The sequence below is a fragment of the Cupriavidus campinensis genome (genome assembly GCF_905397395.1).
Classification (GTDB): Bacteria; Pseudomonadota; Gammaproteobacteria; order Burkholderiales; family Burkholderiaceae; genus Cupriavidus; species Cupriavidus campinensis.
Window position 1 is genome coordinate 1 of sequence record NZ_CAJPVH010000040.1, and the last position, 54,445, is coordinate 54,445.

General features: G+C 65.1%; 45 protein-coding genes and 8 tRNA genes. 17 read left to right on the forward strand and 36 right to left on the reverse strand.

What is annotated here, in order from left to right:
• Positions 1-300: 300 nt before the first annotated feature.
• Positions 301-594 (reverse strand): hypothetical protein, encoded by a 294-nt coding sequence (locus KHO18_RS19725; RefSeq protein ID WP_149135694.1) that lies wholly within the window; start codon positions 592-594, stop codon positions 301-303.
• A gap of 437 nt (positions 595-1,031) precedes the next feature.
• Between KHO18_RS19725 and trxA the strand changes: the two genes are divergently transcribed.
• The 6 genes from trxA (at position 1,032) to KHO18_RS19755 (ending at position 7,575) form a co-directional block, all read left to right on the forward strand.
• Complete coding sequence (trxA, locus tag KHO18_RS19730; RefSeq protein ID WP_092289743.1) at positions 1,032-1,370, forward strand: thioredoxin TrxA; 339 nt, start codon at positions 1,032-1,034, stop codon at positions 1,368-1,370.
• Between the two features lie 187 nt (positions 1,371-1,557).
• Entirely contained in the window at positions 1,558-2,820 is a 1,263-nt protein-coding gene (gene rho, locus KHO18_RS19735) for a transcription termination factor Rho (RefSeq protein ID WP_092289745.1), read from the forward strand.
• A 100-nt stretch (positions 2,821-2,920) separates the two neighbouring features.
• Positions 2,921-3,778: a M90 family metallopeptidase gene (locus KHO18_RS19740; RefSeq protein WP_211943737.1), complete on the forward strand. Its 858-nt coding sequence runs from the start codon at positions 2,921-2,923 to the stop codon at positions 3,776-3,778.
• A 190-nt stretch (positions 3,779-3,968) separates the two neighbouring features.
• Positions 3,969-4,229, forward strand: coding sequence for a type B 50S ribosomal protein L31 (locus KHO18_RS19745; protein ID WP_149135692.1), 261 nt, complete (start codon positions 3,969-3,971; stop codon positions 4,227-4,229).
• A 133-nt stretch (positions 4,230-4,362) separates the two neighbouring features.
• Complete coding sequence (locus KHO18_RS19750; RefSeq protein WP_211943738.1) at positions 4,363-6,147, forward strand: ArnT family glycosyltransferase; 1,785 nt, start codon at positions 4,363-4,365, stop codon at positions 6,145-6,147.
• 78 nt (positions 6,148-6,225) lie between these two features.
• A complete protein-coding gene (locus tag KHO18_RS19755; protein ID WP_211943739.1) occupies positions 6,226-7,575 on the forward strand; it encodes an MATE family efflux transporter in 1,350 nt (449 codons plus the stop codon).
• Positions 7,576-7,656: 81 nt separating this feature from the next.
• Here the strand turns inward: KHO18_RS19755 and KHO18_RS19760 are convergent.
• The 7 genes from KHO18_RS19760 to gltX form a co-directional block, all read right to left on the reverse strand.
• A tRNA-Asp gene (locus KHO18_RS19760) sits at positions 7,657-7,733 on the reverse strand.
• 70 nt (positions 7,734-7,803) lie between these two features.
• Positions 7,804-7,879, reverse strand: a tRNA-Glu gene (locus tag KHO18_RS19765).
• 106 nt (positions 7,880-7,985) lie between these two features.
• Positions 7,986-8,061, reverse strand: a tRNA-Ala gene (locus KHO18_RS19770).
• Between the two features lie 190 nt (positions 8,062-8,251).
• A tRNA-Asp gene (locus KHO18_RS19775) sits at positions 8,252-8,328 on the reverse strand.
• A 70-nt stretch (positions 8,329-8,398) separates the two neighbouring features.
• Positions 8,399-8,474 (reverse strand) — tRNA-Glu (locus tag KHO18_RS19780).
• 7 nt (positions 8,475-8,481) lie between these two features.
• Positions 8,482-8,557: transfer RNA gene (locus KHO18_RS19785), tRNA-Ala, on the reverse strand.
• A 212-nt stretch (positions 8,558-8,769) separates the two neighbouring features.
• Positions 8,770-10,167 carry a glutamate--tRNA ligase gene (gene gltX, locus KHO18_RS19790; RefSeq protein ID WP_211943740.1) on the reverse strand — a complete coding sequence of 466 codons (1,398 nt, stop codon included), beginning with the start codon at positions 10,165-10,167 and terminating at the stop codon, positions 8,770-8,772.
• Positions 10,168-10,360: 193 nt separating this feature from the next.
• Here gltX and KHO18_RS19795 point away from each other — a divergent pair, with 193 nt between their 5' ends.
• The gene (locus KHO18_RS19795; protein WP_149135688.1) at positions 10,361-11,311 is read left to right on the forward strand and encodes a patatin-like phospholipase family protein; all 951 of its coding nucleotides are present in this window, start codon (positions 10,361-10,363) and stop codon (positions 11,309-11,311) included.
• Between the two features lie 173 nt (positions 11,312-11,484).
• Here KHO18_RS19795 and KHO18_RS19800 read toward each other — a convergent pair whose 3' ends face one another.
• The 5 genes from KHO18_RS19800 to KHO18_RS19820 all read right to left on the reverse strand — a co-directional run bounded on the left by KHO18_RS19800 (position 11,485) and on the right by KHO18_RS19820 (position 18,286).
• The gene (locus KHO18_RS19800) at positions 11,485-12,171 is read right to left on the reverse strand and encodes a C40 family peptidase (RefSeq protein ID WP_211943741.1); all 687 of its coding nucleotides are present in this window, start codon (positions 12,169-12,171) and stop codon (positions 11,485-11,487) included.
• Between the two features lie 362 nt (positions 12,172-12,533).
• Positions 12,534-14,183 carry an ABC transporter ATP-binding protein gene (locus KHO18_RS19805; RefSeq protein WP_211943742.1) on the reverse strand — a complete coding sequence of 550 codons (1,650 nt, stop codon included), beginning with the start codon at positions 14,181-14,183 and terminating at the stop codon, positions 12,534-12,536.
• On the reverse strand, positions 14,180-15,310 hold the full coding sequence (locus KHO18_RS19810) for an ABC transporter permease (RefSeq protein WP_149135685.1): 1,131 nt from the start codon (positions 15,308-15,310) through the stop codon (positions 14,180-14,182). Before KHO18_RS19810 ends, KHO18_RS19805 begins: the two co-directional genes overlap by 4 nt.
• Positions 15,307-16,356, reverse strand: a complete 1,050-nt coding sequence (locus KHO18_RS19815) for a microcin C ABC transporter permease YejB (RefSeq protein WP_092289763.1) — start codon at positions 16,354-16,356, stop codon at positions 15,307-15,309. Before KHO18_RS19815 ends, KHO18_RS19810 begins: the two co-directional genes overlap by 4 nt.
• Before the next feature lie 25 nt (positions 16,357-16,381).
• Positions 16,382-18,286: an extracellular solute-binding protein gene (locus tag KHO18_RS19820; RefSeq protein ID WP_211943743.1), complete on the reverse strand. Its 1,905-nt coding sequence runs from the start codon at positions 18,284-18,286 to the stop codon at positions 16,382-16,384.
• Positions 18,287-18,502: 216 nt separating this feature from the next.
• Between KHO18_RS19820 and fabI the strand changes: the two genes are divergently transcribed.
• From fabI to KHO18_RS19840, 4 genes are all read left to right on the forward strand, one after another.
• Entirely contained in the window at positions 18,503-19,288 is a 786-nt protein-coding gene (gene fabI, locus KHO18_RS19825; protein ID WP_211943744.1) for an enoyl-ACP reductase FabI, read from the forward strand.
• 162 nt (positions 19,289-19,450) lie between these two features.
• Complete coding sequence (locus tag KHO18_RS19830) at positions 19,451-21,130, forward strand: ABC-F family ATP-binding cassette domain-containing protein (protein WP_211943752.1); 1,680 nt, start codon at positions 19,451-19,453, stop codon at positions 21,128-21,130.
• A 156-nt stretch (positions 21,131-21,286) separates the two neighbouring features.
• Positions 21,287-22,951: a M30 family zinc metallopeptidase gene (locus tag KHO18_RS19835; protein ID WP_244844927.1), complete on the forward strand. Its 1,665-nt coding sequence runs from the start codon at positions 21,287-21,289 to the stop codon at positions 22,949-22,951.
• A gap of 5 nt (positions 22,952-22,956) precedes the next feature.
• On the forward strand, positions 22,957-23,268 hold the full coding sequence (locus KHO18_RS19840) for a hypothetical protein (RefSeq protein WP_211943745.1): 312 nt from the start codon (positions 22,957-22,959) through the stop codon (positions 23,266-23,268).
• A gap of 18 nt (positions 23,269-23,286) precedes the next feature.
• Here KHO18_RS19840 and KHO18_RS19845 read toward each other — a convergent pair.
• Both KHO18_RS19845 and KHO18_RS19850 read right to left on the reverse strand, forming a co-directional pair.
• Positions 23,287-23,363: transfer RNA gene (locus KHO18_RS19845), tRNA-Arg, on the reverse strand.
• Positions 23,364-23,427: 64 nt separating this feature from the next.
• Positions 23,428-24,675, reverse strand: a complete 1,248-nt coding sequence (locus KHO18_RS19850) for a GGDEF domain-containing protein (RefSeq protein WP_211943746.1) — start codon at positions 24,673-24,675, stop codon at positions 23,428-23,430.
• Positions 24,676-25,112: 437 nt separating this feature from the next.
• Here KHO18_RS19850 and KHO18_RS19855 point away from each other — a divergent pair.
• The 4 genes from KHO18_RS19855 (at position 25,113) to KHO18_RS19870 (ending at position 27,542) form a co-directional block, all read left to right on the forward strand.
• A tRNA-Pro gene (locus tag KHO18_RS19855) sits at positions 25,113-25,189 on the forward strand.
• A 387-nt stretch (positions 25,190-25,576) separates the two neighbouring features.
• On the forward strand, positions 25,577-25,798 hold the full coding sequence (gene infA, locus KHO18_RS19860; RefSeq protein WP_008641674.1) for a translation initiation factor IF-1: 222 nt from the start codon (positions 25,577-25,579) through the stop codon (positions 25,796-25,798).
• A gap of 179 nt (positions 25,799-25,977) precedes the next feature.
• The gene (locus tag KHO18_RS19865) at positions 25,978-26,454 is read left to right on the forward strand and encodes a SixA phosphatase family protein (RefSeq protein ID WP_144201740.1); all 477 of its coding nucleotides are present in this window, start codon (positions 25,978-25,980) and stop codon (positions 26,452-26,454) included.
• Positions 26,455-26,690: 236 nt separating this feature from the next.
• The gene (locus tag KHO18_RS19870) at positions 26,691-27,542 is read left to right on the forward strand and encodes a GNAT family N-acetyltransferase (RefSeq protein ID WP_211943747.1); all 852 of its coding nucleotides are present in this window, start codon (positions 26,691-26,693) and stop codon (positions 27,540-27,542) included.
• Between the two features lie 117 nt (positions 27,543-27,659).
• Here the strand turns inward: KHO18_RS19870 and ppx are convergent, their stop codons facing one another.
• Positions 27,660-29,192 carry an exopolyphosphatase gene (gene ppx, locus KHO18_RS19875; protein ID WP_211943748.1) on the reverse strand — a complete coding sequence of 511 codons (1,533 nt, stop codon included), beginning with the start codon at positions 29,190-29,192 and terminating at the stop codon, positions 27,660-27,662.
• Positions 29,193-29,324: 132 nt separating this feature from the next.
• On the opposite strand from ppx, the gene ppk1 reads away from it, so the two are divergent.
• A complete protein-coding gene (gene ppk1 / locus KHO18_RS19880; RefSeq protein ID WP_144201746.1) occupies positions 29,325-31,445 on the forward strand; it encodes a polyphosphate kinase 1 in 2,121 nt (706 codons plus the stop codon).
• A gap of 60 nt (positions 31,446-31,505) precedes the next feature.
• Here ppk1 and phoR read toward each other — a convergent pair whose 3' ends face one another.
• The 11 genes from phoR to KHO18_RS19935 all read right to left on the reverse strand — a co-directional run bounded on the left by phoR (position 31,506) and on the right by KHO18_RS19935 (position 43,580).
• On the reverse strand, positions 31,506-32,852 hold the full coding sequence (gene phoR / locus KHO18_RS19885) for a phosphate regulon sensor histidine kinase PhoR (protein ID WP_144201748.1): 1,347 nt from the start codon (positions 32,850-32,852) through the stop codon (positions 31,506-31,508).
• A 154-nt stretch (positions 32,853-33,006) separates the two neighbouring features.
• Positions 33,007-33,714 (reverse strand): phosphate regulon transcriptional regulator PhoB, encoded by a 708-nt coding sequence (phoB, locus tag KHO18_RS19890; protein ID WP_130389766.1) that lies wholly within the window; start codon positions 33,712-33,714, stop codon positions 33,007-33,009.
• Positions 33,715-33,749: 35 nt separating this feature from the next.
• Positions 33,750-34,454 carry a phosphate signaling complex protein PhoU gene (gene phoU, locus KHO18_RS19895; RefSeq protein ID WP_144201750.1) on the reverse strand — a complete coding sequence of 235 codons (705 nt, stop codon included), beginning with the start codon at positions 34,452-34,454 and terminating at the stop codon, positions 33,750-33,752.
• A 35-nt stretch (positions 34,455-34,489) separates the two neighbouring features.
• Positions 34,490-35,278, reverse strand: coding sequence for a phosphate ABC transporter ATP-binding protein PstB (pstB, locus tag KHO18_RS19900; protein WP_092289789.1), 789 nt, complete (start codon positions 35,276-35,278; stop codon positions 34,490-34,492).
• A gap of 46 nt (positions 35,279-35,324) precedes the next feature.
• On the reverse strand, positions 35,325-36,227 hold the full coding sequence (gene pstA / locus KHO18_RS19905; RefSeq protein WP_144201751.1) for a phosphate ABC transporter permease PstA: 903 nt from the start codon (positions 36,225-36,227) through the stop codon (positions 35,325-35,327).
• Entirely contained in the window at positions 36,224-37,189 is a 966-nt protein-coding gene (gene pstC / locus KHO18_RS19910) for a phosphate ABC transporter permease PstC (protein WP_092289793.1), read from the reverse strand. The genes pstA and pstC overlap by 4 nt, the downstream gene beginning before the upstream one ends.
• 140 nt (positions 37,190-37,329) lie before the next feature.
• A complete protein-coding gene (gene pstS, locus KHO18_RS19915; RefSeq protein WP_144201753.1) occupies positions 37,330-38,361 on the reverse strand; it encodes a phosphate ABC transporter substrate-binding protein PstS in 1,032 nt (343 codons plus the stop codon).
• A gap of 204 nt (positions 38,362-38,565) precedes the next feature.
• Entirely contained in the window at positions 38,566-39,909 is a 1,344-nt protein-coding gene (gene glmM / locus KHO18_RS19920) for a phosphoglucosamine mutase (protein ID WP_144201755.1), read from the reverse strand.
• A 5-nt stretch (positions 39,910-39,914) separates the two neighbouring features.
• On the reverse strand, positions 39,915-40,793 hold the full coding sequence (gene folP / locus KHO18_RS19925) for a dihydropteroate synthase (protein WP_144201757.1): 879 nt from the start codon (positions 40,791-40,793) through the stop codon (positions 39,915-39,917).
• Positions 40,794-40,877: 84 nt separating this feature from the next.
• Positions 40,878-42,761, reverse strand: coding sequence for an ATP-dependent zinc metalloprotease FtsH (gene ftsH / locus KHO18_RS19930; RefSeq protein ID WP_144201759.1), 1,884 nt, complete (start codon positions 42,759-42,761; stop codon positions 40,878-40,880).
• Positions 42,762-42,914: 153 nt separating this feature from the next.
• Complete coding sequence (locus KHO18_RS19935; protein WP_144201922.1) at positions 42,915-43,580, reverse strand: RlmE family RNA methyltransferase; 666 nt, start codon at positions 43,578-43,580, stop codon at positions 42,915-42,917.
• Between the two features lie 73 nt (positions 43,581-43,653).
• Here KHO18_RS19935 and KHO18_RS19940 point away from each other — a divergent pair, with 73 nt between their 5' ends.
• Positions 43,654-44,160 carry a YhbY family RNA-binding protein gene (locus KHO18_RS19940; RefSeq protein ID WP_144201761.1) on the forward strand — a complete coding sequence of 169 codons (507 nt, stop codon included), beginning with the start codon at positions 43,654-43,656 and terminating at the stop codon, positions 44,158-44,160.
• A gap of 56 nt (positions 44,161-44,216) precedes the next feature.
• Here KHO18_RS19940 and KHO18_RS19945 read toward each other — a convergent pair whose 3' ends face one another.
• The 9 genes from KHO18_RS19945 to KHO18_RS19985 form a co-directional block, all read right to left on the reverse strand.
• Positions 44,217-44,720 carry a DUF4149 domain-containing protein gene (locus KHO18_RS19945; RefSeq protein ID WP_144201763.1) on the reverse strand — a complete coding sequence of 168 codons (504 nt, stop codon included), beginning with the start codon at positions 44,718-44,720 and terminating at the stop codon, positions 44,217-44,219.
• Positions 44,721-44,733: 13 nt separating this feature from the next.
• On the reverse strand, positions 44,734-45,210 hold the full coding sequence (greA, locus tag KHO18_RS19950; RefSeq protein WP_144201765.1) for a transcription elongation factor GreA: 477 nt from the start codon (positions 45,208-45,210) through the stop codon (positions 44,734-44,736).
• Positions 45,211-45,404: 194 nt separating this feature from the next.
• Positions 45,405-48,653 (reverse strand): carbamoyl-phosphate synthase large subunit, encoded by a 3,249-nt coding sequence (carB, locus tag KHO18_RS19955; RefSeq protein WP_144201767.1) that lies wholly within the window; start codon positions 48,651-48,653, stop codon positions 45,405-45,407.
• 78 nt (positions 48,654-48,731) lie between these two features.
• Positions 48,732-49,406 carry a leucine efflux protein LeuE gene (gene leuE, locus KHO18_RS19960; protein ID WP_144201768.1) on the reverse strand — a complete coding sequence of 225 codons (675 nt, stop codon included), beginning with the start codon at positions 49,404-49,406 and terminating at the stop codon, positions 48,732-48,734.
• 37 nt (positions 49,407-49,443) lie between these two features.
• Entirely contained in the window at positions 49,444-50,580 is a 1,137-nt protein-coding gene (gene carA, locus KHO18_RS19965) for a glutamine-hydrolyzing carbamoyl-phosphate synthase small subunit (RefSeq protein ID WP_144201770.1), read from the reverse strand.
• Positions 50,581-50,875: 295 nt separating this feature from the next.
• The gene (locus tag KHO18_RS19970) at positions 50,876-51,298 is read right to left on the reverse strand and encodes a RidA family protein (protein WP_144201772.1); all 423 of its coding nucleotides are present in this window, start codon (positions 51,296-51,298) and stop codon (positions 50,876-50,878) included.
• Between the two features lie 12 nt (positions 51,299-51,310).
• Positions 51,311-51,736 (reverse strand): acyl-CoA thioesterase, encoded by a 426-nt coding sequence (locus tag KHO18_RS19975; protein WP_211943749.1) that lies wholly within the window; start codon positions 51,734-51,736, stop codon positions 51,311-51,313.
• On the reverse strand, positions 51,733-53,433 hold the full coding sequence (locus tag KHO18_RS19980; protein WP_211943750.1) for an AMP-binding protein: 1,701 nt from the start codon (positions 53,431-53,433) through the stop codon (positions 51,733-51,735). Before KHO18_RS19980 ends, KHO18_RS19975 begins: the two co-directional genes overlap by 4 nt.
• Before the next feature lie 25 nt (positions 53,434-53,458).
• A partial coding sequence (locus KHO18_RS19985) for an acyl-CoA dehydrogenase family protein (protein WP_211943751.1) occupies positions 53,459-54,445 on the reverse strand: 987 nt, incomplete at its 5' end.

The window sequence follows — 54,445 nt, forward strand, 5'->3', positions numbered from 1 at the left end:
GGCGGCGTCGAGCGCCAGCCGGACGCCCGGAATCTGCGCCGCCGTGGGCACGACCACATGCGCGCCGGCGGCGGCCGGCCCGCAATGGTCAAGGAAATACCACGTCGCGGTGGCGGCCTGCTCAAGGAAGGCGGGGCCGGGAGAAAACGAAAGCCGGGTCATGGATGGCGCGCCAGGCCACGTGGGGTCAGGCGCAAATGGGAGCACGGGGCCGTGGCGCGCCAGGGCGGCACGGCGTGGTCAGTCAGGGAAATACGATGGCGTTGGCCGGGGCCACCCGGCAGCCCGGGCGGGCGCGGCTCAGTGATCACCGCGCTCCAGCCGCGCGCGCAACTCGCGGGCGGTTTCGAGCAGCCCTTCGTAGCCGGAGCGGGCATGCTCGGGCAGGTCCGGGTCGCCAATCAGCGTGCCGAGCGTCTCCATCACGCTGTAGACCAGCCCGCGGGCCGCGCCCGTGGCAATGCTGTTGGTTTCCACCGCGCTGTTCAGGTGCGCCAGGGCGTCGCTCAGGTGATCCACGTCTGGCGCGCCCGAGGCTGGCGGCGTGTCGGGCAGATCGTCGGCGGGATCGGGCTTGCGGGGATCGGCAGTCATGGTCGGTGGCCTTGTGGTGCCTGCGGGGTTGGCATTCCCTGTCATTCTACGCGCGCGGCCGGGCCGTCGGCATGGGGAGGATTCTCAAAGTGCTTCTCAGATCATCCCGGACATCCGGATCTGGGGAATTCCCGGGCCCAAAGATAATCCATTTGAGTACTGGATAACCCGATGCCGATTGAGCGATTCTCTTGCCGTGATTAACACAATGTTGAGCAGGTATTACTGCGCGGGGGCACAATTGCACCTGTCCCAGGCCCTGCCGGCACCCCGTTCCGAGGGGGTATTGAAATTCGCCAAGCTGGTAACATATCGGCATCAACGGCACGGCCCGCCTGACCTGCCTGCCTTCGGTGCCATCGCAAACCGATTGCCGGATTCTCGTGTAAGGTAGCGGTCAGCCTTCAACATCAACTGAGCCCCAGAGGTTTCACGCCATGAGCGAACAAATCAAGTATGTGAGCGACGCATCGTTCGACGCCGACGTCCTCCAGTCCGACAAGCCCGTCCTGCTGGACTTCTGGGCCGAGTGGTGCGGTCCGTGCAAGATGATCGCCCCGATCCTGGACGAAGTGGCGCGCGATTTCGGCGACAAGGTGCAGATCGCCAAGATCAATGTGGATGAGAACCAGCAGGTGCCGGCCAAGTTCGGCATCCGTGGCATTCCCACGCTGATCCTGTTCAAGGAAGGCAAGGTTGTCGCCCAGAAGGTTGGCGCCCTGTCCAAGTCGGACCTGACTGCGTTCCTGAAGAACAACGTCCCGGCCCTGGCCTGAGCCAGACCCCGCGGCCAGCCCGGCATGGCTGGCTGCGGCACTGCATGATCCGGCTTCGCGTGCGCCAGCCCTGGCGCGCCGGCCGGATTGTGCTAAGATGCCACCAACAACTTCCCCGAGCGTTCGCTCATTCTTTCCCCCTTCCCTTTGGTCTCGCCCGTCCGGGCCACTTCTGTACCCCTCGTCTATGCACCTGACAGAACTCAAATCGCTTCACGTGTCTGCGCTTCTCGAAATGGCGGCAACGCTCGAGATCGACAATGCACAGCGGATGCGCAAACAGGAACTGATGTTTGCGATCCTGAAGAAGCGCGCCAAGATGGGCGAAACCATCTACGGAGACGGCACGCTGGAAGTCCTCCCCGACGGCTTCGGCTTCCTCCGCTCGCCGGAAACCTCGTACCTGGCCAGCACGGACGACATCTACATCAGCCCTTCGCAGATCCGCCGCTTCAATCTCCATACCGGCGATTCGATCGAAGGTGAAGTGCGGACCCCGAAGGACGGCGAGCGCTACTTCGCGCTGGTCAAGGTGGACAAGGTCAATGGACAGGCGCCCGAGGCGGTGAAGAACCGCATCATGTTCGAGAACCTGACGCCGCTGCATCCGAACCGGCCGCTCCAGCTCGAACGTGACATCCGCGCCGAAGAGAACATCACCGGCCGCGTGATCGACATGATCGCCCCGATCGGCCGTGGCCAGCGCGCGCTGCTGGTGGCCTCGCCGAAGTCCGGCAAGACCGTGATGCTCCAGCACATCGCCCACGCCATTGCGAACAACCATCCGGAAGCGGACCTGTTCGTGCTGCTGATCGATGAGCGCCCGGAAGAAGTGACCGAAATGATGCGCTCGGTGCGCGGCGAGGTGGTGGCGTCGACCTTCGACGAACCGGCCATCCGTCACGTGCAGGTGGCCGAAATGGTCATCGAGAAGGCCAAGCGCCTGGTGGAACTGAAGCGCGACGTGGTGATCCTGCTGGACTCCATCACCCGTCTGGCACGCGCCTACAACACCGTGGTGCCGGCCTCCGGCAAGGTGCTGACCGGCGGTGTGGACGCCAACGCGCTGCAACGCCCGAAGCGCTTCTTCGGCGCCGCGCGTAACCTGGAAGAAGGCGGTTCGCTGACCATCATCGCCACCGCGCTGATCGAAACCGGCAGCCGCATGGACGACGTGATCTACGAAGAGTTCAAGGGCACCGGCAACATGGAAGTGCACCTCGAGCGCCGCCTGGCCGAGCGCCGTGTCTACCCGGCCATCAACCTGAACAAGTCGGGCACGCGCCGCGAGGAACTGCTGATCAAGCCGGAAATCCTCCAGAAGATCTGGATCCTGCGCAAGTTCATCTCCGACATGGACGAAGTGCAGGCGATGGAGTTCATCCTCGACAAGATGAAGCCGACGAAGAACAACGCGGAGTTCTTCGACATGATGCGCCGCGGCGGCTGACCCGCCCCGGTAGTGCATCAGGCAGGAAAGGCGTACCCTTGGGTGCGCCTTTTTTGTCTCTGCCAACCGATCCGACGAACCACGCGACCACTCTCCGACCATGTTCGGCAAACTGACCAGCTACCTGCGCTCGCGCTCACGCGCCCGCAAGCTTGAGCACTACGCCATTCCGGACGACCTCTGGACGCGTACCGTGGCCGCCCTGCCCTATGTGCAGCGCTACGGCGCCGAGGACCAGGCCGCGCTGCGCGAGCTGGCCACGCTGTTCATCGCCGGCAAGGAATATTCGACCGCGCACGACCTGCCGCTGACCGACGAGATGGTGGTCAGCGTGGCCGTGCAAGCCTGCGTGCCGATCCTCAAGCTCGGTATCGAGTGGTATCGCGGCTGGCATGGCATCGTGCTGTATCCGGGCGAATTCCTGATCCGGCGCACCGTGGAGGACGAGATCGGGCTGGTGCACGGCGTGGAAGAGGAAGCGAGCGGCGAGGCGTGGGAGCGTGGCCCCGTCATCCTGTCCTGGCAGGACGTGAGCACGCCCGGCGCGGGGCTCGATTCCGACCATGCGCTGCCGGCGGACACCTACAACGTGGTGATCCACGAGTTCGCTCACAAGCTCGATATGCTCGACGGCGAGCCCGACGGCGTGCCACCTTTCTCGCGCGTACTGCATCCGGGCGTCGATGCCGATCAGTGGGCGGAGGCGTTCCTGAGCCAATACGATGTCTTCGCCGATGCCTGCGAGGCGGTGCCGGACAGCGCCTGGGACCATCCCGAACGGCTGCCGCCCCGGCTGCGGGTGATCGACCCTTACGGCTGCGAGGCGCCCAGCGAGTTCTTCGCGGTGGCGTCCGAGGCATTTTTCGTTGAGCCCGAGGGCCTGCACCGGCATTGGTCTACGCTATACGAAGCACTGGTCACGTTTTATCGTCAGGATCCGGCTGGAAAAATGCTGTAAAAGTCACTTATCAGCGACCGGCGAACCGGCTATGACGACGCGTCGATTGTTGTCCAAGCGCTTGTTTTTCTGGCATAATCCCGGTTTGCCCGTTATCGGCAAGTGGTTCGCTCGTCGCAAGCATTCGTCATCCGATGCACGCACGCGGCAGACATGAGCGGACTGGCTACCCAACCTGAAAGGAAGCACCATGAAAGAAGGCATTCACCCGAATTACCGCGAAGTCCTGTTCCACGACGTGTCGAACGACTTCAAGTTCGTGACCCGCTCGACGATCCAGACCAAGGATACGATCGAACACGAAGGCAAGACCTACCCGCTGGCCAAGATCGAAGTGTCGTCGGAATCGCACCCGTTCTACACCGGCACCCAGAAGATCATGGACACGGCCGGCCGCGTCGAGAAGTTCCGTCAGAAGTTCGGCAGCAAGCTGAGCACGATGAAGAAGTAATCTCGCGGAGCCGCGAGCATGCCGCGCACGAGGGAACAGATGCTCCCGCCGCGCGCGACCTGACAAAGAGGCAGCATCGGCTGCCTCTTTGCTTTTGTGCAGCCGATTGTTGCTGTCCACGATTTCACCGCCGATGAGTCAAGCCAAGACCTCTCCCGTCCACCTGACCGCCGCCGCCACCGGCGCGCTGCCGCGCGCCCTGCTGCTGGCCATCTGCATCATCTACGGGCTGGCCGGCCTGTTCGGCCGCGACCCGTGGAAGAACGAGGATGCCGCGGGCTTCGGCGTGATGTGGCAGCTTGCCACGGGCGGCACGCAGGATTGGCTGATGCCGAACATCGCCGGCCGGCCGTTCAGTGAGGACGGCCCGCTTGTGTTCTGGCTCGGCGGCATCATGATCCGGCTGTTTGGCGGCTGGCTCGGCGCGCCGGACGCGTCGCGGCTGGCCACGGCGCTGTTCTACTTCGGCACCTGCGCCTTCATCTGGTACTCCACCTATTTGCTCGGCCGGCGTGACGAAGTGCAGCCGTTCGCGTTCGCCTTCGGCGGCCAGCCCGATGCGCGGTCCTATGGCCGCGCGCTGGCCGATGGCGCGCTGCTGCTGTTCCTGGCATGCGTGGGCCTGGCGATGCGTGGGCACGAGACCACGGCGCAGGTCGGCCAGGTCTGCTTTATCGCCTTCATGCTGTACGGGCTGGTGCGCAGCCTGGACAAGCCCGTGCAGGGCAGCCTCTGGTACGGCGTGGGGCTGGGCGCACTGTGCCTGGCCAGCGGGCCGATCCTGGCCGCCGCGTTGCTGGTGGCCACGGCCCTGGCCGTCGTGGCCTGCCGCCCGCTACCCGCGAAGTGGCTGACGGCGACTGGCCTGCCGCTGGCGCTGGCCATCGTCGCGGTGTGGATGGCTGTGGTGTATCTGGGCGCGGCCGACCGCGACGAGGCTGTCACCTTCATCCGCGAGTGGGCCCGCTACGACCGTCGTACTTATGGTGGACCGTCGCTGGCCGCGGCCGGCTTCATCGCACGAAATTTGTTCCTGTTCGCGTGGCCGGTCTGGCCGGTGGCCGTCTGGGCGTGGCTGTCGTGGCGTGGCATGCGGCGCGCGGCCCACGTGGCGCTGCCACTGTCGATGCTGACAGCGCTGCTCCTGCTGCTGGTGCTGCAACGCAGCCCCGGCGATGTGCAGTTCATCCTGTTGCTGCCGCCGATGGCCGTGTTGGCCGCGTTCGCGCTGCCCACGCTGGCACGCGGCGTGATCAATGCGATCGACTGGTTCGCCCTGCTGTTCTTCACGATCTTCTGCGGCTTCCTGTGGTTCATGTGGATCGCCCGCACGACCGGTTTCCCGCCCAAGATCGCCAACAACGTGTACCGGCTGATTCCGGGCTTCCAGCACTCGTTCACCTGGAGCGCGGTGGTCATCGCGCTGGCGGTGACGCTGGCCTGGGTGCTGGTGGTGCGCTGGCGCCTGTCGCGCGCGCCCAAGCAGATCTGGCGCCCGGTGGTGATCTCGGCCGCCGGCACGACGCTGATGTGGGTAATGGCGATGACGCTGTGGCTGCCTGCCATCAACTACGCCAAGACCTATCGCGATGTGGCGCAGGCCGCCTCGATGGCACTGCCGTCGACCTACACCTGTGTGCAGCCGATCCGCATGGGGAATGCGCAACTGGCGTCGTTCTCGTATTACGGCCATATCCGCTTTGGCGGCCCCGATGACGGCTGCGACGTGCTGCTGCGCCACGACCAGGTGGACTACGGCCCGCCCGGCAACATTTCGCACTTCGAATGGCGGCTGGTCTGGGAAGGCCGCCGGCCTGCGGACCGGGACGAGCGCTTCCGCATGTACCGGCTGGTTGATGTCGGCCGCGCTGCGCCGCCCCGGCCCACGCTGCCGCGCCGCCTGCCGCGCCAGCCGTAACCCCCGCGCCGGACGCCCCTCGCCCCCACGCGCCGGACTCACGACGGAGCCGGCGCGCCACGCTTTCCGACAAGAACAATGAGCAGCGCGCTGCAAGACATTCGCCGCATCCTCCACCTCGCCGCGCCCGTCCTGGTCGGACAACTCGCCGTGGTGGCCTTCGGCGTCATCGATACGGTGATGGCCGGACGCGCCTCCGCCACCGACCTCGCCGCCGTGGGCCTGGGCGGCTCCATCTACATCACCATCTATATCAGCCTGATGGGCGTGCTTCAGGCGCTGGCGCCCATCGCCGGCCAACTCTATGGCGCGGGCCGCACTGCCGAGATCGGCAGCGAAGTGCGCCAGGCCGCGTGGCTGGGCGTGGCGCTGGCCGTGCCGGGCATGCTGTTGCTGCTGTTCCCCGGGCCGCTGCTCACGTTTGCCAAAGCGCCGCCCGAGCTGGTCGAGAAGGCCTCGCACTATCTTCATATCGTGGCGTTCGGCCTGCCGGCTGCGCTGGGCTTCCGCATTTACATGGCGCTGAACAACGCGCTGTCACGGCCAATCATGGTCACGGTGCTCCAGATCGCCGGGTTGGCGATGAAAGTGCCGCTCAACGCATGGTTCATCCATGGGGGGCTGGGGCTGGCGCCGATGGGCGGCCCGGGCTGCGCGCTGGCCTCCACGCTGATCAGCTGGACCTGGTGCATCGCCGGCCTGATGATCCTGCGAACCGGCGCCGCCTACCGGCCGCTTGCGCTTTTTGCCGGCTGGGAATGGCCGAGCTGGAGCAAGATCCGCCCGCTGCTGCGGCTGGGTGTGCCGATGGGTCTGACCTATCTGATCGAAATCACGTCGTTCACGCTGATGTCGATCTTCATCACGCGACTGGGCACGGAGACGCTGGCCGGGCATCAGATCATCGCCAATCTGAGCGCGGTGGCGTACATGATGCCGCTCTCGCTGGCGATTGCGACGTCCACGCTAGTAGCGCAGTCGATTGGCGCGCGTGACCTGGCGGGGGCGCGCCGGCTGGCCTGGCGCGGCATCCGCTTCGGGGCCGGGCTGGCACTGCTGACGGGCGCCCTGCTGTGGCTGCTCCGCGAACCGCTGCTGCAGGCCTACGCCAAGGATCCCACCGTCGTGGCCAAGGCGCTGCCGTTGATGCTGTTCGTGGCGTTCTATCAAGCGTTCGACGCGGTGCAGGTCATGACCGCTTTCATCCTGCGCGCGTACAAGATCGCCCTGATTCCGACGTTGATCTACGCGGGATCGCTGTGGGGCGTGGGGCTGGGTAGCGGGTATGTGATGGGATTCGGCCTGATCGACGCGCTGCCCGAATGGACACGCGGCGCCGCCGGTTTCTGGTTCGGCAACAGTATCAGCCTGGCCGTGGCCGGCACGCTGCTGGTACGGTATTTCATGCGGGTGAGCAAACCTGCATGATTATGTTCAGGCGGGCCACGCGGTGAAATAAGCGAATCGACGGACAAAAAAAATGCCTGCTTGCGCAGGCATTTTTAATATTGGCGGAGCGGACGGGACTCGAACCCGCGACCCCCGGCGTGACAGGCCGGTATTCTAACCAACTGAACTACCGCTCCGTGTTGGTGTGCCGTGCGAAGCTATTGCTTCGGACGACTAGCTGAACGTTTGATTACGCCCTGCTTTTTTTGGCGTCCCCTAGGGGATTCGAACCCCTGTACTCACCGTGAAAGGGTGATGTCCTAGGCCTCTAGACGAAGGGGACAGAAACTTGTTGCAACGTTTCCGTCTGCGCTGCGAAGTCCGTAACTATAACAGACTTTTCAGCCACTGAAGCACCTTTTTTGCTGGGTCGGTGCCTCGAAAATCCTTGGTGGAGCTAAGCGGGATCGAACCGCTGACCTCTTGCATGCCATGCAAGCGCTCTCCCAGCTGAGCTATAGCCCCGTGGTACTGCTATTGCTACCGGTACTGCATAATCGCGTTTCAGCGAAGCCGCGATTATATTACGATTTTCTTTCGAAGCGCAACTGCCGCATGGCATTTGCTTTCGCTGAAAACCGCGAGGCGATTATCAGATAATCAACCTCTCACCCAAAGAAAAACCCGCTTGGTTTTACCCAAGCGGGCTCAGTTTTGGCGGAGCGGACGGGACTCGAACCCGCGACCCCCGGCGTGACAGGCCGGTATTCTAACCAACTGAACTACCGCTCCGTGTTGGTGTGCCGCGCGAAGCTGTTGCTTCGGACGACTAGCCGGGCGTTTGATTACGCCCTGCTTTTTTTGGCGTCCCCTAGGGGATTCGAACCCCTGTACTCACCGTGAAAGGGTGATGTCCTAGGCCTCTAGACGAAGGGGACAGAAACTTGGTGGAGCTAAGCGGGATCGAACCGCTGACCTCTTGCATGCCATGCAAGCGCTCTCCCAGCTGAGCTATAGCCCCAATGTTACTGTCATTTACTGCTTCTTGCTGCCGCGGGATTTACTACGTTTCCGGCGAAGCCGAGATTATATAGCAACCCAACCGCTTTGCAAGTCCCTTTTTTCGGTCTTTCGATCGATCCGCGCAGTTTTTGCCGCGCGGCAGGGAGAACGAAATTATGCTGAATTCCCGGCCGGAGCGCAAGCCCCTGCCGAGATTTTTCCGCACTTTTCTCAGGCAGCCGCCAGGCGGCGCAGCACCGTATCGCGGCCGAACAGCTCCAGCACCGCGTCGATGCTCGGCGTCTGCAACTGCCCCGCCACCAGCAGGCGCACCGGCATGGCCAGCTTCGGCATCTTCAGGCCGAACTCGCCCAGCACGGCCTTGAAGGTGGCGTTGATGGCCTCGCGCTTCCACTCGGGCAGTGCGGCCAGTTGCGTGGCCAGCGCCTGCAGCGCCGGGCGGATCTCGTCGGTCAGGTGCTCGGCGCGCAGCGCGGCGTCCGGCTGCGGCTCGCCACGATAGAACAGCATCGCGGTCTGGGCCACTTCCTTCAGCGTATTGGCGCGGTCCTTGACCAGCGCAATCACGTCGACCAGGCTCGCGCCTTCCACCTTCCCGCCCAGCGCCTCGATGAACGGGCGCGTCAGCTCGGCCAGGCGGGCGTTGTCGCCCACCTTGATGTAGTGGTTGTTGAGCCAGGCCAGCTTTTCCGGGTTGTATTGCGCCGGCGACTTGCCCAGGTGCTCAAGATCGAACCATTCGATGAACTGCTCGCGCGAGAAGATCTCGGCATCGCCATGCGCCCAGCCCAGTCGCGCGAGGTAGTTCAGCACCGCCTCGGGCAGGTAACCTTCGTCGCGGTAGCCGGTCACGGGCATCGCGCCATGGCGCTTGCTCATCTTCTCGCCCTGCTCGTTCAGCACGGTCGGCAGGTGCGCGTAGACCGGCACGTGGCCCCCCATCGCGCGGATGATGTTGATCTGGCGCGGCGTGTTGTTGACGTGGTCATCGCCGCGGATCACGTGGGTGATCTTCATGTCGAGGTCATCCACCACGACGCAGAAGTTGTACGTGGGCGTGCCGTCCGGGCGGGCGATCACCAGGTCGTCCAGCTCGTCGTTCGAGATCTCGATGCGACCCTTCACGGCGTCTTCCCAGACCACGCTGCCGCCGATCGGATTCTTGAAGCGCACCACGGGCTGCACGCCGGCCGGCGGCTCGGGCAGGACCTTGCCGGGCTCGGGGCGCCAGAAGCCGTTGTAGCGCGGCTTCTCGCCGGCGGCGCGCTGGGCCTCGCGCAGCGCGTCCAGTTCCTCGGTGCTCATGTAGCAGTGGTACGCGAGGCCGGTCTCCAGCATCTGCTGCACCACCGCGCGGTAGCGGTCCATGCGCTGCATCTGGTAGAACGGACCTTCGTCGATATCCATGTCGAGCCAGGCCATGGACTCCAGAATCACGTCGACCGCCTCCTGGGACGACCGCTCGACATCGGTATCCTCGATGCGCAGGATGAAATCGCCCTTCATGCGGCGGGCGAAGGCCCAGGGATAAAGCGCGGAGCGGATGTTGCCGAGGTGGATGAACCCGGTCGGGCTCGGCGCGAAGCGGGTGCGGACGCGTTGTGTCATGGCGGAGTGAAACAAAAAGGCCCGCGCATGGCGGCGCGCAGGCCAGATTCGAGGAATGGCGCATTATACGCCCTGCCCGCCGCCGCTTTTTCGCTACGCGCCGGCAGGAATCATTTATCCTGCCAGCGGTCTGAAGCCACGGATGCTACCGCGCACGGCGCCGGCATCACTTCCAGTAGATTCCCGTTCCTCGATGAAACGACGCCATTTCCTGGGCGCCTCCGCGGCGATGCTGCTGGCGGCCTGCTCTACCGGCCCGAAGCCGACCCCCACCCTGCCGAGCCAGCCCGTTGTCACGCCGCCGGTGGCCACGCTGCCACCGCGCCCGGTACGCATCGGCCTGGCGCTGGGCGGCGGTGCCGCGCGCGGCTTTGCGCATATTGGCGTGATCAAGGCGCTGGAGGCGCAGGGCATCCATGCCGATATCGTCACTGGCACGAGTGCCGGGTCGGTGGTGGCCGCCCTTTACGCATCCGGCATGGATGGCTTCACGCTGAACAAGCTCGCCCTGACCATGGACGAAGCGGCCATCGCCGACTGGGCGCTGCCGTTCGGCACCAAGTTCGGCGGCTGGCTCAAGGGCGAGGCGCTCCAGAACTACGTCAACCGGCTGGTCAAGCAGCGCCCCATCGAACAGATGAAGCTGCCGCTGGGCATCGTCGCCACCGACCTCAAGACCGGCGAGCGGATCCTGTTCCGGCGCGGCAATACGGGCCAGGCCGTGCGCGCGTCCAGCAGCGTGCCGGGCGTGTTCCAGCCGGTGTCGATCCAGGGCCATGACTATGTCGATGGCGGGCTGGTGGAGCCGGTGCCGGTGGATGCGGCGCGCGAGATGGGCGCCGAGTTCGTGATCGCGGTGAATATCTCGGCCGATCCGTCGAGCCAGAAGAATGGCGGCCAGAGCGGCGTGCTGCTGCAAACCACGGCCATCATGGGTCAGTCGATCAACAAGATGGCGCTGGCGCGTGCGGACATTGTGATCCGCCCCGACCTGCCGGACATGAGCGGCAGCGATTTCACAGCGCGCAACCGCGCGATCCTGGCCGGCGAGCAAGCTACGGCGGCGGTGCTGGCAAGCCTGCGCGACAAGTTGGCCCTCGCCCGTACGCGCCCACTCCCGACCGGGACCGTTGCCACCCAATAGTGGGGTAAATCGACAATCCTTGTCACGACATCGGCTTGCTTCGTGACAATTCGTGTCACCTCACGTGACGGATCATGTCACCCTTTAGTGGGGTATTTGTCTTATTTGTACTGTTCAAGCCGATAAAAAAGGACTGCCGAGGCAGTCCTTTTTTTGTCTGGCGAGCAGCCGGGTCAGCCGCCGTACAGCGAGCGGCCCTGGGCGGCTGGGTCGAAGCGCTTGAGCGTCTCGACCATGCTGCCCATGCCGTTGTCGGCTTCGCCGCGCTGGGCATCGTCGATGCGTCGTGCGCCGTTGTAGCGCGTCACCCAGTAGCTGGCGCGCATGTCGTCCACCCGGATCTTGCTGCCGGTGGACGGCGCGTGCACGAACTTGTTGTCGCCAATATAGATGCCGACGTGCGAGAACGTATGACGCATGGTATTGAAGAACACCAGGTCACCCGGACGCAGTTCGTTGACCGCCACAGTGGTGCCAACCTTGCTGATTTCGACAGAGCGACGCGGCAACACGAAGCCGAAGGTGTCGTTGAACACGTAGCGGACAAAGCCGCTGCAGTCCAGGCCGGATTCGGGGCTGTTACCGCCGAAGCGGTAACGCACGCCAATCAGGCCCAGCGCGTTCATGACCAGGTCGCCAGCCTTGCTGGCAACGTTGCTGGTGGAGTTCATCACCGACGACAGCAAGCCACGCTTGCCTTCCGGATGGGCATCCGCGCTCAGTTCCGCGCGGGCATCGATCCGGGCGTCCGGGTCCTTGAACACCGTATCCGCCAGCACTCCATTCGACACAGTCGCACCGCATGCAATGGCAATTCCAATAGCGGCGCGCGCCAGGGAATGAAGTACCGTTCGTTGCATTGGTTCTCCTGATAATCGGATTTATCTGACCGGCATGTCAGACATCATTGCCGGACAAACGCTAGACATCAGGGCGGTATGTACGCAAGACATATGCCAGCGCACGGTGCACGATCCGGATGCGTGATTGACCTTCCCAAAGGTCAGCATGCGACCGACAGACCACCCCCAAAAATAGCCATCGCGGGATGTTAAATGACTGTCATTGTCGTGTCAAAGATGGTTACAAATTCGCCCGAAATCGCAGCCAAATCAATGAGCTAGCGTGAAAAACGTATCTTTTTTCTCGTATTCCGCATAACGGCGATGTGATACATCCCGCTGTCATGTTAGTGCGGCATGCCTGCTGCGCCGCACATCACTCAGACGGCCCCCAACTGCGCGGCCGCCATCAGCTTGCGCGTATACGGATGCTGCGGTGCACCGAGTACCGTTTCCGTCTCACCGGCCTCCACCACTTCACCGTTTTTCATCACGACCACGCGGTGCGCCATCGCACGGATCACTGCAAGATCATGGCTGATGAACAGATAGCTGAGGTTGTACTTGTGCTGGAGCTGGGAAAGCAGCGCCAGCACCTGCTGCTGGATCGAGACGTCAAGTGCAGAAGTCGGCTCATCGAGCACCAGCACCTGCGGCTTCAGGATCAACACGCGGGCAATCGCAATACGTTGCCGCTGGCCGCCCGAGAACTCGTGCGGATAGCGGCCCAGCGCCGTGCGGTCCATCCCCACCTCGCGCAGGGCCTCGATCACGCGCTCGCGCATCGCCTCGGGCGATAGCCCCGGCTGATGCAGGGCGAGGCCCTCCCCGACGATCTGCTCGATGGTCATCCGGGGCGACAGCGAGCCGAACGGGTCCTGGAACACCACCTGCATGCGCGACCGCAGCGCACTGCGCTCCTTGTGCGTGCACGCATCGAACGCACGCCCCAGGAAGCGGATGGCCCCGCTGCTCTTGCGCTGGAGCGCCAGCACCGCGTGGGCCAGCGTGGTCTTGCCAGAGCCAGACTCACCGACGATACCGACCGTCTCGCCCTCGCGCAGTTGCAGGTTCACGTCCTTCACGGCCACGAACTGCTCCTTCGAGAACCAGCCGGCAAACCCGGCGCGCTTCTTGGCATAGCTGACGCAGAGCGCATCGGTCTCCAGCAGCACCGGGGCCAGTGGCACCAGCGGCAGCACCTCGCGGCGCGGGCGGCTGTCGATCAGCTTGCGCGTGTACGGATGGCGCGGATTGGCAAACACCTCGGCTGTCTCGCCGGACTCCACCAGCACGCCCTTCTCCATTACCCCCACGCGCTGCGCGAACGCACGCACCAGGTTCAGGTCATGGGTGATCAGCATCACCGCCATGCCGAACTCGGCCTGGAGGTCGCGCAGCAGATCCAGGATCTGGGCGCGGATGGTCACGTCGAGCGCCGTGGTCGGCTCGTCGGCCAGCAGCAACTTGGGCCGGCAGGCCAGGGCCATGGCGATCATCGCGCGCTGGCGCTGGCCGCCCGACAACTGGTGCGGGAAGCTGTTGAACCGGTTGGCGGCGTCGCTGATGCCGGTGCGCTCGAGCAGTGCGATGGCACGGTCGCGCGCGGCGCGGCGGTCCAGGCCTTCGTGCAGCGCCAGCGTCTCCACGATCTGGTTGCCGATGGTGTAAAGCGGGTTCAGGGCCGTCATCGGCTCCTGGAAAATCATGGCGATCTCGGACCCGCGGATGCGCCGCATCTCGCGGTCGGACACGCGCAGCAGGTCCTGGCCCTCGAAGCGGATGGCGCCCTGGTAGTGAGCGTCGCCAACCAGCCGCAGCATGGCCAGCGCGGTCACGGTCTTGCCCGACCCGGATTCACCGACCAGCGCGTAGCGCTCGCCGGCACGCAGGTCGAAGCTGACCTCGCGCACGGCGCGCGTGGCGTGCTCGCCCTCGCCGAAGGTCACGGACAGCCGGTCCACACACATTAGTTGCGTACCGGGCGCCGGCGGGGCCACGGCATCGGGGAACGTTGCAGCGAGGCTCATTGCACGGCCTCCGCGGCAGGACTTCCCGCAGGCGCCTTAGGCTCCACACGGCCACGCAGCTGGGCCAACCCCAGGCGCGTATCGAACGCATCGCGCAGCGCATCGCCCATAAAGGTCAGCAGCAGCAGCGTGATGACGAGCACCGCGAACGTGGACAGCGAAATCCACCAGGCATCGAGGTTGCCCTTGCCCTGCGCCAGCAACTCGCCCAGGCTTGGCGTCGTCGGCGGCACGCCCAGGCCCAGGAAGTCGAGGCTGGTCAGCGCCAGGATGGCTGCGCTCATCCGGAACGGCAGGAAGGTAATCACCGGCGTCAGGCTGTTCGGCAGGATATGGCGCCACATGATCTGAACGTTGGACAGGCCCAGCGCGCGTGCTGCCTTCACATAGTCGAGCGAGCGGTTGCGGTAGAACTCGGCCCGCACGTAGTCGGACAGCCCCATCCAGCCGAACAGTGACAGCAGGATGATCAGCAGCGCCAGGCTCGGCTCGAAGATCGACGCGAAGATGATCAGCAGGTACAGCTCTGGCATCGAGCTCCAGATCTCGATCGCACGCTGCGAGAACAGGTCGAAACGCCCGCCGAAGAAGCCCATCAGCGCGCCGGTGAGCGTGCCGACCAGTACGCCGATGATCGTCAGCGCCATGCCGAACAGCACGGACACGCGGAAACCGTAGATCAGCCGCGCCAGCACGTCACGGCCGCGATCGTCGGTGCCAAGCCAGTTCTCGGACGACGGCGGCGCCGGATTCGGCTCCTTGGCGAAGTAGTTCAGCGAATCGTAGGAATACTGATTCACAGGAAAAATCGCGAAATTGCCATGCGTGGTGATCCGGTCCCGGATAAAGGGATCGAGGTAGTCGGTACGGGTCGGGAAGTCGCCGTCGAACGTGGTTTCCGGGTAGACCTTAACGATCGGGAAGTAGTATTCGCCCTTGTAGCGCACCACCAGTGGGCGGTCGCTCGACAGCACCTCGGCGCACAGGCTCAGGACGAAGATCACCACGAACAGGATCAGGCTCCAGTAGCCCAGCCGGTTGCGACGAAAGCGTTGCCACGCGCGCTGGCGCGGCGACGGCGAGTGCGGCAGCCCGTTGGGCACCGCGCCGTGGGAGAGTATGCTCATCGGTGCATGCCCTCAAAGTGAATGCGCGGGTCAACCATCACGTAGCAGACATCCGAAATCAGGCGCGTGACGAGCCCGATCAGCGTGAACAGGTAGAGCGTGCCGAGCACAACCGGGTAGTCGCGGCGCAGCACGGCTTCATAGGACAACAGGCCCAGCCCGTCGAGCGAAAACAGCGTCTCGATCAGCAGCGAACCGGTGAAGAACGCGCCGATGAACGCCGCCGGAAAGCCGGTAACGAGCGGGATCAACGCATTGCGGAACACGTGCTTCCAGAGCACGCGCCGCTCCGCCAGGCCCTTGGCCCGTGCAGTCAGCACGTACTGCTTGCGGATTTCCTCCAGGAACGCGTTCTTGGTCAGCATGGTGATGACGGCGAAGCTGCCCACCACCGACGCCGTGATCGGCAGCACCAGGTGCCAGAGATAGTCCATCACCTTGCCCATCAGCGTGAGCTGGTCCCAGTTGTCAGAGGTCAGCCCGCGCAGCGGAAACCACTGGACGAACGTGCCGCCACCGAACAGCACCAGCAGCAGCACCCCGAGCACGAAGCCCGGTATCGCGTAGCCCACCAGCACGATCATGCTGCTGATGACATCGAAACGACTGCCCGCCCGGATCGCCTTCGAGATCCCGAGCGGGACCGATATCAGATAAGTCAGAAAAAACGTCCAGAGCCCGAGGCTGATCGACACCGGCAGTTTCGACTTCACCAGTTCCCAGACGCTGCGGTGCTGGAAGTAGCTCTGGCCCAGGTCGAACTGGGCGAAGCGCTTCAGCATCATGAAATAGCGCTCGATCGGCGGCTTGTCAAAGCCGTAGAGCGCCTGGATTTCCTTGATCTTGTCCGGGTCCACGCCGCGCCGGCCGCGGTATTCCGCCCCGCCGCCGCTGGCCTCCCCGCCGCCGCCACGGCCCTTGAGTTCGAGCATCATCTGCTCCACCGGGCCGCCCGGCACGAACTGGATCACGACGAAAGTCAGCGTGATGACCCCGATCAGGGTCGGAATCATCAGCAGGATGCGTTTGAGCAGGTAGGCAATCATGCGCGTCCGGGTTCCGTCAATGCCGTCATTGGGTCTTCGGCGTCAGATCGTTCCGCCACCAGTTGGAGAGGATCCAGCCCTCCGCCGTATAGAAGTACGGCAGGCGGGTCGGGTAGGACATCGTCTTGCGATAGGCCACGCGATGCGAGGCACTGTACCAGTTCGGCACGATGTAGTACCCGTGCATCAGCACGCGGTCCAGCGCACGGCCCGCCGTGACGAGTTCGTCTCGGGTGTGCGCGTGCAGCACGTGGTCCACCAGCTTGTCGATGGCCGGCGATTTCACGCCGAACAGGTTGTCCGAGCCAGGCGTGGTCGCGGCCTCGGTCGTGAAGCGGTCGCGCAGCTCGTTGCCGGGGCTTTGCGAGTCCGGGAAGCGGATCGACACCATGTCGAAGTCGAAATCCTCCAGGCGCTTCTGATACAGGGCGAAGTCGGTGGTGCGCTGGTGCACCTCGATGCCGAGTTTCTCCAGATTGCGCACATAGGTGGTGATCACCCGGCTCATCGCCCCGCCGTCATCGAGGAATTCGAACACCAGCGGCTCGCGCTTGGCGTTGCGCAGCGCGCCGTCCTCGTAGGTCCAGCCGGCCTGGGCCAGCAGGCGGCGGGCTTCGCGCAGGTTGTCGCGCAGGGAGCGCGGCGCATTGGTGGTGGGTTGCACCACATCGAGGCCGAACACCTCCGCCGGCAACTGGGCGCGCAGCGGCTCCAGCAGCGCCAGCTCGCCCGGGCCGGGGCGACTGTCGAACGTGGCGCTGGCGGCCAGCTCGCTGTTCGAGAACCAGCTGTCCAGCCGCTTGTACGCGCCATAGAACAACTGGCGGTTCAGCCATTCGAAGTCCAGCGCCAGGATCAGCGCGCGGCGGACGCGCACGTCCTGGAACACCGGTTTGCGCAGGTTCATCACGAAACCCTGCATGCCGGCGCCGTTGCGGTGCGGGAACTCGGTCTTGATCAGCTCGCCGTTGCGAAAGTGCGTGCCGACATAGCTTTTCGCCCAGTTTTTCGACCGATACTCGACGATGGCATCGAATTCGCCGGCCTTGAACGCCTCCAGCTTGGCCGTCTCGTCCTTATAGAGCCGGTAGACCACGCGACCGAAGTTGAACGTGCCGCGCCGCACGGCCAGATCCTTGCCCCAATAGCTCGGATTGCGCTTGAAATTGATACCGCGGCCGGCGTCATAGCGTTCGATGACGTAGGGGCCGCTGGTGATGGGTTCCTCGAAGGTCAGCTTGTCGAACGGCACCTTGGCGGTCCATTTCTTCGAGAACACGGGCAACGAGCCGACGATCAGCGGCAATTCCGTGTTGCGCTGCTTGAAGTCGAAGCGCACGGTGCGCTCGCCGGTCACGACCACGGCCTTCACGTCGGTACACATGCTGCGGTAGCCAGGGCTGGCCGCCTTGCTCATCAGCATGTCGTACGAGTACTTGACGTCCGCGGCCGTGACCGGATCGCCATTGGTGAAGCGCGCCTCGGGCCGGATGTGGAAGGTGACGGACAGCGCGTCGGGCGCCACGGTAACGTCATCGGCCAGCAGGCCATAGGCGCTGGCAGTTTCGTCCGCGCTGCTGATCAGCAGCGACTCGAACATCAGCGCGTTCAAGCCGGGCGCCGCGGTGCCCTTGAGCGTGAACGGATTGAATTTGTCGAAGCTCGTGCGTCGGTCGGGGTTGGCCAGCGTCAGCGTGCCGCCCTGGGGGGCATCGGGGTTGACGTAGTCGAATTGCTTGAAATCGGCCGGATACTTGAGGTCGCCGTGCAGGGCAAATCCGTGCGCGGCATGCGCCAATACGGGAAAACCCGAAGCCAGTACGAACATCCACAGCGCCAATGGCGCCAGCCCCCGCACCTTCTGCAGCAACGCGCCACCACGAAAGCACTGCCCTGCCGCCTGAAGCGGCCAACGTGCGCGAATAGGCATCCCGTTGCAGACCTCCACTCTGACCTGGACATGCCCGGCGTCTTGTGGCCGGGCGAAGTTGTGCGACAATTTTACATGCGTCCGGGTGGCTCCCAGCCATCCGGACATTCCCTCTACGCGGCGCAACAAACTGCGGGGAACTTTACCCGTCGTGCACCGGCCCCGGGGCCGAGCATGAAACATGCCCGCCCCACCCTCACATATCTTGGAGAACTTATGGGATTTCTGGCAGGTAAGCGGATCCTGATCACCGGCTTGCTGTCCAACCGCTCGATCGCCTATGGCATCGCCTCCGCGTGCAAGCGCGAGGGCGCCGAGCTGGCCTTCACCTATGTCGGCGAACGCTTCAAGGACCGCATCAGCGACTTCGCCAAGGAATTCGGCTCCGACATGATCTATGAGTGCGACGTGGGCAGCGATGAGCAGATTACCGCGACTTTCGCCGCGCTGGGGCAGCGTTGGGAAAAATTCGACGGTTTGGTGCATTCGATCGGCTTCGCGCCGCGCGAAGCCATCGCCGGCAATTTCCTGGACGGGCTGTCGCGCGAAGGCTTCCGCATCGCGCATGACATCTCGGCCTACAGCTTCCCTGCACTGGCCAAGGCCGCGCTGCCGCTGCTGTCCGACAAGGCATCGCTCCTCACGCTGACCTACCTCGGCGCCGAACGCGTGGTTCCGAACTACAACACCATGGGCCTGGCCAAGGCGTCGCTCGAGGCAAGCGTGCGCTACCTCGCCGAAGCCGTGGGCGGGCGCGGGATCCGCGCCAACGGCATTTCGGCCGGCCCGATCAAGACGCTGGCTGCGTCCGGCATCAAGGACTTCGGCAAGCTTCTCAAGCATTTCGAGGAAGCCGCGCCGCTGCGCCGCAACGTGACGATCGAGGAGGTGGGCAACGTAGCCGCCTTCCTGCTGTCCGATCTGTCCAGCGGCGTGACGGGCGAGATCACCTATGTCGACGGTGGTTTCAATGTTGTCGGCGCGGGGGGCGTGGGGGAGTAATCCCGGCACACGGCCTGCGACCATGGAGAGCGCCCCAGCCGGGGCGCTTTTTTTTTGCGTTTCTTCGTCGATTGCCTTCCGCCGTATTTGCTGCACTGCAACAAAGACGGCCTCAGGTGTCCGGTCGGCTATCATGGCGATCCTCCCCGAAGTAGCTCCCCCATGATTTCCGTTCGTAATGTCACGCTGCGTCGCGGCGTCAACGTCGTGCTCGACCGCGCGTCCGTCACCTTCAACCCCGGCGAGAAAATTGGTCTTGTCGGCCGCAACGGCGCCGGCAAGTCGTCCTTCTTTGCCCTGCTCAACGGCACGCTGCACGAAGACAGCGGCGAGTTCTCGATTCCCGCCGCGTGGAAGATGGGCCAGGTCGCGCAGGAGATGCCGGAGACCGAGCAAAGCGCTACCGATTTCGTCGTCGAGGGTGACACCGTGCTGTTGGCCGCACAGGCCGAAGTTGCCGCCGCCGAGGCCAGCGACGACGGCATGCGCATGGCGCACGCCTACATGGCCCTGCACGACGCTGGTGCACACGATGCCCCCGCACGTGCCCAGGCGCTGATCCTGGGCCTTGGTTTCGGTGCCGCGCAGCTCAGCCAGCCGGTCAACAGCTTCTCCGGCGGCTGGCGCATGCGACTGCAACTGGCGCGCGCGCTCATGTGCCCATCCGACCTGCTGCTGCTCGACGAACCGACCAATCACCTTGACCTCGACGCACTGGTCTGGCTGGAAGCCTGGCTCAAGCGCTATCAGGGGACCATGGTCGTGATCAGCCACGACCGGGAGTTCCTCGACGCCGTGACGCAGGTGACGGTGCACGTCGACAATGCCAAGCTGGTGCGTTACGGCGGTAACTACAGCAAGTTCGAAGACATGCGCGCCGAGCAGCTCGTGTTGCAGCAGGCCGCGGTGGCGAGGCAGGCAGACAAGATCGCCCACCTGCAGAAGTTCATCGACCGCTTCAAGGCCAAGGCCTCGAAGGCGAAGCAGGCGCAGAGCCGGGTCAAGGCGCTTGAACGCATGGAGAAGATTGCACCGGTGCTTGCCGATGCGGAGTTCAACTTCGAGTTCAAGGAGCCTCTCAACGTCCCGAACCCGCTGCTGTCGATGCTGGACGCAAGCTTCGGCTACCCGGCGCCGGCCGGCGCGCTGCCAGGCACGCCGCCCACGGTCATCGTAAAGGGCATCAACCGTTCCGTGCTGGCCGGGCAGCGCATCGGCATTCTCGGTGCCAACGGCCAGGGCAAGTCCACGCTGGTGAAGACAGTGGCGCACGCGCTGGCGCCCGTGGCCGGCGAAATCAGCGAAGGCAAGGGCCTGAATATCGGCTACTTCGCGCAGCAGGAACTCGATGTGCTGCGCCCGCTCGACACGCCAATGGAGCACATGATCCGCTTGGCCAAGGACACGCCGCCGCACATGCGCGCCCCCGGCCAGAGTGGCACCGAGCAGTCCCTGCGCACCTTCCTCGGCACCTTCAACTTCAGTGGCGACATGGTCCATCAGGCGGTCCACACGATGAGCGGCGGCGAAAAAGCGCGGCTCGTGTTGTGCATGATCGTGTGGCAGCGCCCCAACCTGCTGCTGCTCGACGAGCCGACCAACCACCTCGACCTGGCCACGCGCGAAGCGCTAGGCATGGCACTCAATGAATTCGAAGGCACGGTGATGCTGGTCAGTCACGACCGGGCCCTGCTGCGCGCTGTCTGCGATGAATTCTGGCTGGTCACCAAGGGCGGCGTCGAGCCCTTCGACGGCGATCTGGACGATTACCAGCAGTTCCTGCGCGACGAAGCCCGTCGCATGCGCGAGCAAGCTGCCGCGGCGCCGACGGTCATCGCCTGAGAAGCCCTTCATCGGACTGCAATCTTTTGCGGGGACCCGTGTTGACGCCCCTCAGATAGAACAATTGCGAATCTCTCCGGGCAACTGATCCGGATCAATCACCAGACAGGCGGCCCATGGAAAAACCTTCCTTTCCAACTCGAAGAGGAAAGGATCATGATGAAAAAGCTGGCCCTGGCGTGCTGCATCGTTGGCGGGCTTAGCGGGTGCGGCGGCGATGGCGGGTCCGACCATCCCCCTGCGCCGCCTGTCCCACCCAATCCACCCGCCCCGGCTGCTCCCCAGCCTTCGGCCGATCTGCTGTCGGTCGCTTGCACCGGCTGTGGCGCCGTCGACGCCAATACGTATGCCGGCACCCACGTGGGGGTCTGGCGGCATGTGAATGCCAGCGCCGCCCCGGTCGATGTGCCGGTCAATATCCGGGGGCTCTCCGGGCACGACGTCACGCTGGTCTTCACCAACCAGGGCGCCGAGCCGCAGGCAATGCCGGCCCTGCCGCTGGTGCCCAAGGCATCCGCGTCGGCGATCGGCAAGAGTTGGCGCCTCGATGGGGAGGAAAGCACCCTCATGCGACGCATCGGCGAATTCAACGCCCACGGCTGGGCCCGGCTGGCGGCCACACGCCCCCTGGCGGCGCGGGAGGCGCGGGAGGCGCGGGAGGCGCGGATCACCCCGCGCCAGGCCACGCTCAACGAGACCCGCACCTGGCATGACGCGCAAGACCAGCCGCACACCGCGGCCCTGGTGCGCCAGTCACAGGCCAGTGATGGCACGGCCGTCAACTTCTGGATCGAGAATACCGAGCACGGCCCTGCCAAGGTCAGTGACGCCACCATCGACGCGCTTGCCGCCAGTTTCCTGGGGCCGGGCAAGGTCTACGACCTGCTGACACACGTGGGCGGGCCGCTCTGGGGCGCGCATGGGTACGCGGATTTGATCCCCGGTACCGGTCAACCGCTCGATATCGTCATTCTCAAGCTGACCAGCGACAATCCATCCGCGCGGCTGATGGGCTATTTCTATGCACGCGACGTGATCCGGCGCAGTGCCGGCTTTCCCCATAGCAACGAAGCGGTGGGCTTCTTCCTGAACTCGGAATTGCTGTACGCTGCGAATGACGCTGCCGTGAGGGTAGTCGCCAGCACCATGGCGCATGAAGGCATGCACTTGCAGAACTTCTACCGCCGGGGCGCCGGCCACGGCCCGAAATACCTGTTCGATACCTGGCTCGACGAAGCCACCGCGATGATGATGGAGGACTTCGCCGGGCATGCCATCGACCCGGCCATGAACGAGATTCGCGATATCCGGTTCCGCGACTACATCGGGATCCGCAACGGCATGTACAACTGCAGCCTGACCACGTGGGAACCGTTCGGGGATACGTGCGAGAGCTACTCGGTGTCGGGCTCGCTGGGCGGGTTTCTCAATCGCCAGCTTGGCGCAGGATTCCTCTCGCGGCTGCTGCGCGACGTGAGCAGCGAGAACTCCCTGGCAGTCCTTGACTCGGCGATTTGGGCGGAGAGCACCGGCACGGGGCTCGGCGAGCAGTTCCGCCGCTTCTCGGCGACAGCCGGATCGCTGATGCGGGCCGCCGACAGCCCCGCTGGCTACGGCTTTCCGGCGCGCATCGACGGTGCGCTCCGACTGCCATTGATCGATCCGCAGAATCTGGCCGGGATCCGCGCGCTAACGCAATCCGTGCCGGCGCAACTGCAGCCGTACGCGAGCATTCCCATCGCCAGGCCAGCGCTGCACGGTATCTATAGCGAACGGGTGAGCGTGCCGCCCGGCACCGCGCTTTCGGTGGTCATCCAATGAGGAGCGTGACAAAGCGCAGCCTTCTGGCCATGGCGGCAGCCGGTTGCCTCGCGGCCTGCGTCGGGTCGACACCGCCCCCGGCGCTGGGCGCGCGCATCTCACTCACGGGCGAGGTGCGGATCATCGGCAATGCGCCCCACCCCATGGCCGTGCTGCAGGTGGACGATCAGACGATATGGGAGTTGACCGGGATCAGCATCGCGCTGGCTCGGCCACTGGTGGGCCGGCGGACAACGGTCACGGGGACTGTACGACGGGCGCCGGCACCCGGAACCTGGATGCCTGCCCTGGAGGTGGAAAGCACGGCGCCGCCGTGAACCTTCCGCATGAAGACTTGGCCCGCCCTAGAGGATTCGAACCTCTGACCGCTCGCTTAGAAGGCGAGTGCTCTATCCAACTGAGCTAAGGGCGGCCGGGGTGCCACGAGCCTTGCCGTGGCGGCAAGGCCAGCATTCTACTCCACCGCGCGCGCGAAATCAGGTGGATTCGCGCTCGCGCACGCGGGGCCGGCGCGGCATGCCGACCGGCTCGCCGCTGTCGTGCGACGACACGCAGTTGCGGCCCATCTGCTTGGCGTCGTAGAGCGCACGGTCGGCACGGCGCATGACGGCATCGGCGTTTTCGCCAGCCTGCCGCTCGGCCATGCCGATACTGACGGTATAGGCAATCGGGTCCGGTTCCGAGGGGCACGGCGCGCCGCGCACGATCGCGTTCAGCCGCAGGCTCACTGCACGGCCCGCTTCCATCCCGGTATCGGGCAGGACGATGGCAAATTCCTCACCACCCAGTCGCCCCAGCACCGCCCCCGGCGGCGCGGCCTTGCGCAGCAGCCCGGCGAAGTGGCGCAGTACGCTGTCGCCGGCCAGGTGGCCATACAGGTCGTTGATCGCCTTGAAGTGATCGAGGTCGATGAACGCCACGGTGAACGACTGGCGCGTGCGTTCTGCCTGCTTGCAGGCCAGCTCGAGCTCCTCCCAGAACGCGCCGCGCGAGAGCACATCAGTCAGGTCGTCGTGCCGCGCGCGACGCTCCAGCATCCGGCGCAGCCGATCGTGCGCCATCAGCGCGAAGCTGACCGACAACCCCACCACCCCGAACACGAACCAGACCGTGACGCCACCATCGGCATCGACCGGCGTGCGCGGGCGCGTCTGGCCCAGCGCCTCCAGCATCGGCAGCACCTGCATGCCTGCCAGCGCAGCGCAGGCCAGCGCCACGAAACAGAGGCACAGCGCAGCCAGCCGCCCGGTGCCACGCTTCTCCGACACGCACGGCGCCGTGATGCGGATGATCTCGAGCGACAGCAGTATGTGTATACAGGAAGCGGCCAGCGAGAGCGACACCCCGAGCGACGCCGACTCCGGCAGCGAGGCCGGCGCAAGGTGGCTGGCCGCATGAGCCCCCACGGCGACCAGGGCCGGCAGGTTGGCGATGGCCAGCACCCTGCCCCGACCCGGCCTGCCGACGAAATGGCGTGTGCCATAGACCATCATCGACAATCCCACGCTCAGCGCCAGCTCGGGCAAGCCGTGGAGCGGCCATTCGGCGCGCCACGCATGGGCCGCCAGCAGCACCACCGCGAGCGTGACAATCAGGTCCCCCAACGCCCACGAGGTCAGCCCGCTACGCTCCATCCCCGGCGCGCGCCGCAATACGGCACAGACGACCGCCATCTGCAGCGCAAACAGGCCTGCGATCAGCACTACCACCTGCGACTGAAACATCTTCCTTCCCGTTCACCGAGGCATCGCCAGGTGCTCCGCACGGCACCGGGAAACCACCTTCTGTTTGCGGCCTGCGATGGCCGTCCTGTTTTGTTTCCGCAGGTTCCGGGCGCCCTGGGCAGCCGGTGGCGCAAGGGCACCGGTGGGGCGTGGCTCAGGCACTGCCGCGCCGCTCGCGTCGCTCGCGGCGGCTGGCGCACCATTGTTGTGATAATCGGGACCGGGTCCGGATGGGAACAGCATCCCGGCGACATGCGCCGGTCGGACCTTTGCGGTGTGCGGATTATGTCAGCGCCCGGAACCAAGTCAAGCCCAAAGCGCCCCGCTGAAGCGGGGTGTTGGGCGCAGCGCCGATTACGTCACGTTTTGGCACCAGAAATGATCATTGCACGTCGTGATTGACCGCGCGAGCCGTACCGGGCTAGAATCGCCGGCTTCGGAGCGTAGCGCAGCCTGGTAGCGCATCTGATTTGGGATCAGAGGGTCGTAGGTTCGAATCCTATCGCTCCGACCAGTTTTGCAGGCAGTTTTAGGCAGTAGAACAAGTTGTGGAATCAAGGGCTTACGTCTTCGGCGTAGGCCCTTTTTTCATGGCGCCGCGCCAGCGGCTGCGCCATGCTGCAACGCCAGGCGTGCTATAATCCCGCGTCAGTTCCGGGGTATCTGAGCATGCCCTGTAACCGGGTCCGTGCCGCCAGGCACACTGGATTTTTCGGCGCCGCACCCCCAGATTCGGGGTATGTCGCGGCCGGCCAGACCCGGAAACACCTTGCCCGCCTGTCCCGAGACGCACAGGGCCGTGCCACGGCACGGTCCAGCCCGATCCATCATTCGTCGGGTGCTTCACACGCATTCCCTAAAAACTTACGCAGCTCTCGGGGCTGCCGCAAAGGAAAACAGATTGGCTAAGGAAGAACTCATTGAATTTGGCGGCGTGGTGTCGGAAGCCCTGCCCGACAACCGTTATCGCGTCACGCTGGAAAACGGCGTGGAAATCTGGGCATACGCCTCGGGCAAGATGCAGAAGCACCGTATCCGCATTCTGGCCGGTGACCGCGTGACCCTCGAAATGTCGCCCTACGACCTGACCAAGGGCCGCATCAATTTCCGCCACAAATCCTGAGTTCGCGCCGATTGGGCGAGCGCCGCTGTCACGCGGCTGACATCGCCCCCGCCGACACTGACGGGCTGCCTTCGGGCGGCCCGTTTTGTTTCCGGCGATTCGTTTGACGACGCGCATCCCGCGTCTTGCCTCCGGCCACCCGCTTCACCATACTCAAGGCACAACGAATACCTGCCGACATGAATCTGATCCTGTGGCGCCACGCCGAAGCCGAGGACCTGCCTGCCCCCCTCAGCCTCTCGCGCAGCGCCGACCTGCAACGCCCCCTCACGCGGCGCGGCCGCAAACAGGCCGAGGCCTCCGCCGCATGGCTGCGTGCCCATCTGCCCGCCGATCATCGCGTGGTCTGCAGCCCGGCCCTGCGCACGCGCGAGACGGCCGGCGCACTCAGTCGCAAGGTGGAAGTCATGCCGGACCTCGCGCCGGGCGCCGATGTCAGCGCCATCCTCGCCGCGATCGACTGGCCGCAGGGCCACGAGCACACCGTGGTGGTGGGCCACCAGCCATGGATTGGCCGCCTGGCCAGCCTGTTGCTGGCGGGCCACGAAATCAACTGGAGCGTGAAGAAGAGCGGCATCTGGTGGCTGTCTGCGCGCACGCGCGACACCGAGGCCCAGGTTGTCCTGCGCGCCGTCACCGGTCCCGATTTTCTCTAGGACGATGCACGCAGGTCCGCAATGGATCTGCCGCAATTCCGAGGCATGTACCTCAAACTGCAATACCTGTCTTTTTTTCGGATAACGACGATGGCGGTACGAAAGGCCGCTGGCTAGAGTCGGTAATGCGCCTCCCTGGAAGAGGGACGTCATGGAAGCGTCATCGCTGCTTCACGGCACTGTCACCGGCCCTCTCTACATTGTTTCGAAGCCGTTTCGTCACCGAAAGGACATACATGCGCGACCTTCCGACGCCTACCCAGCCGCTGTTTGACGCTCTGCCCACTGGCCGCTCCGGTCAGTCGGCGCGGAGCCGTCTTCCTCGTCAGCCAGCACAGCACCAAACCCATACACAAGCTCCAGCGCCTGCTTTCAGTGTGGCGTGGGCACGTCACCAGGACGAAGTAGCCGAGGCGCAGCGCCTGCGCTACAAGGTCTTCGCCGAAGAAATGGGCGCGCGGCTCCAGTCGTCGTCCACTGGCACCGATGTCGACATGTTCGACGCCTACTGCGACCACCTGATCGTGCGCGACCAGGAAACGCTGCGCGTGGTGGGCACCTACCGCGTGCTGCCCCCGCACCAGGCCAAGCGCGTCGGCTGCCTGTACGCCGAATCCGAATTCGACCTCGTGCGCCTGGCGCACCTGCGCCCCAAGATGCTGGAGCTGGGCCGCTCGTGCGTGCACCGCGACTACCGCTCGGGCAGCGTCATCATGGCGCTCTGGGCCGGGCTGGGCGAATACCTGCAACGCTACAACCTCGAGTCGATGCTCGGCTGCGCCAGCGTGCCGATGAGCGACGGCGGCCACTACGCGGCCAGCCTTCATCGTCTGTTCGCAGAGAAGTTCCTGGCACCGATCGAGTACCACGCGTTCCCGCGCACGCGCCTGCCGGTGGAAAACCTGAACCAGTCGCTCGACGTGGAACCGCCGGCACTGATCAAGGGCTATCTGCGCCTGGGCGCGAAGATCTGCGGCGAGCCGGCGTGGGACCCCGACTTCAACGTGGCCGACTTCCTGACGCTGCTGCGCGTGAGCGACATGAACCCGCGCTACGCCCGCCATTTCCTGGGCCTCAACCGCGGCTGAGTCCGCGACCGAAGCCTGTCGGCTCCCCGATCGAAACGGCACATTTCATCGGCATGAAAAAAGGCGACTCCGGAAACGGGGTCGCCTTTTTTGCTGGCTGCGCGAACGCCTGACGAATCAGACGTACACCACCTTGTAGCGCTTGCCCACGCGCTCCCATTCGTCGGACTCCTGCGCGAGGCTGTACTCGACGAGCGGGTTCGCGTCGATCCACACCTTGGGCAACCGCACCTCGAAACCTTCATCGAGCGCATCCGACCGCTGGCTGACCTCGATCTCGGGCAGCTTCACGTCCGCACGGCGCCGGCATAGTACAAACGCCAGACGCAGGCTGAACAGCATGCGCCAGTCGACGAACTTGCCGCTGCCGGACAGCTTGCCCAGCTTGCCCGCATGGCCCAGCAGAAGCGTCGCCAGCCGTGCCTGGTCGGTTTTCGAGAAGCCCGGCATGTCCGCATGCGTGGCGATATAGGCCGAGTGCTTGTGATAGCCGCTATGCGAAATCGACATGCCGATCTCGTGCAGACTCGCGGCCCAGCCCAGCAGGGCGAGGTTGTCGTCGCGGCGCTCGTTCGGCGGATCGGGGAACTGGGCGAGCAGTTCGCGCGCGGCCAGCCCTACCCGGCTGGCCTGCGCGCGGTCCACGCCGTAGCGGCGCATGAACTGGTCGACGGTGACCGTGCGCATGTCCTCGTGGTGGCTACGGCCGAGCAGGTCGTACAGCACGCCCAGCCGTAGCGCGCCGTCGGTCACGTCCATCCGGTCCACGTCGAGTTCGGCGAACACGCCCAGCATGATCGACAGACCGCCCGGCAGTACCGGGATGCGGTCGGCCTTGAGGCCGGCAAGCTTCACGCGATTGGCGTTCTCGGCCTTGATCAGCGCGCGCTTGAGCCGCTCCAGGCCCTCGCGCGTGATGCCATGCTCGGCCGGGTTGTCGTTCATGCCGTTCAGTTCGATCAACTCGGCCAGCGCACGCGCCGTGCCGGATGATCCCACCGCCTGCTGCCAGCCCGCCGCCCGATACTGGCGCACCAGCACCTGGATCTCGCGCCGCGCGGCCAGCTCGGCCTGCTTGAACGCGTATTCATCCACGTTGCCGCTGGGAAAGAACTGGCGACTGTGCGACACGCATCCGATATAAAGGCTTTCCATCAGCTTGGACTGATAGCCGCTGCCAATGATGAACTCGGTGGAACCGCCGCCGATGTCGACCACCAGCCGATTGCCCTGGCAGGCCGGCGCGTCATGCGAGGCGCCGAGGTAGATCAGCCGCGCCTCTTCGCGCCCGGCGATCACTTCAATGGGGAAGCCGAGCGCACTTTCCGCCTCGATCAGGAATTCGGACGCATTCTTGGCCACGCGCAGCGTGTTGGTGGCCACGGCGCGCACGTGCTCGGGCGAGAAGTCGCGCAGGCGGTCGCCAAAGCGGCGCAGCGCGTCGATGCCACGCCGCCGGGCGGGCTGGTCAAGGTATTTGTCAGGCGTGAGGCCGGCAGCAAGCCGCACGGGCTCGCGCAGGGCATCCACCTGGAAGATCTGGCTGGCGGGGCCGGAGGCCGTGGGCGTCTCGTCCACCCGCCCGATCATCAGGCGGAAGCTGTTGGAACCCATGTCGACGGCGGCCAGCAGGCGGGGATTCTGTGTCATTGCGTGCGTAAGTAGCGCAGGATCGGTGCAAGTTTGGCAAGAAACGCGCAAACCGGCCAAACGCGTAAGATTATGTCCTTGTCATGTCCACATCATGACAAAATCAAAGTGTCATCAAATTGACACGATTCTATGAAAAAGTCGCCACATCGCCAAAATAAGGTTCTACACATGATGACGACGCCGCCCGGCACGCTGCTGAACCGCGAGCTTGGCATTCTGGAATTCAATGCGCGCGTGCTGGCGCAAGCCGCCGACCCCAACGTACCGCTGCTGGAAAGGCTGAAGTTCATCTGCATCGTCTCCAGCAATCTGGACGAGTTTTTTGAAATCCGCATGGCGGGGCTGAAGGAGCAGATGCGCGATAACGCATCGGGCCTGACGCCCGATGGTCTCTCCTTCCTCCAGACCTATCAGCTCGTCACGGAGCGCACACAGCGGCTTGTGGCCTCGCAGTATGACATGCTGCAGAACGTGATCTTCCCCGCGCTCGAGCAGGAAGGCGTGTTTTTTCACCTGACCAACACCTGGACCGACGACCAGCGCCAATGGGCGCGCGACTTCTTCACGCGCGAGCTTGGTCCAGTGCTGACGCCGATCGCGCTGGATCCCGCGCATCCGTTTCCGCGCGTGCTCAACAAGAGCCTGAACTTCGTGGTCGAACTGTCCGGCAAGGACGCCTTCGGCCGCGACGCCGACCTCGCCATCGTGCAGGCGCCGCGCGCGCTGCCACGCGTGGTGCGCATGCCGGAGAAGCTGTCCGGCTACCCATATGGCTTTGTGATGCTGTCCTCATTCATGCAGGCGTTCGTGCATGAACTGTTCCCCGCCATCGACGTGGAGGGCTGCTATCAGTTCCGCGTCACCCGCAATTCCGACCTGTTCGTCTCCGAAGACGACATCACCGACCTGCGCGAGGCGCTCCAGGGCGAGTTGCCGGCCCGGCATTTCGGCGATACGGTGCGGCTCGAGGTCTCGTCCGATACTCCGCCCGCGCTCTCGCGCCGGCTGCTGCTGGAATCGGGCCTGACCGAGCAGGACCTGTACCGCGTGAGCGGCCCGGTGAACCTGGTGCGGCTGATGCAGATTCCCGATCTGGTCGACCGCCCTGCCCTCAAATACCCGCCGCACGTGCCGGCGCCGGTCAAGCCGCTCCAGGCCGGACTGGGCATGTTCGACGTGATCCGCCAGCAGGATGTGCTCCTGCACCATCCGTACGAGAGCTTCACCTCCGTGCTCGACCTGCTGCAACTCGCCGCGGCCGACCCGAATGTCGTGGCGATCAAGCAGACCGTGTACCGCACCGGCAACGAGTCGGCGGTCATGGAAGCGCTGATGACCGCCGCACGCAATGGCAAGGAAGTCACGGTGGTGGTGGAGCTGCTGGCGCGCTTCGACGAGGAGACCAACATCAACTGGGCAGAGCGGCTCGAGTCCGCCGGCGCCCACGTGGTCTACGGCGTGGTGGGCCACAAGTGCCACGCCAAGATGCTGCTGATCGTGCGGCGCGAGGCAGCCGGTCCGAAGGCCAAGCAGGTGACCCTGCGCCGCTATGCCCACCTGGGCACCGGCAACTACCATCCGCGCACCGCCCGGTTGTACACGGACTTCGGCCTGCTGACCGCCAACGAGAAGGTCTGCGAAGACGTGCACCACGTGTTCCAGCTGCTCACCGGCACCGCGGGCACGATCCGGCTGAACCACCTCTGGCAGTCGCCGTTCACGATGCACAGCAACCTCGTGGAGCATATCCGCGCGGAGGCGCGCAATGCGCGGGCGGGCAAGCGGGCGCGCATCATCGCCAAGATGAATGCGCTGCTGGAGCCGTCGATCATCGACGAACTCTACAAGGCGTCGCGCGCCGGCGTGAAGATCGACCTGATCGTGCGCGGCGTGTGCGCGCTGCGGCCGGGCGTGCCGGGGATGTCGGACAACATCACCGTGCGGTCGGTGGTAGGCCGCTTCCTGGAGCACCATCGGGTCTACTACTTCCGTGCCGATGGCGAGGACGTGCTCTACCTGTCGAGCGCCGACTGGATGGATCGCAACCTGTTCCGCCGCGTGGAGGTGGCCTTCCCGGTGCTGGATCGCACGCTGAAGGCGCGCGTGATCAAGGAAAGCCTGCAGGTGCACCTGCGCGACAACGCGTCGGCGTGGCTCATGCAGCCGGACGGCCAGTACGTGCGCAAGCGCTCGGTGGCCAAGCGGCAGCTCGTGAGCCAGGCGGAACTGCTGAGGATGTTCGGGAACTGAGAGGTTCGCCGATTCGCCCCTTCCCGCGTGCGGGAGGGGGCGATTTGCCGTGACCCTGTGTTACGCCGCGTGGCGGCGCGGGTCCGGCAGTTGCGGTGCCACGGCCGCCGGCTCATAGCCGCTGCGGTCCGTCGGGAAGACGATCCGGAAGGTGCTGCCGCGCCCGACCTCGCTGGTCACGCGCAGGTCCGCATGGTGGCGCGACAGGACGTGCTTGACGATGGCCAGTCCCAGACCGGTACCGCCCGTGTCGCGAGAGCGGCTGCGGTCCACGCGGTAGAACCGCTCGGTCAGGCGCGGGATGTGCTCGGGTGCAATGCCCAGCCCCGTATCGCTGACCGAAAACACCGAATGCCCGTCGGTATAGCTCAGCCGGATCGCAATCCGCCCGCCGTCCGGCGTGTAGCGCACCGCGTTCGACACCAGATTGCCCAGCGCCGACAACAGCTCGCTCTCCGCCCCGCGCAGCACCACACCTGCGTCGATCTCCGCAGCGATCTGGTGGCGGCCCTGCGACAGCGCCTCCGCATCGTGCACGAGGTGGGCCGCCAGCGCACCCACGTGTACGCGGTCCTGTGTCGGCGGCTGCACATCGCTCTCCAGTTTGGCCAGCGCCAGCAGGTCTTCGACAATGCGCTGCATGCGCATCGACTGCACCAGCATCAGGTCCACGTAGCGCCTGCGGTCTTCCTCGGACACCGGCAGGTCGCGCACCGTCTCCAGGAAGCCGGTAAGCACGGTCAGCGGCGTCTTCAATTCATGCGACACATTGGCCACGAAATCGCGCCGCATGGCTTCGGTGTTTTCCACCTTGGTGATGTCCTGCGTCAGCACGAGCTTGCGGCTCTCGCCGTAAGGAAGGATCTGGACAGAGGTGATGTTGCGCTTGTGCTCGCCCATGTCGCGCATGACCAGCGGTTCGTCGTAGCGTTCTCGGGTCAGATACTGGATGAACTCGGGGCGGCGGATCAGGTGCGTGATGCGCTGGCGCACATCGCGCCGCGCGTTCAGGCCGAAATGCTGCTCGGCCACGCCGTTGCACCATTCGATCTGGTCGGCGTCGTCCAGCATCAGCACACCGTACGGCGATGCCTGGATGGCCTGGATAAAGCGCGTGTGCTGCTGCTCCACCTGGAGCACCTGCGTGCGCCAGCGCTTGACCAGCCGATGCAGCCGGTAATAGACCTCGCCCCAGAGCCCCAGCGCGCTCGGGATTTCGCCATAGGCGGGGGCGTCGAGCACCTTCCACAGCCGGTTGATCTGGAACAGGTAGTAGCAAAGCTGCAGGAACAGCGCGATACAAAGGAAGGTCAGGCCGGCTACCGGCCCCACAAAGACGTACAGACCGGCGGCGATGACCGCCAGGCTGACGAGGATGGCCGCAGATCGGGCCCAGATGACATTCATGAGAGGGATGTGGAGTCAGGCGGCCGGCCGGATGCCGGGTCGACCGCAGTCATTGCGACGGAGTGTGCCACGATTCCGCCGTGGCGATGGTGCCGGCGCGGCCCCTCTTACTGCTGCTCCGCGCCAGACTTGCCAGGATCTGGCGGCCGGCGGATCAGTGGCTCGGCGAGCGTGCCAGCCGATACCCGCTGCCGCGTACCGTCTCGATCATATTGCTGTAGCCCCCGGGCGTCAGCGCGGCGCGCAGGCGCTTGATGTGCACGTCTACCGTCCGCTCTTCCACGAACACGTGGTCGCCCCAGACCTGATCGAGCAATTGTGACCGACTGTGCACACGCTCCGGATGGGTCATCAGGAAATGCAGCAAACGGAACTCGGTCGGACCGAGGTCGAGCTTGATCGGGCCGGTGTCGTCCTGACCGGTCACACGATGCGTGGCCGGGTCCAGCCGCAGGCCGTTGATGGCCACCACGTCGTCGGTCAGTTGCGGCGCACGGCGGCGCAGCACGGCCTTGATGCGGGCCAGCAACTCCTTGGGCGAGAACGGCTTGGTCACGTAGTCATCCGCGCCAGCCTCGAGCCCCATCACCTTGTCCTGCTCCTCGCTGCGGGCGGTGAGCATGATGATGGGAATCTGCTTGGTGCGGTCGTTGGTACGCAACTCCTTGGCGAAGGTCGCGCCCGACTTGCCCGGAAGCATCCAGTCCAGCAACACGAGGTCTGGCAGGACATCGCTCATCAGCGACAGCGCCTGTTCGGCGTTGTACGCTCGGATTGGATAGTGCCCCGCGTGCTGCAGGTTGACGGCGATCAGTTCCGCAATCGCCGGTTCGTCTTCGACAACGAGAATACTGCTTGGCATGTATGTTTTCTCCGCTCTCAGTCTTGCCGCCAGGGTCAGCTCAGCGCTTCGCGCTCCATATCCTCGCGCGAGGTATGACGCACGTCCGTCCCCTTGACGATGTAGATGATGAATTCTGCAATATTCTTGGCATGATCGCCGATTCGTTCGATCGCCTTGGCGATGAACAGGAAGTCCAGCGCCACCGAAATCGAGCGCGGGTCTTCCATCATGTAGGTGATCAGCTTGCGCACGAAGGCGCGGAATTCATCGTCGATGGCCTTGTCGTCCTTGACGATGCGCGCGGCCGCCACGGTGTCCAGCCGGGCGAAGGCATCCAGCGCCTGGCGCAGCAGCGTGATGGCCATCTCCCCCGACAGCTTCACCTCGGAGTAGTTGATATTGTGCGCCGCCGCGTCTTCCATGATGTGCTTGGTGCGCTTGGCCACCTTCTCGGCCTCGTCGCCGGCGCGCTCCAGGTTGGTGATGGTCTTCGAGATGGCCATCACCAGGCGCAGGTCGCGCGCGGTGGGCTGCCGGCGCGCGATGATGTTGTTGCAGTCCGCGTCGATCTCCACTTCCAGCGCGTTGAGCTGCTGCTCGCGGGCGATGACCTGGTCAGCCAGATCGGCGTCGAAGTCCGCCAGCGCGCGCATGGCGAGCTCGATCTGCGACTCGACCAGCCCGCCCATCTGCAGCAGCTTGGTGTTGATCGCGTTGAGGTCGGCGTCGAACTGGGTCGACAGGTGCTTGTCAGTCATGATGTTCTCCTGGCCGGGGCGTGGAAGGTCTGCGATCAGCCGAAGCGGCCGGTGATGTAATCCTCGGTTTCCTTGCGGTGCGGCTTGATGAAGATCTTCTCGGTCTCGCCGAACTCGATCAGCTCGCCCAGGTACATGTAGGCGGTGTAGTCCGAGCAGCGCGCGGCCTGCTGCATGTTGTGGGTAACGATGACCACCGTGTACTCGTCCTTGAGTTCGGCAATCAGTTCCTCGATGCGGCCGGTGGAGATCGGGTCCAGCGCCGAGCACGGTTCGTCGAGCAGCAGCACTTCCGGACGGATGGCGATGCCGCGCGCGATGCACAGGCGCTGCTGCTGGCCGCCCGAGAGGCCGTAGCCCGACTGGTGCAGCTTGTCCTTGGCCTCGTTCCACAGCGCAGCCTTCGAGAGCGCCCACTCCACGCGGTCGTCCATTTCGGAGCGCGAGAGCTTCTCGAACAGGCGCACCCCGAAGGCGATGTTGTCATAGATCGACATCGGGAACGGCGTGGGCTTCTGGAACACCATGCCCACCTTGGCGCGCAGCAGCGCGATGTCCTGCTTGCTGGCCAGCAGGTTCTCGCCGTCCATGTTGATCTCGCCCTCGGCCCGTTGCTCCGGGTACAGCGCGAACATCTTGTTGAAGGTGCGCAGCAGCGTGGACTTGCCGCAGCCGGACGGGCCGATGAACGCGGTCACCTTGCGGTCCGGGATGGACATGTTGATGTGCTTCAGCGCGTGGAACTGACCGTAGTAGAAGTTCAGGTTCCGCACGTCGATCTTGGCGCGCACGGTGTCGGGAATGTCGATGACGGTAGAGGTCATGCTCGTGTCTCGCTGGAATTCGATGATCGGGGCACGTGGCGCCGGCTTATTTCTTGAACAGCATGCGCGCGACGATATTCAGCGCGAGCACACCGATGGTAATCAGGAACACACCGGCCCAGGCCAGTTGCTGCCATTCGGTGAACGGGCTCATCGCGAAGCGGAAGATCGTCACCGGCAGGTTGGCCATCGGCTTGTTCAGGTCGCTGGTCCAGAACTGGTTGGACAGCGCGGTGAACAGCAGCGGCGCGGTCTCGCCGGCGATACGGGCCACGGCCAGCAGCACGCCGGTGACGATGCCCGCATACGACGACTTGACCGTGATCGCCATCACCATCTTCCACTTCGGCGTGCCCAGGGCCACGGCGGCCTCGCGCAGCGCGTTCGGCACCAGGTTCAGCATGTTCTCGGTGGTGCGGACCACGATGGGAATCTGCAGCAGCGCCAGCGCACAGATGCCGGCCCAGCCCGAGAAGTGCCCCATGCGCGTCACCACCAGCGCATAGACGAACAGGCCGATCACGATGGACGGCGCCGACAGCAGGATGTCGTTGATAAAGCGGATCAGGCTGGCCAGCGGGGACTTCTGGCCATACTCGGCCAGGTAGATGCCGGCCAGGATGCCCAGCGGCGTGCCGAACAGCGTGGCCACGCCCACCATCACGAAGCTGCCGAAGATGGCGTTGGCCAGGCCGCCACCGGCGGTGTTGGGCGCCGGGGTCATCTGGGTGAACAGGTCGAGCGACAGGCCGCCCACGCCCAGCGAGATGGTGGTCCAGAGAATCCACGCGAGCCAGAACAGGCCGAAGAGCATGGCCGCGAGCGACGCGGTCAGCGCGTAGACGTTCATGCGCCGGCGCGAAGCCTGCAGCCGGGTGCGCACGGCGTCCGCATCGGGGCGAACGGCCGGGATCTGCGTGGCAGACACGGTTTGGCTGGCTTGGTTCATTTGCCCCCCTCATTCTTGGCAAGGCGCAGCAGCAGCACTTTGGACAGCGCCAGCACCACGAAGGTAATGAAGAACAGGATCAGGCCCAGTTCCATCAGCGCGGCCGTGTGCAGGCCGGCGCCGGCTTCGGCGAACTCGTTCGCCAGCGCCGAGGTGATGGAGTTGCCGGGCGAGAACAGCGAGACGTTGTCCAGCAGGTTGGTGTTGCCGATCACGAAGGTCACGGCCATGGTCTCGCCGAGCGCGCGGCCCAGGCCGAGCATCACGCCACCGATCACGCCGGCCCGGGTGTACGGCAGCACCACGCGCCACATCACCTCCCAGGTGGTGCAGCCCACGCCGTACGCCGATTCCTTCAGCAGCACCGGGGTCACTTCGAACACGTCGCGCATCACCGAGGCGATGTACGGGATGATCATGATCGCCAGGATCACGCCCGCGCACAGCAGGCCGATCCCCAGCGGCGCACCCTGGAACAGCTTGCCGATCACGGGTACCTGGCCAATCGTATTGGCCAGCGGCCGCTGGAAGTACTCGCCGAAGATGGGCGAGAACACGAGCAGGCCCCACATGCCGTAGACGATGGAGGGCACGGCGGCAAGCAGCTCGATGGCGGTGCCAAGCGGCCGGCGCAGCCAGGCGGGCGACAGCTCGGTCAGGAACAGGGCGATGCCGAAGCTGACCGGCACAGCGATGATGAGCGCGATGATCGAGGTGATCAGCGTGCCGTAAATGGGGACCAGGGCGCCGTAGACGTCGGCGGGCGGATCCCATTCGGCGTTCCACAGGAACGAGATGCCGAATTTCTGGATCGAGGGCCAGGCGCTGAACGCCAGGGAGACGATGATGCCGCCCAGCAGCAGCAGCGTCACGATGGCGGCGCCGCGCGTCAGGCCGCCGAACAGGATGTCGCCCATGCGGCTGGGGGGCCGGACGGCGGGGAGATCGGGCGTAGTGGCCATGGTGGGATATGGAGTGCGTGGATGCAAGCGGCACGGCCCGCCTCAGTTGGATTACCTGGGCGGGCCGGCCAGCCCTGCGGATGACAGGGCACGCGATCCCGTGGATCCTCGCGCCCTGCCCGTGCCGTCAGTACAGCAGCTTAGTACAGCGCCTTGCCCGACGCGTCCTTGACGCTGGTCTTCCAGGTCGTGCGGATCTGGTTCACGACCGATTCCGGCAGCGGCACGTAGTCCAGGTCAGCGGCCATGTTGGCGCCGCTCTTGTAGGCCCAGTCGAAGAACTTCAGCACTTCAGTGCCTTGCGCGGCCTTTTCCTGGTTCTTGTGCACCAGGATGAACGTGGCGCCAGCGATCGGCCAGGCGGTCTTGCCTTGCTGGTTGGTCAGGATCTGGTAGTACGTCTTGCTCCAGTCCGCACCGGCGGCGGCGGCCTTGAAGGCGTCGTCGCCCGGCTGCACCACTTCACCCGAGGCATTCTTCATGTTCAGGTGGGTCATCTTGTTCTGCTTGGCGTACGCGTACTCCACGTAGCCGATGGCACCGTTCAGGCGCTGCACGAAGGCGGCCACGCCTTCGTTACCCTTCCCGCCCGTGCCGCCGCCCGGCCAGTTGACCGTGGTGCCTTCGCCCACCGAGTTCTTCCAGTCGGGGCTGACCTTCGACAGGTAGTTCGTGAAGATGAACGTGGTGCCCGAGCCATCGGCGCGACGCACCGGCAGGATGTCCTGGCTCGGCAGCTGGACCTTCGGGTTCAGGGCCTTGATCGCGGGATCGTCCCACTTCTTGATCTTGCCCAGGTAGATGTTGGCGAGCACTTCACCGGTGATGGTGAGGTCGCCCGGCTTCACGCCTTGCAGGTTGATCACCGGCACCACGCCGCCGATCACGGTCGGGAACTGCACCAGGCCTTGCTTGGCCAGTTCCTCGTCCTTCAGCGGGGCGTCCGATGCGCCGAAATCGACCGTCTTGGCGCCAATCTGCTTGATGCCGCCCGACGAACCGATGGATTGATAGTTGACCTTGTTACCCGTAGCTTTTTGGTAGGCGTCTGCCCATTTGGAATACACGGGCGCCGGGAACGAAGCGCCTGCACCGGTAATTTCCGCCGCGAACGCAGTACCCATCACTACCATCGAAACGATGCCTGCCACGGCAGTCTTGACCAGCTTCATATGTCCTCCAGAGAACATGGTTGGGAATGACAAATTTTTGACATCCGAACTTTATGCTTTCTGTATGACAGATCCGTGACAACACGAGATGTTCTTAAATGGGCGCTTGTGACCGATGAACAACGTGCAAAAAGTGGATAAACAGGCATAAAAAATGACGCCAGCATCATGCTGGCGTCATTTTTTAGTCAGGGACGGGTCAGGTCAGGCGCGCAGCGAGTCAGCCAGCGCCTGGGCGGCGCGTTCGGAGGTTTCGACCTGCTCGGCCTCCACCATCACACGGACCACCGGCTCGGTGCCCGAGGCCCGGATCAGCACCCGGCCGCGACCTTCGAGTTCGGGCTCGACCTTGGCGCGCATCGCCTGCAGACCGGCATGGGTCTGCCAGTCGAAACCTTTCTCCACACGAACGTTGATCAGCGTCTGCGGGAACAGCTTCACGCCTTCCAGCAGCTGGGCCAATGTCTTGCCGCTGCGGCGCAGCGCGGCCAGCACCTGGAGTGCCGACACGATGCCATCGCCCGTCGTGTGACGATCCAGACACAAAAGATGGCCGGAGCCCTCGCCGCCGAGCGTCCACTTGCGCTTGTTGAGTTCTTCCAGCACGTAGCGGTCGCCCACCTTCGCGCGGACGAATTCGACGCCGAGACGCTTGAGCGCCAACTCGACGGCCATGTTGGTCATCAGCGTACCCACTGCGCCATCTACCCGCTGGCCGGCGGCCTGGCGATCACGGACGATCAGGTACAGCAATTCGTCACCGTTGTAGAGCCGGCCGTCGGCATCCACCACCTGGAGGCGGTCGGCATCGCCGTCGAAGGCCAGGCCCAGGTGCGCGCCGTGCGCCTTGACGGACTCGATCAGCTTCTCGGGCGCCGTGGCGCCGTAGCCGGCGTTGATGTTGCGGCCGTCCGGCTGGTTACCGATGGAAATCACCTCGGCACCGAGTTCATGGAACACGTGCGGGGCGATGTGGTACGCCGCGCCGTGGGCGCAGTCCACCACAAGCTTGAGCCCGTGCAGATCCTGCTCATACGGGAACGTGCTCTTGCAGAACTCGATGTAGCGGCCAGCCGCATCCTCGATGCGGCGCGCGCGGCCGAGATCGTCCGAACGCACACAGGCCATCGGCTCCTCGAGCTGGGCTTCGATCTTCTGCTCCACCTCGTCCGGCAGCTTGTCGCCCGTCGACGAGAAAAACTTGATGCCGTTGTCGTAGTACGGATTGTGGCTCGCGGAAATGACCACGCCCGCCGCCAGCCGCAGCGCGCGGGTCAGGTAGGCCACGCCCGGCGTGGGTAGCGGGCCGGTCAGCAGCACGTGCACGCCGGCAGCCGTAAAGCCGGCTTCCAGTGCAGCTTCGAGCATATAGCCCGAGATCCGCGTGTCCTTGCCGATCAGCACGGTCGGCCGGCCCTGGCTGGTCTTCTGGCCCAGCGCCAGCACCTTGCCGGCGGCATAGCCCAGTCGCATCACGAAATCCGGCGTGATCGGCGCTTCACCAACCCGACCCCGCACGCCATCTGTCCCGAAATACTTGCGCGTCATCTGTTTCATTCTCCCGATTGCCCTGTACCGGCAACTGATTCATGGCGAATCGCCCACCAGGTCTTGATGGCGTCCACCGTCTGTTCCACGTCGTGCACCCGCACGATAAATGCGCCCCGCTCCGCCGCGCACACGGCCGCCGCCAGGCTGGCGGCCACGCGCTGCTGCGGCGGCCTGCCACCGAGAATGGCGCCAAGCGTCGACTTGCGCGAGAGCCCGGCCAGGATCGGCAGGCCGTCCACGGCCAGGCGCGGCATTTGGCCGAGCAGACGGAGATTATGATCCGGCGTCTTGCCAAATCCAAACCCCGGATCGAGCGAAATACGCGTGTCGTCCACGCCCGCCGCACGCAGGGTTGACACCCGTTCGCGCAGGAATTCCTCCACCTCGGCCACCACGTCCGCGTACTGCGGGTCTTCCTGCATGGTCTGCGGGTCACGCTGCATGTGCATCACGCACAGGCCCGCCTGCCCCGCCGCCGCGCCGGACACGGCTTCCACCGCGCCCGGCATGCGGAAACCCCAGATATCGTTGATCAGATCCGCTCCGCCCGCCAGTGCCGCACGCATGACTTCGGGCTTGTAGGTGTCGATCGACAACGGTTTGCCACACGCCGCCAGGGCCTCGACGATCGGCATCACGCGGGCCAGTTCCTGGTCCAGTGGCAGCGCCGCCGAACCCGGGCGGCTGGATTCCCCGCCAATATCGATGATGTCCACGCCTTCGGCGATCATCTGCTCCGCGTGGCGCAGGGCCGCGTCGCGGCCCGCATGCTGGCCACCGTCGGAGAACGAATCAGGCGTGACGTTGAGGATGCCCATCACCAGCGGGCGGCGGTTGCGGGCGAAGCGGTAGCGCCCGCACTGGAAGAACTCGGTCGACAAGATCTGGTGTCCTGGAATGGAAAAAGCCGGTGCGCAGGGCACCGGCTTCTGAACTGCCCGCCTGCGAAGGCAGGGCAATCGCGATCAGGCCGTGGCGGGCGCGTTGGTCGGCGCCACCGGCGAACCGCCCGGAGGCGTGTTGCCACCACCGTTCTGGCCCGACACGCCACGCGGCGGACGCGGCGGCTTGCCCGCCATGATGTCGTTCACCTGGTCGGCGTCGATCGTTTCCCACTCCATCAGGGCGCTGGTCATCGCCTCGACCTTGTCGCGGTGATCTTCGAGCAGGCGCTTGGCCAACGCGTACTGTTCGTCGATGATGCGACGGATCTCGCCGTCAACCTTCTGCTGGGTGGCCTCGGACACGGTCTTCGACGAGAGCTTGCCGAACATGCCGTCCTGCTCCGTATCGACATACACCATGGCGCCGAGCGAATCGCTCATGCCGAAACGGGTCACCATATCGCGGGCGATCTTGGTGGCGCGCTCGAAGTCGTTGGACGCCCCCGTGCTCATGGCGTTGAGGAAGACCTCCTCCGCCGCACGGCCGCCGAAGAGAATCGCGATCTCGTCGAGCATGTTGTCCTTGTACTTCGAATACTTGTCATGCTCCGGCAGCTGCCAGGTCACGCCCAGCGCCCAGCCGCGCGGCATGATCGTGACCTTGTGCACCGGATCGGCCTTCGGCAGCAGCTTGGCCACCACCGCGTGGCCGGACTCGTGGTAAGCCGTGGCCTTGCGCTCTTCCTCGCGCATGACCGTCGACTTGCGCTCCGGGCCCATGAAGATCTTGTCCTTGGCGTCCTCGAAGTCCTGCATGTCCACCACGCGCTTGTTGCGGCGGGCGGCGAACAGTGCGGCCTCGTTGACCAGGTTGGCCAGGTCGGCACCCGAGAAGCCCGGGGTACCGCGACCGATCACCGACGCGTCCACGTCGTTGCCGATCGGCACCTTGCGCATATGCACCTTCAGGATCTGCTCGCGGCCGCGGATGTCCGGCAGGCCCACGTAGACCTGGCGGTCGAAACGGCCCGGACGCAGCAGCGCCTTGTCCAGCACGTCGGCGCGGTTGGTCGCGGCGATCACGATGACGCCCGAGTTGGCCTCGAAGCCATCCATCTCGACCAGCATCTGGTTCAGCGTCTGCTCGCGCTCGTCGTTGCCGCCGCCCATGCCGGCGCCGCGATGGCGACCGACCGCGTCGATTTCATCGATGAACACGATGCAGGGCGCCTGCTTCTTGGCGTTCTCGAACATGTCGCGCACGCGGGCCGCGCCCACGCCGACAAACATTTCAACGAAGTCCGAACCGGAAATGCTGAAGAACGGCACCTTGGCCTCGCCGGCGATGGCACGCGCCAGCAGCGTCTTGCCGGTACCCGGAGGGCCAACCAGCAGCACGCCGCGCGGAATGCGGCCGCCCAGCTTCTGGAATTTCTGCGGATCCTTGAGGAAGTCGACCAGTTCGACCACTTCCTCCTTGGCCTCGTCGCAGCCGGCCACGTCCGAGAACGTGACGGCATTCTGGTTTTCGTCGATCAGGCGCGCACGGGACTTGCCGAAGGAGAAGGCACCGCCTTTCCCGCCGCCCTGCATCTGCCGCATCATGTAGAACCAGAAGACGATGATCAGCAAGGTCGGCCCGAGGTAGTACAGGGCCTGGACCAGCACGTTCGGCTCGTCGTCGGCCTTGCCGGTTACCTGGACGCCATACTTCATCAGGTCGCCGACCATCCAGATGTCGCCCGGCGAAATGATCGTGTACTTGGCGCCCTCTTTGGGCGAGACCACGAGATTACGGCCCTGCACGTCGACGCGGCTCACCTTGCCGTTCTTGGCGTCATCCATGAACTGCGAATAGGTGACACCGTCCTGGGCACGTGGTTTGTCGAACTGCTTGAAGACGGTGAACAATACCAGCGCGATTACGAGCCAGATTGCCGCCTTTTGAAACAGGTTGTTATTCAAGGCCGAACTCCTTTGCAATTGCCTTGCCAACGGGATAGCTGCATTGCATTGTAATGCAGCCCCCGCCCCCGCAGGGAATCTCTGAATCTATGGTCCCGATAGTGCCCGAGGCGCCCCATGCCGGCAAGCCGCCCGGGGTGTCCGGCGCACGTTTCAGTCCACCGACTTCAGGTAACGCCCAAGAATAAAGGTTTCTGAAGACTTGTCGCGCGACGCCTTGGGCTTGCGCTTGGCGACTACCTTGAATTGGCGCTTGAATTTCTCCACGATCTGGCTGTAACCGCTGCCGTGGAAGCACTTTACCAGCAACGATCCCTCGGGTTTCAGGTGCGCCTGGGCGAATTCGAGGGCCAGATCGCACAAATATTCGATCCGGGCCGAATCGGACGAAGACACACCGGACAAATTGGGGGCCATGTCCGAGATAACAAGGTCGATACGGGTGCCGCCGGAAGCGGCCAGGACCACCTCCTCGAACTCCCGGAATACCGATTCCTCGCGGAAGTCACCCTGGATAAAAGTGACGTCGGCGACAGGTTCCATCGGCAACAGGTCGATGGCGATCACCGCCCCGTCGATCTTGCCATCCTTGGCGCGCGGCGACGCTGCCAGCCGGTTACGGGCGTACTGGCTCCAGCTGCCCGGGGCGGCGCCAAGGTCGACAATGACGTGGCCCGGTTGGATCAGCTTGTCCTGCTCGTCGATCTCCTTGAGCTTGTAGGCCGCACGGGCGCGATAGCCCTCGCGCTGGGCCATTTTCACGTAGGGATCGTTGATGTGGTCATGCAACCACGCGTGATTAAACTTGTTCTTTGCCATTTTTTGCTGATATTTACCGCCTGCCGGCGCCATTTTGGCGGATAATACGCGCCATTCCGCTTTGCGCCCTGACATGCCCGCACTAGAACTGATACCTGCCCAACGCTCCTCCCTCCGCGCCCGCGCCCACGGTCTGAACCCCGTGGTCATGGTCGGCGCGGAAGGCCTGACCCGCGCGGTCCTGGCCGAGATCGACCGGAGCCTGGCGGCTCACGATCTGATCAAGATCCGTGTATTCGGCGACGAGCGCGCCACGCGCATCGCCATTTATGAAGCCATCTGCGACGAACTCGACGCTGCACCCATCCAGCATATCGGCAAGCTGCTCGTGATCTGGCGTCCGGGTCCGGCCCGCCTGGAAGAGAACCGGCCCGAGGAACTGGGTCGCATGGCCCCGCGCCGTCCGACCACTGGCGCCGCGCCGCGCACCGTGACGGTCCGCAAGCCCAGCGCTGCGCCGAACCGCCGGCCTACCCGCAAGGAAGTGACCGTACTCGGCAACGAGCGCGTGACCCAGGGCGGCAACGTCAAGCGCCTGCGCGCCCGCCCCAGCAGCCAGAAGAAGAAGGCGCTGGGCTGATCCGCCCTGCCCTGCCTGTTCTGGCCTGAAGAACGCCCGCTTGCGCGGGCGTTTTTTTATTCCCCGGCCGAACGCGGCGCCGCAGCGCGCCACACCAGCACCAGCGCCAGGATGCTCTGCACGAGGTAGATGACGCTCGACACGCCGTGCAGCATGCCGAACTGGCCCTTGAACGGCGATTCGGAGACGCCCAGGTTCAGCGCCTGCGCGCGGACCTTGAGCCCTTCCATGAACGGCTGCACGCCGAAGTAGCCAGCCAGCACGCAAACCAGCATGGCCAGCACGATCCAGCGCAGCGTGCGATAGCGCTGGGCGCCACGGCGGATCATCACATTGCACAAGACCAGTTGCAGCACGCCTACCGTGATGCCGAGGATCGCCTCGGTCCGGAACAGGTGGCCGGCAATCATGCCCGCCATCTCGCGGCTCGGCAGCACCGAAAACAGCGTCGGCGCCACCATGTAGCCTACTGTCCACAAACTGCCTGCCCAGACGACGGTCAGCAGCAGGAAAATCCGGTGTGGCAGCGGCGGCAGGTTCGAATATGAGGAGGAGAACACGTGTGGGCGCCCGTCAGACGTAGCGGACGGTGATCACTTCGTATTCGCGCTCGCCACCCGGGGCCAGCACGACGGCCACGTCGCCTTCGAACTTGCCGATCAGGGCCCGGGCGATGGGCGAGCTGACCGAAATCTTGCCGCTGTCGAGGTCGGCTTCGTCGTCGCCGACGATCTGGTAGCTCACGGCCTTGCCCGATCCCAGGTCTTCCAGGTCCACAGTGGCGCCAAAGACGATGCGGCCGTCCGTGTCGAGCTGGGTCGGATCGATAACCTGGGCAGCCGACAGCTTCGACTCCACTTCCAGGATGCGGCCTTCGATAAAGGCCTGCTTTTCCTTGGCGGCGTCGTACTCGGCGTTTTCCGACAGATCGCCCTGCGCGCGGGCTTCGGAGATCGCCGTGATCACCGCGGGACGTTCGACGGCCTTGAGGCGCTGCAGTTCTTCCTTCAGGAGTTCAGCGCCACGCTTGGTAATCGGAATGGTGCTCATATCTCGTTCAACAAAAAAATGAGCCGCAGCGGAGCTGGAGCCATGCTCCCGGCAAGGTTGCCGGAAGCACTTCCGCTCGACCGCGGCTTTCGGATAGGACCGAACGGCCCGAAGGCCGTTCAATCGACGAATTCGACGTAGTGTAGGCCAGAAAGCCCGCCGGTATCAACCCGGCGGGTCTGGCAGCGCAGCAATCAGGCCAGTTGCTTGTGCAGGCTCTGCAGGTCGTAGACCTCCAGGCTTTGCATGTGCTTCAGGCCCTCCACTGCGGCGCGGGCGCCGGCAATGGTGGTGTAGTAAGGCACCCGGCCAGCCAGCGCGGCAATGCGGATCGAACGCGAATCGGCGATAGCCGTGCGCGTCTCGTCCACCGTGGTGAACACCAGCGCCAGTTCGCCGTTCTTGATCATGTCCACGATGTGCGGACGGCCATCCTTGACCTTGTTGACCACGCGCACCGGGATGCCCGCCGCCTCGATGGCCGACGCCGTGCCGCGCGTGGCGACGATCGGGTAGCCCAGGTCGTGCAGCATGCGGGCCACGCCCACGGCGCGCGGCTTGTCGCTGTCCTTGACGGTGATCAGCACGGTGCCCTTCTCGGGCAGGCGCGAACCGGCAGCCAGCTGGCTCTTGAACAGTGCCTCGCCGAACACCTTGCCCACGCCCATCACTTCACCGGTGGAGCGCATCTCGGGTCCAAGCACCGGGTCCACGCCCGGGAACTTGTTGAACGGGAACACGGCTTCCTTGACGCTGAAGTACGGCGGCACCACCTCTTCGCCGATACCCTGCGAGTCCAGCGACTGGCCGGCCATGCAGCGCGCGGCGATCTTCGCCAGCGACAGGCCGGTAGCCTTCGACACATACGGCACGGTCCGCGAGGCGCGCGGGTTCACTTCCAGCACGTACACGGTGTCTTCGCCATTGTGCTGCTGGATGGCGAACTGCACGTTCATCAGGCCGATCACGTTCAGCGCCTTGGCCATGGCGGCAGTCTGGCGCTTCAGCTCGTCCACGGTAGCCTGCGAGAGCGAGTACGGCGGCAGCGAGCAAGCCGAGTCGCCCGAGTGCACGCCAGCCTGCTCGATGTGCTCCATCACGCCGCCGATAAACACACGCTGGCCGTCGCTCAGCGCGTCCACGTCGCATTCGATCGCGTCGTTCAGGAAGCGGTCCAGCAGCACCGGGGAGTCATGCGACACCTTCACGGCCTCGCGCATGTAGCGCTCGAGGTCACGCGGCTCGTGCACGATTTCCATCGCGCGGCCACCCAGCACGTACGACGGGCGCACCACCAGCGGGTAGCCGATTTCCTCGGCCAGGCGCAGCGCCTCGTCCTCGGCCCGCGCGGTGCGGTTCGGCGGCTGGCGCAGGCCCAGTTCCTGCAGCAGCTTCTGGAAGCGCTCGCGGTCTTCCGCGGCGTCGATCATGTCCGGGCTGGTGCCGATGATGGGCACGCCGTTGGCTTCCAGGTCCAGCGCCAGCTTCAGCGGGGTCTGGCCGCCGTACTGGACGATCACACCGACCGGCTTTTCCTTGTCGACGATTTCCAGCACGTCTTCCAGCGTCAGCGGCTCGAAGTACAGGCGGTCCGAGGTGTCATAGTCGGTCGACACGGTTTCCGGGTTGCAGTTGACCATGATGGTCTCGTACCCGTCTTCGCGCAGCGCCAGCGCGGCGTGCACGCAGCAATAGTCGAACTCGATGCCCTGGCCGATCCGGTTCGGGCCACCGCCCAGCACCATGATCTTCTTGTTGGCGGTCGGCTCGGCCTCGCACTCGCCGTGTTCGGCTTCGTACGTGCCGTACATGTAGGCGGTGTTGGTGGCGAACTCGGCCGCGCAGGTGTCCACGCGCTTGTAGACCGGACGCACGTTCTGGGCGATCCGCGCCTCGCGCACCGACTTGGCGTCGGTCTTGAGCAGCTTCGCCAGGCGGCGGTCCGAGAAACCCTTCTGCTTGAGCAGGCGCAGTTCAGGCGTCGACAGGCTGGCCAGCGTGCGGTTGCGCACGATGGACTCAGTCTTCACGATGTCCTCGATCTGGGCCAGGAACCACGGGTCGATGGCGGTCTCGGCATGCACTTCCTCGAGCGACATGCCCAGGCGGAACGCGTCGCCCACGTACCAGATGCGGTCCGGGCCGGCTTCGCCGATCTCTTCCACCACCTCGTCGCGGTCGGTCGACTTCTCGTCCAGGCCGTCCACGCCCACTTCCAGGCCGCGCAGCGCCTTCTGGAACGACTCCTGGAAGGTGCGGCCCATGGCCATCACCTCGCCCACGGACTTCATCTGCGTGGTCAGGTGGCTGTCGGCCTGCGGGAACTTCTCGAAGGCGAAACGCGGCACCTTGGTGACCACGTAGTCGATCGACGGCTCGAACGACGCCGGGGTCTGGCCGCCGGTGATCTCGTTCTTCAGCTCGTCCAGCGTGTAGCCCACGGCCAGCTTGGCCGCCACCTTGGCGATCGGGAAGCCGGTGGCCTTCGAGGCCAGTGCCGACGAACGCGACACGCGCGGGTTCATCTCGATCACGATCATGCGGCCGTCCGCCGGGTTGATCGAGAACTGCACGTTCGAGCCGCCCGTATCCACGCCAATCTCGCGCAGCACGGCCAGCGAGGCGTTACGCAGGATCTGGTATTCCTTGTCGGTCAGCGTCTGCGCCGGGGCCACGGTGATCGAGTCGCCGGTGTGGATGCCCATCGGGTCCAGGTTCTCGATCGAGCAGATGATGATGCAGTTGTCCGCCTTGTCGCGGACCACTTCCATCTCGTATTCCTTCCAGCCCAGCAGCGATTCCTCGATCAGCAGCTCGCGCGTCGGCGACAGGTCCAGGCCGCGCTTGCAGATTTCCTCGAATTCCTCGCGGTTGTAGGCAATGCCGCCGCCTGAGCCGCCCAGCGTGAACGACGGGCGGATCACGATCGGGTAGCCCGTCGTGCCGGTGTCCGCTGCAATGCGCGACTGCACGGCCACGGCCTCGTCCATCGAGTGCGCGATACCAGACTTTGCCGAACCGAGACCGATCTTGGTCATCGCGTCCTTGAACTTCTGGCGGTCCTCGGCCTTGTCGATGGCTTCCGGCGACGCGCCGATCAGCTCCACCTTGTACTTGTCCAGCACGCCATGGCGATGCAGGTCCAGCGCGCAGTTCAGCGCGGTCTGGCCGCCCATGGTCGGCAGGATCGCATCGGGACGCTCGCGCTCGATGATGCGCTCGACCACCTCCCAGGTGATGGGCTCGATGTAGGTCACGTCGGCCGTATTCGGGTCCGTCATGATGGTCGCCGGGTTCGAATTGACCAGGATGACCTTGTAGCCCTCTTCGCGCAGGGCCTTGCAGGCCTGGGCGCCGGAGTAGTCGAATTCGCACGCCTGCCCGATGATGATGGGGCCCGCGCCGATGATGAGGATGCTCTTGATGTCTGTGCGTTTTGGCATTGCACGCTCTCTTTGGTGGCCGGTGCGCGAAGGTGTCGCGCGCCGCGCCGGATATTCAGGTTATTGCGACTCGCCGGATCAGTTCAGCGTGGCCGTTGCCAGCTTCGCGCCGAAGCCGATGAACATGGCTCCCACGCCGCTCGCCATGCCTGCCGACAGCCTGCGGCGCCGGCGGAACGCTTCGGCAAGCCGCGCGCCCACAAGGATGATGGTGGTCAGGTAGGCAAAGCTGCAGATCTGGCAGACCAGCCCCAGCGCCACGAACGACAGCACCGGGCGCGCGAACTGCGGGTCCACGAACTGGATAAAGAACGAGATGAAGAACAGGATGGCCTTCGGGTTCAGCAGGCTGATGACGAGCGCCTTGCCGAACGGGTCCGTGGTGCGCTCGACCGGCACTGCCGTCGCCGGCTGCCCGGGCTCGCCCCGCTGCGACCAGCTGCGCAGCGCGCCGCGCAGCATCTGGAAGCCGATCCAGGCCAGGTAGGCCGCACCGATGGTCTTGACCACGTAGAACAGCGCCGGGCTGGCCTTGAGCAGCGACGCCACCCCCGCAGCCGACAGCACCATCAGGATCAGGTCGCCCAGGAACACGCCGCACGCCCCCCGGTAGCCGGCGCGCACGCCACGCTGGGCGGCCACCGACAGCACGTACATCGAGTTCGGCCCCGGCAGCAGCACGATGAAGATCGTGCCGAGCACAAAGGTCCAGAAATCGGTAATGCCCAGGCTGGCGTGCATGAACGCGTTCATGGTTTCTCGCTGTGTCCTTGTTCTCGTTCGCGGCGGCTTACTGCTTCGCGCCCTTCATCAGCTTGATGAAGCGGTCGAACAGGTAGGCCACGTCGTGCGGGCCGGGCGAGGCTTCCGGGTGACCCTGGAAGCAGAACGCCGGCTTGTCCGTCAGCGTGAAGCCCTGCAGCGAGCCGTCGAACAGCGACGTGTGCGTGACGCGCACGTTGGCCGGCAGCGTGGCCGCATCCACGGCGAAACCGTGATTTTGCGACGTAATCACCACACGACCATCATCCATGTCCTTGACCGGATGGTTCGCGCCATGGTGGCCGAACTTCATCTTGAGGGTCTTGGCGCCCACGGCCAGCGCCATGATCTGGTGACCCAGGCAGATGCCGAAGGTGGGGATACCGCGTGCGATGAACTCGCGCGTGGCGGCCACGGCGTAGTCGCACGGCTCGGGGTCGCCGGGGCCGTTGGACAGGAAGATGCCGTCCGGATTCAGCGCCAGGGCGTCGGCGGCGCTGGCCTGGGCCGGCAGCACCGTGACCTTGCAGCCGCGCTCGGCCAGCATGCGCAGGATGTTGAACTTGACGCCGTAGTCATAGGCCACCACGTGGAACTGCGGCTTGTCCAGCTTGCCGTAGCCCTCGCCGAGCTTCCACTCGTTCTGGGTCCATTCATACGGTTCCTTGACCGACACCACCTTGGCCAGGTCCATGCCGGCCAGGCCGGGGAACGAGCGGGCCAGGTCGATAGCCTTCTGGACGTTGTCCTCGCCAGCCAGGATGCAGCCGTTCTGGGCACCCTTCTCGCGCAGGATACGGGTCAGCTTGCGGGTATCGATGCCGGCGATGGCCACCACCTTTTCCTGCTTGAGGTAGTGGGCGAGCGTGTGTTCCTTGCGGAAGCTCGAGGCCAGAATCGGCAGATCCTTGATGATCAGGCCGGCGGCATGGACTTTCGTGGCTTCGACGTCCTCACGATTCACCCCGACATTGCCGATATGCGGATACGTCAGCGTGACGATCTGCCGGGAATAGCTCGGGTCGGTGAGGATTTCCTGGTAACCGGTGATAGCGGTGTTGAACACCACTTCGCCGATGGTATGGCCGGAAGCGCCGATGGAATAGCCACGAAAGACCGTGCCGTCTGCAAGCGCGAGAATGGCGGACGGAAAAGACGGTAACACGGGTAGGCTCCTGCTGGACTCACCCCGTGACCGACCTGCTCAACGCCTCGTGCCCCGGGGCGGCGCCTCGCGCGCATGGGCGAGGGACCGGCCGACTGCGTCTCATTCGTCACTTTGTGCAGTGCACGAACGGCGCGCGCGGATGGGGCGGCGGAAGGTGGAATACGGTAGGCGCTAGGGTGAAGGGTTCTGAAAGCGAAACTTTCGAATTATATCCCGCCGTGCCCAATTTCTCAAGTTTTCAAGGACTTGCGATGGCAAGCCCTGCCGTGATCGGTTATATATAGCGCCGCCACTAACCTGCCGACACAGCCGCCGGCACCACCGCCGTGACCTCGATCTCCACCTGGGCGCGCGGCTCCACGAGATCCGCCACCTCCACCGCCGTCATCGCCGGGAAGTGCCGGCCGATGATTTCCCGATAGTGCTGGCCGATGTCCTTGTAGGCGCCCACGTACGCGGCCTTGTCCTTCACGTACCAGGTCATGCGCGCGATGTGCTCGGGGCGCGCCCCGCCCGCCGCCAGCACCGCCACGATATTGCGCAGGGTCTGCGCCACCTGGAGCGCGAAGTCGTCGGTCTCGAACTCGCACTGGGCATTCCAGCCGATCTGGCCGCCGACGAAGATCAGGCGGCTGCCGACCGTCATCTCGGCAAGGATGCCGTTGGCGTAGCCCCGGGGCGGTGCCCAGTCGGGCGGTTGCAGCGTTTTCAACATATGACGATCCGGTTATGCGTGGGAATGAAGGTAGCGCGCCATCGCGGTGCGTACCCGGTCGGGCAGCGGCGTTGGCGTCATGGTTTGGGTATCGACGCAGACGAGCCGCTGCGCCACCGTCAGGCGGGTGCTGCCGTCCGGCCCGCCAAAGCGGGTGTCGATGGCGAAGCTGGTCCGTCCGATGTGCGTCACGCGCAACTCGCGCGTCAGCAACTCGCCCAGCCGGCTCGGCGCTGTGAAGCGGCATTGCAGTTCGGCGGTCGGCACGCCGGCGTGGCCGGCGAGATGCATGGCGTCGAACGGCCAGTCGAGCCCATCGGCGAACCAGTCCTCGATCAAGTCGTTCAGCATCTCGAAGTAGCGCGGATAGAACACGATGCCGGCCGTGTCGCAGTGCTTGAAGCGCACCCGCACCGTGTTGCGGAATACCTCGCTCATGGCTGGCCGCCCTCCGCCCCGGCGGCCAGCTGGCGCAGCCGGAACCGTTGCAGCTTGCCCGTCTCGGTACGCGGCAGCGCGGCCACGAACTCGATCCGGCGTGGGTATTTATAAGGCGCGATCTCGCGCTTCACGTAGTCCTGCAGCGCGGCGCGCGTGGCGTCGCCCGGCTCCACGCCGGGGCGCAGCACCACGTAGGCCATCACCACCTGCCCGCGCTCCGGGTCCGGCGCGCCCACCACGCCGCACTCGGCCACGGCCTCGTGGCGCATCAGCGTGCCTTCCACCTCGGGTCCGGCGATGTTGTAGCCGGCCGAGATGATCATGTCGTCCGAGCGCGCCTGATAGAAGTAGTAGCCATCGGCGTCGGCCATGAAGGTATCGCCCGGCAGGTTCCAGCCATCGCGCACGTAGTTGGCCTGGCGCGGGTCGTCCAGGTAGCGGCAGCCCGTGGGCCCGCGCACGGCCAGCTTGCCGACCGTACCCGGCGGCACCGGCTGCATGGCTTCATCGACGATGCGGGCCTCGTAGCCCGGCACCACGCGGCCCACCGCGCCGGGGCGCACGTCGGCGCCGGCGCTGGAGATGAAGATGTGCATCATTTCAGTGCCGCCCAGCCCATCGGTCATCTCGATGCCGGTGGCCGCCTTCCACGCCTGGCGCGTGGCGTCCGGCAGCGCCTCGCCGGCGGAGACGCTCTTCTTCAGGCTGGAGAGGTCGAACTGCGGCGCCAGCGTGGCCATCTGGCGATAGAAGGTCGGAGCCGTGAAGACGATGGTCGCGCGGTGATCCTGGATCAACTTCAGCAGCGTCTCGGGCGTGAGCTTCTCGGCCAGCGCCGTGCTCGCCCCGATCCGCAGCGGAAAACACAGCATCCCACCCAGCCCGAAGGTGAACGCCAGCGGCGGCGTGCCGCAGAAGATGTCGTCCGCCGTGGGCTTGAGCACGTGGCGCGGGAACAGGTCGCACATCGCCAGCACGTCGCGGTGGAAGTGCATCGTGCCCTTGGGCTGGCCGGTGGTGCCGCTGGTGAAGGCGATCAGGCAGGTGTCGTCGGCGGCGGTGTCGCAGGCGGTGAAGGTGTCGGGCTTGCCGGCCAGCGCCGTCTCCAGCGCGTCCGGGCCGGTGCCGTTGAAGTAGCGCACCGTCTTCAGGCTGGGGCAGAAGTGCTCGCCGCCGGCCAGCCGGTTGGCATCGAGTTCGGCCTGAAGCCGGGCATCGCAGAGCGCCGCGCCCACCTCGGCTTTGTCGATGACCTGCTTCAGCTCCTTCGCGCGCAGCAGCGGCATGGTCGGCACGGCGATCAGCCCGGCCTTCAGCGTGGCCAGCCAGCAGGCCGCCATCATCAGGTTGTTCGGCCCGCGCAGCAGCACGCGGTTGCCGGGCACCAGCGCCATATCCTCCACCAGCACATGGGCGATGCGGCTGACCAGCGCGGCCAGCTCGGCATAGGTCACGGTCTCGATGCGGCCGTCGCGCTCGTGCCGTATGGCCACGCGGGCGCCCTGCCCGGCTGCCACGTGGTGGTCCACCAGCGCCTCGGCGGCGTTCACCCGCGCCGGATAGGTGGTGTCGGCGTTGAAGCGGAATTCGGGCCATTGCGCCGGTGGCGGCAGGCGGTCGCGGGCGAAGGTATCGACCACGGTATCGCGCGTGGAAGTCGTGGAAGTGGAAGCGGCAGGGGCGGGGGCGGCCATGCTTGTCTCTCCTGTTTTCGTCGATTTACGACCGGCTGCGCTCGGCCGCGGCCAGCGTCTCGCGCGCGATGATCAGCTTCTGCACCTCGGTGGCGCCTTCATAGATCCGCAGCGAACGGATCTCGCGATACAGGCTTTCCACGCGCGTGCCGACCTTCACCCCGAGCCCGCCAAACATCTGCACGGCACGGTCGATGACCTGCTGGGCGTTCTCGGTGGCCACCATCTTGGCCATCGCCGCTTCCCGGGTGGTGCGCACGCCCCGCACGTCGCGCAGCCACGCGGCGCGGTAGGTGAGCAGCGCGGCGGCGTCCACTGCCGTAGCCATGTCGCCGATGGCGGCCTGGGTCAGTTGCAGGTCCGCCAGCACGCCGCCGAACATCGGGCGGCTGGTGGCGCGCGCCAGCGCATCGTCCAGCGCGGCCCGGCCGAAGCCCAGCGCGGCCGCCGCCACCGAGGCGCGGAAGATGTCGAGCGTCATCATCGCCACCTTGAAGCCCTGCCCCGGCTCGCCCAGCCGCTGGCCCACGGGCACGCGGCAGTTGTCGAATTGCAGCGTGGCCAGCGGGTGCGGGGCGATCACGTCGATCCGCTCGGCAATGCGCAGGCCCGGCGTGTCGGCATCCACCACGAAGGCGGTGATGCCGCGCGCGCCCGGTGCCTCGCCGGTGCGGGCAAACACGCAGTAGAAATCGGCGATGCCGCCGTTCGAAATCCACGTCTTGCTGCCGTTCAGCACGTAGTGGCTGCCGTCCTCGGCCAGCCGCGCGCTGCATTGCATTGCCGCCACATCGGAGCCAGCCTCGGGCTCGGACAGTGCGAACGCGGCAATGGCCTCCCCGCGCGCCACGCGCGGCAGGTAATGGGCGCGCACGGCGTCGCTGCCGGCCAGCGTGATCGCGCCCGAGCCCAGCCCCTGCATGGCGAAGGCGAAGTCGGCCAGCCCGTCGTGGCGGGCCAGCGTTTCGCGCAGCAGGCACAGCGCGCGCGAGTCCAGCGCCGGCAGCGCGCC

Bases quoted from the DNA above. Each gene is read 5' to 3' on its own strand.
- rho (WP_092289745.1), top strand. From the start codon at position 1,558: ATGCACCTGACAGAACTCAAATCGCTTCACGTGTCTGCGCTTCTCGAA.
- KHO18_RS19820 (WP_211943743.1), bottom strand. From the start codon at position 18,286: ATGCCTATTCGCGCACGTTGGCCGCTTCAGGCGGCAGGGCAGTGCTTT.
- pstB (WP_092289789.1), bottom strand. From the start codon at position 35,278: ATGACCTCTACCGTCATCGACATTCCCGACACCGTGCGCGCCAAGATC.
- KHO18_RS19740 (WP_211943737.1), top strand. From the start codon at position 2,921: ATGTTCGGCAAACTGACCAGCTACCTGCGCTCGCGCTCACGCGCCCGC.
- KHO18_RS19830 (WP_211943752.1), top strand. From the start codon at position 19,451: ATGATTTCCGTTCGTAATGTCACGCTGCGTCGCGGCGTCAACGTCGTG.
- fabI (WP_211943744.1), top strand. From the start codon at position 18,503: ATGGGATTTCTGGCAGGTAAGCGGATCCTGATCACCGGCTTGCTGTCC.
- pstA (WP_144201751.1), bottom strand. From the start codon at position 36,227: ATGAACCAAGCCAGCCAAACCGTGTCTGCCACGCAGATCCCGGCCGTT.
- KHO18_RS19975 (WP_211943749.1), bottom strand. From the start codon at position 51,736: ATGAGCGAGGTATTCCGCAACACGGTGCGGGTGCGCTTCAAGCACTGC.
- pstC (WP_092289793.1), bottom strand. From the start codon at position 37,189: ATGGCCACTACGCCCGATCTCCCCGCCGTCCGGCCCCCCAGCCGCATG.
- KHO18_RS19745 (WP_149135692.1), top strand. From the start codon at position 3,969: ATGAAAGAAGGCATTCACCCGAATTACCGCGAAGTCCTGTTCCACGAC.
- leuE (WP_144201768.1), bottom strand. From the start codon at position 49,406: ATGAACGCGTTCATGCACGCCAGCCTGGGCATTACCGATTTCTGGACC.
- KHO18_RS19800 (WP_211943741.1), bottom strand. From the start codon at position 12,171: ATGCAACGAACGGTACTTCATTCCCTGGCGCGCGCCGCTATTGGAATT.
- KHO18_RS19935 (WP_144201922.1), bottom strand. From the start codon at position 43,580: ATGGCAAAGAACAAGTTTAATCACGCGTGGTTGCATGACCACATCAAC.
- ppk1 (WP_144201746.1), top strand. From the start codon at position 29,325: ATGAAAAAGTCGCCACATCGCCAAAATAAGGTTCTACACATGATGACG.
- glmM (WP_144201755.1), bottom strand. From the start codon at position 39,909: ATGACGCGCAAGTATTTCGGGACAGATGGCGTGCGGGGTCGGGTTGGT.
- KHO18_RS19805 (WP_211943742.1), bottom strand. From the start codon at position 14,183: ATGAGCCTCGCTGCAACGTTCCCCGATGCCGTGGCCCCGCCGGCGCCC.
- KHO18_RS19940 (WP_144201761.1), top strand. From the start codon at position 43,654: ATGCCCGCACTAGAACTGATACCTGCCCAACGCTCCTCCCTCCGCGCC.
- KHO18_RS19865 (WP_144201740.1), top strand. From the start codon at position 25,978: ATGAATCTGATCCTGTGGCGCCACGCCGAAGCCGAGGACCTGCCTGCC.
- gltX (WP_211943740.1), bottom strand. From the start codon at position 10,167: ATGACACAACGCGTCCGCACCCGCTTCGCGCCGAGCCCGACCGGGTTC.
- greA (WP_144201765.1), bottom strand. From the start codon at position 45,210: ATGAGCACCATTCCGATTACCAAGCGTGGCGCTGAACTCCTGAAGGAA.
- KHO18_RS19835 (WP_244844927.1), top strand. From the start codon at position 21,287: ATGATGAAAAAGCTGGCCCTGGCGTGCTGCATCGTTGGCGGGCTTAGC.
- KHO18_RS19810 (WP_149135685.1), bottom strand. From the start codon at position 15,310: ATGAGCATACTCTCCCACGGCGCGGTGCCCAACGGGCTGCCGCACTCG.
- ppx (WP_211943748.1), bottom strand. From the start codon at position 29,192: ATGACACAGAATCCCCGCCTGCTGGCCGCCGTCGACATGGGTTCCAAC.
- KHO18_RS19755 (WP_211943739.1), top strand. From the start codon at position 6,226: ATGAGCAGCGCGCTGCAAGACATTCGCCGCATCCTCCACCTCGCCGCG.
- pstS (WP_144201753.1), bottom strand. From the start codon at position 38,361: ATGAAGCTGGTCAAGACTGCCGTGGCAGGCATCGTTTCGATGGTAGTG.
- KHO18_RS19815 (WP_092289763.1), bottom strand. From the start codon at position 16,356: ATGATTGCCTACCTGCTCAAACGCATCCTGCTGATGATTCCGACCCTG.
- phoU (WP_144201750.1), bottom strand. From the start codon at position 34,454: ATGACTGACAAGCACCTGTCGACCCAGTTCGACGCCGACCTCAACGCG.
- KHO18_RS19980 (WP_211943750.1), bottom strand. From the start codon at position 53,433: ATGGCCGCCCCCGCCCCTGCCGCTTCCACTTCCACGACTTCCACGCGC.
- KHO18_RS19795 (WP_149135688.1), top strand. From the start codon at position 10,361: ATGAAACGACGCCATTTCCTGGGCGCCTCCGCGGCGATGCTGCTGGCG.
- KHO18_RS19750 (WP_211943738.1), top strand. From the start codon at position 4,363: ATGAGTCAAGCCAAGACCTCTCCCGTCCACCTGACCGCCGCCGCCACC.
- phoB (WP_130389766.1), bottom strand. From the start codon at position 33,714: ATGCCAAGCAGTATTCTCGTTGTCGAAGACGAACCGGCGATTGCGGAA.
- KHO18_RS19970 (WP_144201772.1), bottom strand. From the start codon at position 51,298: ATGTTGAAAACGCTGCAACCGCCCGACTGGGCACCGCCCCGGGGCTAC.
- KHO18_RS19725 (WP_149135694.1), bottom strand. From the start codon at position 594: ATGACTGCCGATCCCCGCAAGCCCGATCCCGCCGACGATCTGCCCGAC.
- phoR (WP_144201748.1), bottom strand. From the start codon at position 32,852: ATGAATGTCATCTGGGCCCGATCTGCGGCCATCCTCGTCAGCCTGGCG.
- KHO18_RS19850 (WP_211943746.1), bottom strand. From the start codon at position 24,675: ATGTTTCAGTCGCAGGTGGTAGTGCTGATCGCAGGCCTGTTTGCGCTG.
- KHO18_RS19870 (WP_211943747.1), top strand. From the start codon at position 26,691: ATGCGCGACCTTCCGACGCCTACCCAGCCGCTGTTTGACGCTCTGCCC.
- trxA (WP_092289743.1), top strand. From the start codon at position 1,032: ATGAGCGAACAAATCAAGTATGTGAGCGACGCATCGTTCGACGCCGAC.
- carB (WP_144201767.1), bottom strand. From the start codon at position 48,653: ATGCCAAAACGCACAGACATCAAGAGCATCCTCATCATCGGCGCGGGC.